We start from the raw sequence: 57671 nt of genomic DNA, 5'->3' as shown, positions 1-57671 counted from the left end.
ATGCCGGTGGGTTCGATCAGTAAACGATCAAAATGCTGCGTCTCCAACAGCGTTTTCAGACTGGCATGCAGTTCACTACCAAGCTGGCAGCAGACACAGCCACCAACCAAAGGGGTCAATTGCAGATCATCACGGGTCTCAATTGCCATGGGGTCTACACCCACCTGACCAAACTCATTGACAATTATGGCCCAGTTCTCATCTTGCGGCTTTTGCGCGATCAGGGCTTTGATCGCTGTGGTTTTACCACTGCCGAGAAACCCGGTAATCAGGTGCGTCGCTATTTTAGATGCCATGACTCTGTTCTATTTCCTCAACTAAAAAATCGATAAACATACGCACCTTGGAGGACAAATGACGGTGCTGGGGATAAACCACCCAGATGGCCGAGTCTTTAAAAGCAAAATCCTGCAGCACCGGCACCAACTCGCCTTTCTCCAGGTACTCTGCAATATAATAGGCAGGCAACTGCACTAACCCCATACCCTTTAACGCCGCATCCAATAAGACGATACCGGAGTTAGCATGTAAACGTCCCTGCACACGCATCTCCCGTCGTGTACCCTGATCCAAAAACAGCCAGCGATCCCGTGATCCAATCAAACACTGGTGCCTTGACAGGTCCATCAGGGTCAAAGGCACTCCTTGCTCTGCAAGATAAGCCGGTGATGCCACGACCATCTCCTCTCGTGTCCAGAGGCGGCGCGCAATCAGCGATGAATCCTCCATAGGACCTATGCGTATTGCCAGATCATAACCCTCTTCGATCAGATCCACGCGGCGATTAGTCAGATGCAGGCGTACCTCCAGTTGAGGGTGCAGTAGCATAAACGCATTGATCAAAGGCGCGATATAACGCTCACCAAAGGTATAACCGGCAGTTATTTTCAACACACCACGAGGACTGCTCTGTAAATCATTGATTGCCGACTCGGCCTCTCTGAAGCCCTCAAACAGGTGTTTGCAGTGCTCGTAGTAGAGCCGCCCGGCATCCGTCAATCTGATCTTTCGCGTGGTACGATAAAGCAGCTGCGTACCTAGCTGCTGTTCCAGCTTTACTACCAGCCGGCTAATATGTGATGCCGATACATTCAGATGCCTGGCAGCAGCAGAAAAGGTGCCTAACCTGACCACTTCGGTAAAAGCTTCTATCCTGTCCCAATGATTCATTATGAATCCTTATCAAGGCGTTAGATCTTACATGATTTATTATTGCTGTATGGCAATAGTTATTTTATGTGTGAAACATAAAAATTACATGCCTATTTGCGACATTTGCATTACATTTAGGCTTGAACGTGCCCGAAAACGACATCGAGGTTCTGTGCATACTGATCGTATGCCCGCCATTATAAAAATAACATGTCCGACACTCGGATGACCTATCCGAAGTGCAATGCTGACAACACAACCTGGAGTTATGTCAATGTCTTTTACCCCCAAGGGTGCAGCTCCGCTGTCCAAATCTGTCAATCTCGCTAAAAAGCCAGTGACTATTGGCTTTTTGTTGATGAATAACTTTACTCTGATTTCGCTCGCGTCAGCGATAGAACCCCTGCGCATGGCCAATCAACTGTCCGGCTCTGAACTCTATCAATGGTTTACCCTGACACCAGGTGGCCATCAAGTCCAGGCCAGTGATGGACTCACTGTTACACCCGATACCCCGATGGAAGAGATGCTGGCACTGGATATCGTCATCGTCTGTGGTGGTTATGCTGCTCAGCACAGTGCTTCACGGGAACATTTTGCCTGGTTACAGCAGCAAGCACGTCTGCACCGCAAGCTGGGAGCCATCTGTACCGGTAGTTGGGTATTGGCGCAAGCGGGCTTACTGGATCACTACGAAGCGAGTATTCACTGGGAGTGTATTGCCTCGTTGAAAGAGGCCTTTCCTAAGGTTGAATTGTCATCACGGCTGTTCAGTATAGACAGAGACCGTATGACGTCATCAGGGGGCACCGCGCCTCTGGATATGATGCTGAACCTGATCGCCCGTGAGCATGGCAAAGACCTGTCAGCAGGCATCTCGGACATGTTCATTTATGACCGTGTGCGTAATGAGCAGGACCAGCAACGCGTGCCACTCAAGCATGTTTTGGGTTCCACCCAACCGAAGCTTCTGGAAATCGTTGCACTGATGGAATCCAACCTGGAAGAGTTGCTGACGCTGGATGAACTGGCCAGCTATGCCAGCCTGTCACGTCGCCAACTGGAACGGCTGTTTCAGAAATACCTGAGCTGTTCGCCCTCACGTTATTACCTGAAGTTACGTCTGGTTCGGGCTAGACAATTGCTGAAGCAAAGTGGCTTATCCATTATTGAGGTGGCTTCCGCTTGCGGATTTGCGTCCACACCGCATTTTTCCAAATGCTACCGTGAATATTTTGGTCTACCTCCACGTGAAGAACGCCTGGGAATGACCAACCATCGTCCACTCAATCCAGTGCTGCACAGTCAGAAACTGCCACCGGAGCTGGCTGCAGGTGCTACAGGTCAACCACCGGCACCTGAAGTCAGAGTTTCAGCCGCGATGAAAGCCCTGGCCCAGGCTCGCGACGAACCGACTTTTGCCAGTATTCTGCTGCACTGAAACAATACCAACAGCGCCCATCGCTAACACAATCGTTAGGATGGGTGCTGTCCACCCTTCTCAACACTCAATCGCATTAACCGCCAAACCGCCGCGAGAGGTTTCTTTGTACTTGTCCTGCATATCACGGCCGGTATCGCGCATGGTACGAATGACTTTATCCAGCGAGATAAAGTGTTCACCATCGCCACGCAGTGCCATCTGAGCCGCATTGATCGCCTTGATTGAAGCGATGGCATTGCGCTCGATACAGGGCACCTGCACCAGGCCGCCAACCGGATCACAGGTTAATCCCAGGTTATGTTCCAAACCGATTTCAGCCGCATTCTCCACCTGCAGAGGTGTACCGCCCAGGACTTCGCATAAACCGGCTGCCGCCATGGCACAGGCCGACCCCACTTCGCCCTGACAACCCACTTCGGCACCGGAAATCGAGGCGTTCTTTTTGCACAGAATACCTACGGCCCCGGCGGCCAACAGAAAATCAACCAGATGCTTTTCAGACGCTGTGGGTTCAAATTGCATGTAATAGCAAAGCACCGCCGGAATAATCCCTGCCGCACCATTAGTTGGCGCTGTGACCATGCGCCCACCGGCGGCATTCTCTTCATTAACAGCCAAAGCATAGACATTGACCCAGTCCATAACCGAGAAATTACTGGCAATGACGTTTTTATTCTGTTCAACCGCTTTCAGGCGTTCATAGAAGGCAGGGGCGCGACGGCGCACATTCAAGCCACCCGGTAATATACCGCCATGCTTCAGGCCATTCTCAACGCAGGCATGCATCGCCTGCCAGATAGTCCAAAGACCATCACGTATCTCTTGCTCGCTGCGCCAGACTTTTTCATTTTCAAGCATCAGCTCACTGATCGACAAAGAGTGCTGTTTACACAGACGCAGCAATTCTTCAGCGGTATTGAAATCATAGGGTAATGCAGAGGTATGCAATACCAGCTTATCCTCGGCTGCCTGGGCGGCTGTCAGCACAAAACCGCCCCCTATAGAGTAATAAGTATTCTCATAGATAACCCCTGAATCCCCCAAGGCGGTTATCGACATCGCATTCGGATGGCCGGGTAACACCTCTTCAAGGAAAATCATGTCCTTGTCCCAGTCGAACGCTATCGCTTGTTGCTGATTCAGCAGCAACTGACCACTCGCCAACAGTTCGTCAATCCGCGGTGCGATAACGTCTGGATCGATCTGGGCAGGACGTTCACCCATTAGTCCCATTATCACGGCACGGTCTGTGGCATGCCCTTTACCCGTTGCCGATAACGAACCATACAGGCGCACCTGCAGTTGTGTTATTTGCAGCATACACTGGCGTTTGATCAACTCTTCAACAAAATCACACGCGGCACTCATCGGCCCGACGGTATGGGAGCTGGACGGCCCCACACCAATTTTAAACAGATCAAACACACTGATGGACATGATGATTCTCGACTACCCTATTTATTGTTATAACGTTTAACTGGCAAACACCACTGTTTTGCCTTTTTGCAGAAATACACGACGCTCAATATGATAACTGACAGCCCGCGCCAGAGTTAAGCACTCGATATCACGGCCTTTTTCGATCAGATCTTCCGGATAGTGAGTGTGAGTTACCGGCTCCACCCCTTGCGCAATAATGGGGCCTTCATCCAGATCATTATTGATATAATGTGCCGTTGCGCCGACCAGCTTAACACCTTTGTCATAGGCCTGATGGTACGGTCTCGCACCTTTGAAGCCTGGCAACAGAGAATGGTGGATATTGATCGCCTTGCCAGACAGTTTTTCGCACATCTCCGTTGACAGTACTTGCATATAGCGCGCCAGCACCACCAGTTCAGCACCCGTTTCTTCAATAACCCGAGAAACCTGAGCTTCCTGTTCGGCACGTGTTTCAGCCGTAATCGGGAAATGGTAATACGGCAGGTTATGCCACTTCGCCAAGGGTTCCAGATCGGGATGGTTTGATATGATCGCACGTATATCAATAGCCAGTTGCCCTGTACGGTAACGGTATAGCAAGTCATTCAAACAGTGATCTGATTTAGACACCATAATCACCACCGGCATGCGTGCATCTGGCGCTGTCAGTTCAAACTGCATAGCAAAACCGGCCGCTCTGGGTGTAAAGCGCTGTAAAAAACCCTCTGCATCAAAACCAGATTGCTCAGGTCTGAACTCAACGCGAATCACAAACCCCAGACTTTCCTTATCATCGAAGGAATTCAACTCGGTGATATAACAGTTTTCCTCGCGCAAAAAACGTGTAACCACATCGACTGTACCGATACGACTGGGACATTGGGCGGTAAAAATCCAGCTACCCTGTGTTCTGCTCATAGACTACCTCGTAATCAGAGTGGTCCGATGGTGTATTTCAGCACGACCGGCCACCCGTGTTTATTATGTTATATTTCGGCATCCAGGCCGAATTCCCGGCTGGCATCCACCAGCCAACGATAGCAGTAATCGGCAAAACTGCGGCGCACCACCAACTCCCAAACATCCTCTGATGGACGACGAATCACCGCCGTCGCTTTAGCAAAGGTGGTGGTGACGCCCTTACCCACCGGAAAGTTACGCGGATGCACATCGTAACCAGTAGATTTATGCAGCACATCACGGGCTGCAGGGCCTGTCAGCGTCAACAGCGTCTGGCCTCCACTGATGTTAACCAGCGCAAAATGCCCGGAAAACGCCGCTCTGAAGGCCAATTCAGTTTCATATTCGCTACCGCCTGGCAGCAAAATTAGCCACTCATCAGGTGCTATCCACTGAATACTGGAGCCCTTGTCAATATTTATATATAAGGCCAAAGGCTCTGTGGGTAACGCCATACCCAACACCTGTTGCACGGCGTCACAAAAGGCCTGGTCAGCCGCATTACCCCGCAAGGTCAGATAGCCGAGAAAGGCTTTTTCACGCAAAATCACACCCGGAGCCGTGCCTCCTTTTTTGCCACTCACATGACTCAGTGGTGATTCAGCAATCACCCCGGCACCCGCACATTGATCAAATACAGCTACGTTAGACATTCTGACGCTCTCCTTTCGGGTCCAGGAAGACAGGACTGACAATCTCGGCTTCATGTACCTTGCCATCCGCCATCGGCATATACACTTTCTCGCCCATACGCTCAGCACCACCGACTACTAATGCCAGCGCAAAGCCATGCCCAAGTGTTGAACTGTAGTAACTGGACGTTACATGACCCATCATTTTCATTGGAATGGACTGATTCGGGTCCAGCACGATCTGTGCACCTTCCTGTAACACCACGGTCGGATCAACGGGCTTCAAACCCACCATCTGCTTACGGTCCTTACGCCGGGTATCAGGACGAGTCAATGCTCGCTTGCCGATCCAGGAAAAGGGCTTGTCGTAACCGACACACCACTGCATCCCCAGATCTTCTGGCGTGACCGAACCGTCGGTATCCTGACCGACAATGATGAAGCCTTTCTCGGCACGCAGCACATGCATGGTTTCCGTGCCATAAGGCGTCAGACCATATTTGGCTTCATGTTCAAACAAGGCGTTCCAGACATGCATGGCATAATTAGCCTGCACGTTGATCTCATAAGTCAGCTCACCTGTGAAGGAGATACGATAAACACGTGCAGGCACATCGGCCACCTGCCCTTCACGGCATTCCATGAATTTGAAATTGTCTTTGGACAGATCAATATCAGTGATTTCTGACAGCAAATCGCGGGCACGTGGACCAGTGATAGTCATGGTGGCCCAATGATCGGTTACGCTGTTGAAATAGACGTCCAGTTCCGGCCATTCAGTCTGGTGCCAAAGTTCCAACCACTCCAGAATACCGGCAGCACCGCCTGTGGTCGTGGTCATAAGGAAGTGGTCATCCCCCAGACAGGTGGTGACACCATCATCCATGACCATGCCGTCATCTTTACACATCAGCCCGTAGCGGCACTTATTCAGACCCAGCTGTGCCCATTTGTTGGTGTACACACGGGCCAGAAATTCGCGCGAATCCTTACCTTGAATATCAATTTTACCCAGTGTTGACGCATCGAGGATGCCAACTTTTTCACGTACTGCCAGGCACTCGCGTGCGACGGCCTCATGCATGGTTTCGTTACCCAACGGGAAATACCAGGGGCGTTTCCACTGACCGACATCCTCAAATCTGGCGCCACGCGCCAGATGCCAGGCATGCATGGCTGTGTAACGTTCCGGATCAAACAGATCACCGCAGTGACGCCCGGCAATGGCCCCAAAGCTGATACCGGTATAATTGGGACGGAACACAGTGGTGCCGGTTTCAGGGATGGTCTGCCCTAACACCCGGGCTGCTATCGCCATGCCGTTAATATTGCCCAACTTGCCTTGATCCGTACCAAAGCCCAGCGCGGTATAGCGTTTGACATGTTCGATAGACTCGAAGCCTTCGCGAGTAGCTATCTCAATACCCGCAGCAGTGACATCGTTCTGCAGGTCCACAAACTGCTTGGGTGCACGGGTTGTCGGCTTCAGGTGTGGTACCTGAAACAGCGCAACTGCTGTACTTTCCAGCCTGCGACCCGCTTTGGGCAGCTTGGTTTCGACGGGCTGATAACCGCAGGCCGTCAAGGCTTGAACGGCTGAATTCAGGCCAGACTTAAGCACATCAGCCAGAGGGTAAATTGCATTAGCACCACCAGCAGGAATCATGCCTTTAACTAAACCAGGAACAAAGCCTATGGCTTCATCATCCCAAACTGGACGCACACCGGTATGTGCCGACAGATGTACTACAGGGCTGAAACCACCGGAACTGGCAATCGTATCGCAAGGCAGATCTTCAGGGGTACCGGTAAGTTTAAACGCCTGCAGATCAACACCGGCTACACGCGCTGCAGTAACCCGTTTGCTGCCTTTGCCTTCAAACACCGCACTGCCAGTAATAATACGTATACCTTTTTGACGTGCTGCCTTGACAAGATCGCCTTCAGGGTTGGTACGGCAGTCCACCACGGCAACCACTTCACGACCAGCGCCATGCCAATCCAGGGCCGCCTGATAGCCACTATCATTAGCTGTAGTCACCACCAGCTTGTTACCAGGCGCCACGCCATAACGGCGAATATAAGTGGATACTGCACTGGCCAGCATGTTACCTGGCACATCATTATTGGCATAAACGACGGGGCGCTCATGCGCACCGGTTGCCAGAATCACCTGTCTGGCTCGGATATGATGCATACGGCTGCGCACCTGATTTTTATCCGGTGCGGTATCCGCCAGATGCTCGGTGCGCCGCTCATGCAGGGTAACAAAGTTATGGTCGTGATAACCGTTAGCGGTGGTGCGTGGCAGTAACAGCACATCGTCCATGCCTGACAACTCAGCCACGACTGACTCAACCCACTGTGTTGCAGGCTGACCATCCAGACTATCAGCTGAATCCAACAAGGAACCACCCAGGGCTTCCTGTTCATCACACAGAATCACTCGTGCGCCACTACGTGCCGCTATCAATGCCGCCGACAAACCCGCTGGACCTGCGCCGATCACCAATAGATCGCAATGACGATTATAGTGATCATAGATATCCGGGTCCTTTTCCTTGGGGGCACGCCCCAGGCCGGCGGCTTTACGGATCAGTTTTTCGTAGGTCATCCACATGGAAGCCGGAGCCATAAAGGTTTTGTAGTAAAACCCTGGACCCATCATAGGACCGCCCAGCTTACCCATCAGCCCCATGGCATCATTATTGACGTTAGGCCAACCATTGGTGCTGCGAGCTGAAAGACCTTCATAGAGCGCCTGCTGTGTAGCACGCACGTTGGGCACTTGTGCCGCCTCAGTAGAGCCCAGCTGAACCACGGCATTGGGCTCAGCTGCACCCGCCGCGACAATGCCGCGTGGACGAGAATATTTGAAGCTGCGGTTAACAATATCGACACCATTCGCCAGCAGCGCCGATGCCAGGGTATCACCTTCGTAGCCGGTATAACGTATACCGTTAAAGCTGAAATTCAGGGGCTTGCTGCGGTCGATAGATCCGCCTGTAGCGAGACGATTCGGCTGACTCATTTTTCGCCTCCGGTTGGCTGGCTCTGTGCGGTTATCTGGGGTTGCTCGCCCATTTTGTAGGTTTCCAGAATTTCGTAACTGACGGTATGACGGGTCACATTGAAAAACTTGCGACAGCCGGTCGCATGCACCCACATTTCATGATGGATACCCCGTGGGTTATCCCGGTAAAACAGGTAATCACCCCACTCCTCGTCAGAGCAATTCTCCGGATCTTTCGGGCGCAGGATATGCGCCTGGCCTTTGGGGTGGAACTCACTCTGTTCACGATGCTCCCCGCAATAGGGACAATAAATATGTAACATGGTATTCCCTCTGCTTAGTGGGCGACGCCGGCAGCGCCGTGCTCGTCGATAAGTTTACCGCTGACAAAGCGATCAATACTGAAAGGTGCCGCTATTGGATGGGCATAACCCTTCGCCAGGGTCCAGGCAAACACATTGCCGGAGCCCGGCGTGGCCTTGAATCCACCGGTTCCCCAGCCACAGTTAAAGAACAAGCCTTTCACAGGGGTGGCTGACAGGATAGGACAGGCATCCGGGCAGGTGTCTACTATGCCGCCCCACTGACGGTTCATGCGGACCCGCGAGAAGATCGGGAACATCTCCACCATCGCCTGCAGGGTATGTTCAATGGTCGGATAACTACCACGCTGACCATAGCCATTGTATCCATCGATACCGGCACCAATGACAAGATCGCCTTTATCCGACTGGCTGCAATAGCCGTGTACATGATTGGACATGACCACGGTATCCAGAATCGGCTTGATCGGCTCAGATACCAAAGCCTGCAAGGGGTGTGATTCCAGCGGCAGTTTGATTCCTGCCATACGTGACAACACACCGGAATTACCGGCCGCCACACAACCTACTGTTTCAGCACCAATAAAGCCCCGATTGGTTTCTACCCCGACAATCTGGCCATCTTCAATACGCATGCCGGTGACTTCGGTTTGCTGCAGCAGATCAACACCCAGGGCATCAGCCGCACGGGCAAAGCCCCAGGCCACTGCATCGTGACGCGCCACACCAGCACGCGGCTGCCAGGACGCACCCAATACCGGATAGCGTGTTGCTGTTGAACAATCCAGAATCGGACAAATTTCCTGCACCTGCTTGGCATCCAGCACTTCACCATCGATACCGTTAAGACGGTTAGCATTGACGCGACGCTGAATATCCCGCATATCCTGCAGGGTATGGCCAAGATTGAGTACACCGCGCTGGGAAAACATCACGTTGTAGTTCAGATCCTGAGACAAACCTTCCCAAAGCTTCATCGAATGCTCATAAAGCGCTGCAGCCTCATCCCAAAGGTAGTTGGAACGCACGATAGTGGTATTACGTGCCGTGTTCCCACCACCCAGCCAACCTTTTTCAACCACAGCCACATTGGTAATACCGTGCTCTTTGGCCAGGTAGTACGCTGTTGCCAGACCGTGACCACCACCACCGATGATGATCACATCATATTTGTTCTTGGGAGTCGGGTTGCGCCACATGCGCTGCCAGTTTTCATTGTGTGACAGGGCATGTTTGGCCAGACCAAAACCTGAATAACGCTGCATTATAAATTCTCCTGTGCCTGACTAGGCGCGGGTTTCGGTGTAAACGGGGAAACGGGCACAAAGCTCAGCTACTTTGTCACGTACGCTGGCTTCAATTGCATCAGTTGCTTGACCGGCACTCATCACATCCAGAATGTCACAGATCCAACCCGACAGGGTACGGCATTCACTTACGCCAAAACCACGCGAGGTCACTGCAGGTGTACCAATACGCAGCCCTGAAGTCACAAATGGACTCTGCGGATCATTCGGTACCGAATTTTTGTTGACAGTAATATGCGCACGCCCCAAAGCAGCATCGGCAGCCTTTCCGGTCAGACCCTGACTGATCAGCGACAAGAGGAACAGATGGTCTTTAGTACCACCGGAAATAACCTCATAGCCACGTTCAATAAACACGCCAGCCATCGCCTGGGCATTACCCAATACATGCTGCTGGTAGGTGATAAAATCCGGTTCCATCGCTTCTTTGAAGGCAACTGCTTTGGCGGCAATCACATGCATCAAGGGCCCGCCCTGCTGACCTGGAAAGACCGCTCCATTGAGCTTCTTATGCAAAGCCTCGTCATCACTTGCCGTCAGAATCAAACCACCGCGTGGACCCCGCAGGGTTTTGTGTGTGGTAGTTGAAACCACATCGGCAAAGGGTAAGGGGCTGGGATACAGTCCTGCCGCCACCAACCCGGCAATGTGCGCCATATCCACAAACAGTACCGCACCCACTTCATCAGCGATTTGACGAAAACGTGCCCAGTCCACAATCAGCGAATAGGCTGAAAATCCGGCAATGATCATCTTTGGCTGATGCTCACGTGCCAGTCGCTCCACCTCATCGTAATCGATTTCTCCGGTTTGTGGATTCAGTCCGTACTGTACCGCTTTGTAATACTTGCCAGAAAAGTTAGGCGCGGCACCATGGGTCAGATGTCCACCATGTGCCAGGCTCATTCCCAGAATAGTATCGCCAGGATTCACCATCGCCATAAATACTGCCGCATTGGCCTGAGCACCCGAGTGTGGCTGCACATTAGCGTAGCGGGCACCGAAGAGTTTGCAGGCACGCTCAATTGCCAGCGCTTCGACCTTATCAACCGCTTCACATCCGCCGTAATAGCGCTTTCCCGGATAACCTTCTGCGTACTTGTTAGTCAGTTGCCCGCCCTGCGCTTCCATCACCCGGATACTGGTATAGTTTTCGGACGCAATCAGCTCAATGTGCGCTTCCTGACGTTGCTGTTCTTCATTCAGCATCTGCGCCAGATCAGCATCATATGCCTGGATCGAGTCGAGTCGGGAATAACCATCACGGTTGATCATTGTGTTCTCCTGTAAATTCATCCACACCTGGCTTGAATGCCATTTGCAGCAGATGTTAGCCCTACACAGCTAAAATCAGATGTGTACCTGCGTCAGTAGGTGATACATTTGCGACATGGATATCAATTTGCGACACGGCCTGTAGTTTAGCCTGACAAACTCGGGCTGTCAGAAATCCACCACGACATTGCCTTTGGGTCGGCTACAGCAAGACAGAATATAGCCATCGGCCACATCTTCATCGGTGATACCGCCATTGTGCTCCATCTCCACTTCGCCTGATTTAAGCTCGACCCGGCAGGTACCACAGATCCCCATACCGCAGGCTTTAGGAATATGCAGCCCCAGTTTTGACGCCGCTGCATGCACGGTTTCAGTGGGCAAGATGCGTACACTTTTGCCGGAACTGGCAAACTCCACCTGCAGCAGATCGGCCTGCTGAACATCCTCGGCCGCTTGCTCGGCCTGCTCGACCAGTTCAAGCACCTCTTCTTCGACTTCAATGGGCGTCGCACCAAAGGACTCTTCATGGTAATGCGCCATATTGAAGCCGTTTTGTTGCAGGATATTCTTCACCGCGTTCATGTAGGGTGTCGGGCCGCAGCAAAAAATTTCCCGCTCCAGATAGTCTGGGGCGATCAATTCCAGCATGCGCTGATTAACATAGCCGCGCAGACCATACCAGGACTCACCCAATTCATCACTGCGCTCACAGACGATATGCAGCTTGAACTCAGGGATACGGGAAAAAATATGCTCCATCTCGCGGTGATAAATAATATCCTTCGGCGAGCGGGCACTGTGGATGAAATTAATATCTATGGCGGCATTGGTATCAAAATACCAACGCACCATCGACATCAGCGGGGTGATGCCCACACCACCGGATAAAAACAACGCTTTTTCGGCTGGATAGTCGATACAGTTGAAATTACCTACCGGCCCGTGAACAGCCAGATCATCGCCCTGCTTAAGATTATCATGCAACCAGTTAGACACTAAGCCACCCGGCATACGCTTGACGGTAATGGAAAAACTGTAGGGCACCGACGGCGAACTGGATATAGTATAAGAACGCATAACCGGCACACCATCGATCTCCAACTCCAGGGTCACGAACTGGCCCGGCTTGAAGAAAAACAGTACCGGCTGCTCTGCCATAAAGCAGAAGGTTCGAACATCCCAGGTTTCCTGGATCACCTTGACGCAACGCACCAGGTGTCGTCCGTTAGACCAGGTCTGGGTAGTAATCGGGTTCATGAAGGTATCAGTCATGCATTTCATCCATCAGCTGTTGATCAGTTCATTGTCATTATTGGCCCTGTCTGCACATTGTCGACCTGCTCAGATACGACCATTGTTCTGTCTGCGACATCAGCTAGTCTAATCCCCCCGATTTGAGCGTTTTTTTCATCTACCAAGTCGCTTTGTAACCTGTGGATGTCGTCAGTGAATAACTGTCTGGTCCAGCTCTATTCCACACTTGCTTCACGGACATATCGGAAGCCCGGTAAAACTTTAAACCTGGACCCTAAAGCAGGACAAGTACAATGAACCTGAATACCTCACAGATGCTGGAAGACCCCTTGGCAAGCGTGCGCGAAACGGCTGCTGCCATGCTGATCAAACGCAAACCCAACCACTCGCTTGAACAGCCGTTTTACAATGATGGACGCATCTACAGGCTCGATATTCAGGAGATCTTCGAAAAAGAGTGGATATTCGCCGGTATGACCTGCGAAATCCCCACCAAGGGCAACTTCATCACCCTGAATATAGGTGAAAATCCGATAGTCATCATCCGCGGTGCAGAAGGTGCCGTGCATGCCTTTTTCAACGTCTGCCGTCACCGAGGCTCTCGTCTGTGTGTCACGGAAAAAGGCAAGGTCGCAAAACTGGTGTGCCCTTACCACAAGTGGACTTACGAGCTGGATGGTCGCCTGCTATTTGTTGGTTCTGACATGAGCGCGCAGTTTGATATGACTGCACACAACCTAAAGCCGGTGAATGTAAAAGTAGCCGGAGGCTATATCTTTGTCTGCCTGGCTGAACAACCGCCTGAATTTGAAGCCTTTACCAAAGAACTGGAACACTATTTAGAGCCTTATGACACAGAAAACCTCAAAGTAGCAGTTCAATCCGATATAGTTGAAGACGCCAACTGGAAGCTGGTGATAGAAAATAATCGCGAGTGTTACCACTGTAATGGTTCACATCCTGAACTACTCAACTCTCTGCAACAGTTTGATGACACCGACGATCCGCTGGCAACGCCGGAATACAAGGCGCTGGTGGCACGCAAGCAAAAAGACTGGGATGACATGCGTGTTCCCTATACGCTGAAATACTTCGGTAAACGCAACCGCATGACACGCACGCCACTGCTCGAAGGTGTGGTATCCATGACTATGGATGGCAAGCCCGCCTGCAAAAAACTCATGGGGCGCATTACCAGTCCGGATATGGGTTCACTGCGGATTCTGCACCTGCCGAACTCCTGGAACCACTGGCAGGGTGATCACACCATCGTATTCCGCGTACTGCCACTGGGACCACAAAAAACCCTGGTCACCACCAAATGGCTGGTACACAAGGATGCCGTGGAAGGTGTTGATTATGATCCAGAGAACATGCGCAAAGTCTGGGATGCCACCAATGATCAGGACCGCGTCCTGGCGGAAGAAAATCAGCGTGGTATCAACTCCATCGCTTACCAACCCGGCCCTTATTCGGAAACCTTCGAATTTGGCGTGATCGATTTCATCAACTGGTACAGCGACCGCATCATCAAAAACACCGGCCACTAAAAAAAGGGGTCAGTACCCTTTATTTTTTAAATAAAGGGTACTGACCCCTTTTTGCTGACGCGAATTTGTTCTGAATACTCCGGGTTTTCAGGACTGATCGTCCCATCAACCCGGGCCTGTTCACGCAGTTCATCCAGTGTCAGTTCATCACTGATCCAACCTTTTTTCTGGGCAAAGCCATCACCAAATCCTGGCAGCAACACTCGGTAATCCAGCAGGCCTGACCAAGTCGAATGTTCAGGATCATGGCGTAGTAAACTGGTGACACAGTTATCTAACAACGTATTGTAGAAGCGCGGTTTTTCAAGAATATCAGTGACATCCGCCATCAATCCACGCAAAAGATAGGCTTGCTGCGCTTCATCCAACTGCAGGCGATAGAGCAAAACGCGCTCGCCACGTATATGGCTGCGCAGGCCTATAATGTCGGCCTCCGTACCCAGTACCAGCATTTTAGGGTACTGATTCAGCAGGCCTTTTACTGGGCTGTATTCTTGCTCAGGCCGTAAACGCGCTTCAAACGAAACCGCCAGGTATTGGCCATCGGTAAAACCAAAACTGACAAAAGCATGCGCTAACCCCATACCGGAAAAATGTGACACGCCTAACCAGACATCCTCCAACAGATCAATATCATAAACAGACTGTCGATAATCTGCTGAGCGTATTTCTCCAGTGGAGTTGTAACGGAAATCACGTAAATTATCGACATAAAAATAGCGACTATCCATGACTGTTACTTCCGGCAATTGCGTTTGACCAAGCAACCAGGGCCCTTGATGCGAAGGCTGACGTAAAACCAGCAGCAGTACTATAGCCATCAAACCCAGCAATACACCCCAGCCCATCCTTCTACTCCAGCGTTTTAGCATGTTCAATTCCTAATAATACCTAAAAGGGGTCAGTACCCTTTAAATAAAGGGGTCTATTAAAAGGGTACTGACCCCTTTAAGGCCACCTATTTTGTAGAAAATATGTCATAGTGATTAAAATTTAATCACTATCAGCCGATATAACCTAACTAACAGCAGGATAATCACAGGGAGATATCATGGCATTGCTGATTTACGACAACGGACTTATCACTAACCCACCAGCACGTATGCTAACCGGGGAGCGCAATGTCGAAGAAGCTCAGGCTGTTAGCAAAGATAAGCAGTTTGACCACGCAAACCAACTAGGTAAAGCGCTATCGCCCCTGACTGGCGAACACTCTGCTCTGCTATCAGGACGTTCACGTATTTACCTGGATACCGAAAGAGAATCTGACTCACTGAAGGAGCGCCGTAAACTTCAGGCACTGCACATAATGAGCAGCCCGGTGATCACGATCACCCCATCCACCTCGATATCCAGCGCCTGGCAAACAATCGACAAAGCGGAGATCGACCACCTAGTCGTCGTCGGCCCAAATCTGCAACCCATCAGCCTGGTCAATAGCACCCAATTGATTCAAGCGGGTACAGATTCTGAAGAAGCTATTGCCTCACTGCTAACACACCAGGTCGCTATTGTAACCACAGATACACTGGTTCGAGACATCGCCCAGTTTTTTATCGACCAAAAAATCACTGCCCTGCAAGTCGTCAGCATCGATGAGCACCGTTTAGTCGGTATCATCAGTCGTAGTGACCTGTTGAAACTGCTGGTGAGTGGCCCGAATGTAAGCTATAGCGTTTGATAGGCTTGCAGCGCCAGTTTCACTTCAGGCTGCAACAAGCCTTGATTTGCTAACAGCTCACCAATCAGCTCATCCAGACCCGGTAAAGGCCTGTCAGCATGCTGTGCTTTAACTAATCGAATACAGGTTTGCGGATCAGCCTCCGCGGGCAGAACCGCGCCAAGTGCTTGCAAGCGCTCACGAAAATCGACTTCATCGACCAAATCAGCAAACATCATCGCTTAATCCTCAAAATGCCCTCAAGATGCTGACATTGCCGCAGCCTTAGCCGCACTCAGGCGGCAAGCCGCATATTTAAACTCCGGTATTTTACCAAAGGGATCCAGTGCCGGGTTAGTTAAAATATTTGCGGCCGCTTCAACATAGCAGAAAGGTACAAACACCATGCCCTCCGGCATCTGCGGATCCATACGTGCCGTCAGCGTGATTTCACCACGTCGGGTGGTGATGGTCAGCACATCACCCGGTTGCAGCCCGTATTTAGCCAATTCAGCCGGTGCCAGGCTTGCCACGGCCTCGGGCTCCAGTGCATCCAACACCCGCGTACGTCGAGTCATGGAGCCAGTATGCCAATGCTCCAACTGACGACCCGTGGTTAATACCACCGGGAAGTCGGCATCTACCGGTTCATCCGGTGGCAGTGGACGTGTCGGCGAGAAGCGCGCTTTACCAGTCTCGGTCGGGAACGCATCCGTATAAACCACATCCAGTCCTGGCTGATCCTCTGCAGGACAAGGATAGGTCACCGACTGCTCTGCATCCAGCCTGTCCCAACTAATATGATCCAGTGATGCCATCCCCTGCTTCATCTCGGCAAATACATCACGGGGATGCTGATAGTGCCAGTTCAATCCCATACGGTTAGCCAGTGCCTGAATGATCCACCAATCCGGTTTAGCCTCACCGGATAAAGGCACAGCGGCACGACCCATTTGCACCTGACGGTTGGTATTGGTCACCGTACCATCCTTCTCGGCCCAGGCGGAGGCTGGCAGAATCACATCGGCAAACTGGGCGGTTTCGGTAACAAACAGATCCTGCACTACCAGGTGTTCCAGTTTAGCCAGCGCCGCACGCGCATGCTCCAGATCCGGATCAGACATTGCCGGGTTTTCACCGAGAATATACATGCCCTTGATGCTACCGGCATCGATGGCGTGGATGATTTCCACTACTGTCAAACCCGGCTTACCACTTAAAGGGGTTGACCAGAGTTCTTCAAAGGCTGATTTTACCTGTGCATCGGTGACTGGTTGATAATCCGGCATCACCATGGGTATCAAGCCGGCATCCGAGGCTCCCTGTACATTATTCTGCCCGCGTAACGGATGGAGACCGGTACCAGGGCGACCGGTTTGGCCACAGGCCAGTGCCAGGGAGATCAGACAGCGCGCGTTGTCTGTACCATGGGTATGCTGTGAAATGCCCATACCCCAGAAAATCATCGCCTTGTCAGCCTGAGCATAAAGGCGGGCCACCTCACGGATATCCTCTGGCTCGATACCACACAAGGGGGACATCGCCTCAGGTGTCATATCAGCGACATGGATTTTCAGTGCTTCAAACCCTTGAGTATGCTCATCAATATAACGCTGATCATAAAGCTCTTCAGTCACGATCACATTGAGCAGGGCATTAAACAACGCTACATCAGTGCCCGGAGAGAAACGTAATACCTTGTGTGCATAGGCACTCAGTGCCTGCCCACGCGGGTCGATAATAATGATTTTGGTGCCCTTTTTAGCCGCCTGCTTAAAGAAGGTGGCCGCCACCGGATGGTTTACCGCCGGGTTACAGCCGGTCAGGATCACCACATCCGCCTGAGTTGCCTGCATAAAAGAGGCGGTCACCGCACCTGTGCCGATACACTCAATCAGTGCCGCCACGGAGCTGGCGTGACACAAACGGGTACAGTGATCGACATTATTGCTGCCAAAACCGGTTCTGACCAGTTTCTGGAACAGCCAGGCTTCTTCATTGGAACACTTGGCGCTGCCAAACCCTGCCAGAGCTTCGGCACCATAAGCGGCACGTAAATGCGACAGGCCACTAGCAGCTACATCCAGGGCTTCATCCCAGTCAGCTTCGCGAAAGTGCGTCAACGGATTAGCCGGATCAAAATTGGGATCTATGCCCTTGGGCACCCCTTTACGCCGAATCAGCGGTCGGGTTAAGCGGCTGGCATGGTTGGGATAATCAAAGCCAAAGCGCCCTTTGACACATAAACGTCCCAGGTTTGAGGGGCCTTGTCGTCCGACTACATTCACAATCTTGTCGTCACGCACCTGATAGGTCAATTGACACCCCACGCCACAATAGGGGCAGACCGAGTCGACCTGTTTATCTATGGCTGAGGAATCACCCACACCCTCGGCATTCACCAGGGACGCTGGCATCAGGGCACCGGTGGGACAGGCCTGTACACACTCACCACAGGCAACACAGGTGCTGTTACCCATCGGATCATCAAAATCAAATACGATTTTAGATTCAGAACCCCGATGCGCCAGACCGATAACATCGTTTACCTGCACTTCCCGACAGGCGCGAACGCACAGGTTACAGTCGATACAGGCATTCAGATTTACTGCCATGGCACTGTGTGAACGGTCAATACGCTCAGGTGCTGTCGCTCTGGCAGGCAGCTTCTGCTTCACCGCTGCAGCATCCACTGCCAACAGGTCAGCCATTTGCCAGAAATGGCTGGCACGATCCGGGCTCTGCTCACGCTCTGGCTGATCGGCTACCAGCAACTCCAGCACACCTTCCCGGGCGGTCATGGCACGTTTGGAATTCAGGCTATGCACCACCATGCCAGGTGTGGCTTCACGAATACAACTGGCGGCCAGCACACGCTCGCCTTCAATTTCCACCATACAGGCACGGCAGTTACCATCGGCCCGATAGCCTGGGGCATCTTTGAAGCACAGGTGTGGAATGGTTTCACCGGCACGCTTGGCAACCTGCCACAGGGTTTCACCTTCATAGGCGGTGACGGATACGCCATCCAGCGTCAGTTCAAATGCAGTCATGACTTACCCCTTGACGATGATATTGGCCGCACTGAGTTCAGCGCGAAAATCCTTGAGCAGACCCAGCACCGGATTGGGTGCAGCCTGACCGAGACCACAAATCGAAGCATCCATCATCACCTGAGACAAACGCTGCAACTGCAACACATCCCATTGCTGTTCAGTGAGCAGATCCAGCATCTTTTCGGTACCGACGCGACATGGCGTACACTGACCACAGGACTCATCACGGAAAAAGGCCATCAGGTTTTTGGCGACCTGCTGCAGATCATCCTGATCAGACAGTACCATTACCGCCGCTGAACCGATAAAACAGCCTTCGGCCTGCAGGGTATCAAAATCCAGCGGAATATCGGCTTTGCTGGCCGGCAAAATACCACCGGATGCGCCACCAGGAAGATAGCCCAGCAACTGCTGCCCTTCGGGTAGCCCACCGCAATACTCATCAATCAATTCATTCAGGGTGATTCCGGCCGGTGCCAAATGAACGCCAGGTTTATTCACACGCCCCGATACAGAGAAAGAGCGCAGCCCTTTGCGCCCATGACGTCCTTGTGAAGCAAACCACTCGGCGCCCTTGGCATGAATCAGGGGGATCCAATACACCGTTTCCACATTGTTTACCAAGGTGGGTCGGTCAAACAGACCTTTCTGAGCTACAAAAGGTGGACGATGCCGCGGCTTACCTGGCTTGCCCTCCAGTGACTCGATCAACGCCGATTCTTCACCACAGATGTAAGCCCCGGCACCACGACGGAGAATGATATAGCCAGGATCAACTATAGCGGCCTCTTCCAGCTCGGCAATGGCAGCCCGCAAGAGCTTGTTCACCCCCGGATATTCATCACGTAAATAGATATATAAGGCACTGGCCTCTATCGCCCAACTACTGATCAGCGCGCCTTCAAGGAAACGGTGTGGATGGCGCTCCAGATAATAGCGATCCTTAAAGGTACCTGGCTCACCTTCATCCGCATTGATTACACAGTAACGCGGCGCCGCTTCAGCCCGCACAAACTGCCATTTTTTATAGGTCGGGAAACCGGCGCCACCGAGGCCACGAAGTCCGGCCTGCTCCATCATCGCCATCAATTCTTCAATGCTGCGAAGACCTGCGCGACAGTCAGCTAATAACTGATAGCCACCCTCTGTCTGATACGCGGCTAAAGGCTGCCAGTCGACCTCAGCAGGCTCAAATGCCTGAACAGCCAAGGCGTGAGCAACTTTCTCCGGCGTGGCGTGCTCTATGTGATTATGGGATAATTCCAGTACGGGTGCGGCATCACAACGGCCCATACAGGGCGCGTGAATGACCCGCACAGCCGCAGGATCCATCTGCTGTTGCAAGGCCTGACTCAACGCCTCTGCCCCGGCCATCTGACAGGCAAGTGAATCACACACACGGATAGTTACAGCGGGCGGGGGTAATTCATCATCATGTACTAAATCAAAGTGCGCATAAAAACTGGCTGTTTCATAAATGCTAGCCATGGGTAGATTCATACGCTCGGCTAAGGCGCGTAAATGCGTCAGGGATAAATAGCCGACATGATCCTGAATACGATGTAAGTGTTCTAGGAGCAAATCACGGCGGTTTGGCGAGTCGCCCAATAGTTGGTTGACTGTATCCAGCGCCGCCGCTTGAGTCATACGACCACGCTGTCCGGCACGAGTTTTCCGCCGCCCGGCAGGACGGGAAATTTCCGGTGTGTTCTGGCTCATTACAGGTCTCTTTTATACTTATCGAGTCGAATGGCCAATGATCGCATCCAGGCTTCAGGATCGCAATTGATCCAGGACTTGCCCACACTGACATGTCTCAGGTGAACAAGGCAGTGTCGCTTGGAGTATAGTCTCTCGTCTAACTCAGATTACCCAACCTGGCTGCCGCTTGCGACACATTCTCCGCCCCCTGATAGATCTCAGTCATAATATCGCTGACCCGGCTGATACTTTCCTGCCCGGCTTCTGCTGACCGACGTGCTTCGGTGGTGTTACCTGTCAAGGTACTGAGCAACTGATGGTTCTGATTGACTACATCTGCAATCATCTTGGTGGACTCACTGGTACGGAAGGCCAGTTGTCGCACTTCATCAGCAACTACAGCAAACCCGCGCCCTTGCTCGCCGGCTCTTGCCGCTTCAATCGCCGCATTCAATGCCAGCAAATTGGTCTGATCAGCGATGGACTTGATGGTGGCAACAATCGACTGAATGCTTTCAGACTGCACATTCAGCTTCGCTATCAACTCATTGACCTCGTCAACTTTGATTGCGACCTGCCGGGAAGTTTGCACGGCCAGGTCCAGTGAAGACAAACCTTGCTGGGCAATTTGTGCCGTTTCCTCAGAGGTACTACTGGCCAGTGCAGCGGCTTCACGTATGGCCAGGTCCAGCTCAACTTTTTCCGTGATATCGGCTGCAAATTTAATCACCTGAACGACCTTCCCCTGATCATTTTTGATCGGGTTGTAGGTAGCTTCCAGCCAGATCACCTGCCCACGGGAATCGAGTCGCTCAAAGCGTCCAGACTTAAATTCACCACGCTGCAGTTCTGCCCAGAAATTTGGATTCTCCTGATAAAAAGAATCTTTACAAAAAATACGGTGGTGTTTTCCCTTTAGTTCGTCAAGGCGATAACCAACAGCCTTCAGAAAATTATCATTCGCGGAAATAATACTGCCGTCAGGAGTAAACTTAATCACCGCCATTGAGCGGTCAAGTGCATGCAATACAGCCGATTGTTGATCTGATTCAATTTTGCGCTGCGTCACATCAGCCGCAATTTTCAGAACTTTATAGACCTTTCCGTTAGCATCCGTGACGGGGAAATAGGTTGCTTCCAACCATAAAGGCTGACCCTGAGCGTTAATTCGCTCAAAGGTACCAGCTACCGAACGACCGGATGCCAGGGTTTGCCAGAGTTTTGCATAATCTGGGCTTTGGGCAACATGCTTTGGACAAAAGAGACGATGATGCTGGCCAGAAATTTGATCCGCCTGATAACCAGTGGCCTTTAAGAAAAGCGAATTAGCTTCCAATATGTTGCCCTGGACATCGAATTCGATGAATGCCATATGTGCTTTCAGTGCATTGAGATCACTTTCAAGGCGTTGCAGTGATAATTTTAGGGTGGGTAGCGACGATGCGTCTTTAGTTCTAAACAGCATATGTGAATCCATAAATGACAGATTATAGAAACCACATTGACGTCCTGTTTCTGCTGATGCAGAGAACAAAACGCTTCCATGTTGTTAAGACGCTATGGGCTCTTCTTATTGTATGTACGTGCCGTATAAACAGCATGGATCAATATACGCACAAAAAACAAGTAAATCCAACAAAAACAGCGCTTTTACCTGATATAACCACCTTTAATGAAAGGATGTTTTACCAGGCAAAAACGCTGAGCACCTTGCGCCTTCTTTTTTAAGGACCGTAAATCAGCTCAGGCAGCCAGAGCGCGATCTGCGGGAACATCACCAGCAAAGCCAGACCAAATATCTGCAGCAGAATAAAAGGAATAGCTGCCAAATACAGATCGTAGATGGTCACCGAAGGCGGTGCTACCGATCGCATATAGAATAAATTATAGCCAAAGGGTGGCGTTAGATAAGCTGATTGCATACTGACAATGAACAGGATAGCGAACCAGACAGGATCAAAACCAAGCAGTTCCACCACCGGCACAAACAGGGGCACGGTGATAAACACGATGGCAAAATCATCCAAGAACATGCCCAACACATAGTAGCAGGCCAGCATAGCCACTATGACAGCCATAGGTGCCAGGCTACTGTCTTCAACCAGATCCTGTAGCAGGTAACCAGCCCCCAGGCCGATATATACCTTGCTGAAGAAAATTGCCGTCAAGGTTATCCAGATCAGCATCCCCATAATTTTGGTTGTATCCAGCAGCACATCCTTCATCATTTTAAAGGTCAGCGTGCGGTAGATAGCTGCGCAAATAATTGCACCAGCCGCACCTATCGCTGAGGCTTCAGACGGAGTGGTGATGCCGAGGATAATACAAGCAAGTACAGTGACAATCAGCGTGCCAGGGAGTATCAACGCCTTCAGCGAGCGCAGTTTTCCCTTCCAGTCTACCCGCTCGACTTCAGCCAGAGGCGGGGCAATAGATGGGTTAATACGGCTCACGATCAGAATATAAACTATGTAGATAGCGGCCAACATTAAGCCGGGAATTAACCCTGCAGCAAAGAGTTTACCAATAGATTCTTTGGCAAGAAAAGCGTACAGAATCATCAGTACACTAGGTGGAATCAGGAACCCTAATGCGCCACCGGCCATGATCGTGCCAGTCGCAAGCTTCTTGCTGTATCCACGTTTCAGCATCGCTGGTAAAGCAATGACACCAAGACTAACTGTCGCAGCACCGGATACACCCGCCATCGCAGCAATCAACGCGCAAAGCACAATGGTTCCCACCCCTAAACCACCGGGTTGCGCCCCCATCAGCTTGTTCATCATTTCAAACAAATCATCAGTAATGCCGGATCGCTCCAGCATTAAGCCCATGAAAATAAACATGGGCAGTGCCACCAGGATAAAGTTATCCATGGATGAAAATGCACTGATGGTCAGCAGTTCAAGCGCACCTGAACCCCAAAGGAAATAAGCAAACCCCATACCTACAGTCAGCAAAGACCAAGACAAGGGGGTTCCCAGCAACAACATGACAAACATCGCGGCAAACATGCCGAGTGTTATCAATAAAGGATCAATATCTGACACCTTATGTACCTTTTATCGTTATGGATTTATAAAGCGGCCGGACTAAACCGCACACTAATACGCTATGCCTCAGTGTTCAGTTTCCACACCGCGGTCGGCACAAGCATCACAGCTAACATTAAACGCCACACAAATATCCCGAAGCAGATGTGCGGCACTTTGTAAGGTTATTAATCCGACAGCTACTGGTAAAACAGTTTTAAAAGGATACAAAGGTGGTGCCCAGGTGCTACGAGATGACATCTCGTTACGTTGCCAGGAGTCCCAGGCAAAATCCACAGACGCCACAAAAAACACGATCAGAACAAATAATACTAATGAACCTGTCAGTGTATCGACGATGGCTTTACCACGACGGGAAAACAGATGGTAGAGGGCTTCGCTACGAACATGGCCCTGATAACGGTGAGTGTAGGTGCCAGCTATGATACAGAAGGTGCCATATAGCATAGTGGTCACTTCGTGTGCCCAGGACGTTGGGCTGTTGAAGAAATAGCGGGCGGCTATTTCATAGAGCATCACTGCAATGATGGCAAGGCACATCCAGGAGATGGCCTTACCAACAGTTTCAGAGAGTCTATCAACCCAGCTAACTAAGTGACAGACCGAAAGCATCAGGCGCGACCTGTGGCTTTCGCTGTTTCTTTCAGAATGTCGATCGCTTTACGGTTACGATCAGACTTGACGGCTTCATCTTCCCAGATCACTTCAGCCGCTTCACGCAAACGCTGTGAATCTTCCGCTGGTAACTTGTTCATTTCGAACAGACCAGAACCACCTGCATCAATAGAACCACTAACCATCCAGGTATTCATGTGTGAAGCATGCTTCTCAAAGGCCAGCTCCATCACTTTACGCTCTTCTTCAGACATCGCATTCCAAACATCCAGATTCACCAGAATCTGATCGCAGTAGCCAGGGTAAACCATGCCCAGAGAGGTGTAGTGCTTAGCCACTTCATACAACTTCATGCCGACGTACTCGTTGGTACCGGCATAGATGACGCCATCGATAGTACCAGTACTCAAACCTACATAAAGCTCTGAACCTGGCAGAAATACGGTTGGGATATCAAAAGCCTGAAGGATACGTGCTACCGCTGGTGTTGCACGAATACGCATGTTTTTCAGATCTTCCAGACTATTCACTGGCTCTTTGGTCAGCAAATCAAACGGACCACCGAAGATTGGGCCCATGTAGTGAACATTATTCTCAGCATAAGCTTCACGAACCAGCTCCAGCAAACCTTTGTGACGGAACACATACTGTGCTTCATCATAACTGGTCCAGGCACCTGGAAGACCCGATTCAATACCGGCAATATCCAGCTGACCCGGCCAGTAACCTGCATACCCCTGACACATATCAATGGTGCCGTTACTTACAGCTTGAAACATTTCCGCATCAGGTACCAGTGAGCTACCGGTAAAGTGACGAACACGCAGTGAACCATTGGAAGCGGTACGCACGTCACTACCGAAAGCCGAAAAAACATCAGCGGCTTCACGACCCCAGTAAGTTTGCATACGCAAGTTGGTGGTTGCAAAAGCAGACGTGGAAGCCATTGCCAAAGGCGCGGCAACAGCACTGGCTGCAGCGGCTTTTAGGATATTACGTCTGTTCAGGTTAGGTTTGCTCATTTATGTGTCACCTTATCTTTGTTGTTGGTGAGTGTGTATATACAACACCCTTATTTGCATTAAGCCAAGCCTGATTATGCCGGATTTAACGCTAAAACTGGATTTACATCAATCCAAAAAAACACCACAGTGGACTCTAAAACAGCCGACCTCATAAGGTCTTGCAAAATTCTCCGGAATTTATTTGCAAATCCTCCGGATCAAGCGATTTTATCCTGATTCAACACACCCTCTTCAAGCAGCATTTTTAATATGGCATCGGCAGCTACATCAGCTGGCTGGTTTTGCAATACCTGCCCGCCACTGGCTTCAGCCTTGGCCGCCGCCGCCTTAAATCTGTCTCTTGCCGAGCTAGCCTTAATGATTTTCAAGCGCTTGGGTCGCTTTCGTGCTGGCTGAAAGTCCCAGTCGCTGCGATCCAGATCGGCTGTAACTTCCGAGCCCTGCTGTATCAATTCACCCCGACGAGCCGGACCAAAAGCCGACTGACGTGCAACCGGAGCTGCCGAATCCAGCGCCAGCACCGCCGGTAGCGTAACTTTCAAACGACGGCGCTGGCCTCGCGGTAGTGCTTGTAATAGAGTTACCGAACCAGCTTTTAGCTGTTCAATCTCAGCCAGCCCACTGATAACTGGCCAGCCCAACCGCTGAGCCAACAGATAGGGCAACATCCCGGATCCCTCGCCCGATTCAGCTCGCCCCCCACACAACACCAATGAAACCTGCTGCTGGCGAACAAACGCTTCCAGCACCGGAACAACATCCGCTTCAGCAGGTTGTTGAAGGAGATGCAGTTCAGGCACCCCCATTCCCAAATAGCCTCGCAACGCCGCTTCCGAGGTGTCATCCACCCATCCGGCATGCACGGGTAATAGCCGTACATCTGACAAGTTGAGTGCCATTTCCAAAGCCCTGGCATCCTGATCGGCACGTCTGGCACGACCGGTAATCGGGTGCTGGCCAATTGACAAGAGTGCTGCCACCTTGCAAGGTGAGGCAAGCCTGGAAGGCGTGTTAAGCAACATGGCGCTTCTCCTGTTTCAGTGCAGTAACCTTCTCAGTGAGTTTTTCCAGTATCGCAGCCGCATCACCGATCACCGCCAGATCCGCACGTTTAACCATATCGCAGCCTGCATCCGTATTAATGGCAATCACCTTGTCGCAAGTCTGAATACCTTGAAGGTGTTGAATGGCACCAGAAATACCCACAGCCAGATAAACACGTGCTGTCACCCAGGTTCCGGTGGCACCAACTTGTCGGTCGCGGGGCATGAAACCATCATCGACAGCTACGCGGGATGCGCCCTCTGTGGCTCCTAGTACTCCAGCCGCCGTATGGAAGCCCTGCCAATCCGTCACCCCGTTTCCACCAGACAGAATAAATTCTGCTTCAGCCAGGGATACACTGGCCGGATCAACTGCCACGGGGCCCAGGTCCTCAATCCGCTGCAAGGGTTCAACCTGTGCAGTACGCAGCATAAATTCAAGAACTTCATGCCGCGTATCACTCACCGGTTCCGCGCACTCAGACAGTGCCAGCACAACCCGCGGCAGTTCACGGGTAATATCCACAGTGCCTGCCGCACCGCGACTGACACACTGAGGTTGTTCGCCATCCAACTTCACCTGCCATACTCCCGTGGCGGCACGCACATCAATCTGCACCGCTAAACGCCGTCCCAAATCACCACTGCCTAAACCAGAATCAGGAAACAACCAGTATTCAGGTTGTATATCAGACTCCAATTGCAGCAATCGAGCCAGGCGCTGTTCAGGGGCGTAATTATCGAAGGCGGAATCCCTTAAATGCAATAACCTGTCCACCCCGGCATCAACAAAACCTTGCTCTTTATGGGAACCAAACACCACCGCCAATACGGCTGTTTGTGGATGCCGTGATGCCAACTGCTGCGCCAAACCCAATACATCCTTATCCTGCGCACTCAAACGCCCACCCTGCATATCGGGCACCACCACTATATAAGCAGCCGGTGACTCGATACGCTGCAAAGGCCGACTGTCTGCAGCGACACTAGGTGACTTGGCGGCTGAAACACTCCCCCCCTGCCCACCACTGCGATCAATACGGCGCAGACCATTCGGACCGATAAACCCGACCAAATGTGGGTTGCGGCGTTTTATGCCCTGAGGACTTAACCATTCGGCAGCACTAGCCGTGCCATTCATCGCCGCTATTACAGCGTCATACTGAGGATGCAAACGGTTACGCCGTATCTGCTCGATACGCGGATCACGACGAAGGATATCGCTCATAAGCGGACCTCCTCTGCTTTCGATGTTTCCGGTGCTTCCAAAGAGACTTCCAGCGCATCGGCAACCATTTCAGCTATATCCAGCACCTGGGGTCGGGGTTCCACCACCCCTTCCAGCATGGCCATACACTGAGGACAGCCAACCGCCACCTGCTCTGCCGATGTTTCACGTATATCTTCCATTCGCATATCGGGAATGCGCTGCTTACCGGGAATATCAGTGATAGGTGCACCACCGCCACCGCCACAACAGCGTGAACGAAAACCAGAGCGCTCCATCTCCACGACTTCAATACCCATCGCCTTGAGCACCGCTCTCGGCGCTTCATATTCACCGTTATAACGCCCCAGATAGCAGGGATCGTGATAGGTGACTTTGCCGCCTTTGTGAGCACGGAGTTTAATCTTGCTTAGCTGGCGCAACTGATTGATATAGGTGGTGTGATGGTAAACCACATACTCACCGCCAAATGCTGCATATTCATTTTTCAACACATGGAAACTGTGGGGATCGCAGCTAACAATCGCACGGAAACTGTATTTAGACAGGGTTTCAATATTACGCTTAGCCAGCGACTGAAAGGTGGCTTCATCACCGAGGCGACGCGCCAGATCACCGCAATCACGCTCTTCATTTCCCAGTACGGCAAAGCTAATCTCGGCCGCACGCAGAATTTTAACGAAAGCTCTCAGGGTACGCTGATTGCGCATATCAAACGCCCCATCTCCTAGCCAGAGCAGCAGGTCGGTACGTTTCACTTCTGACAGCAGGGGCAGATTCAGGTCCGCCGCCCAGTTCATCCGTGAGCCTGGATTAAAGCCACCAGGATTATCCGTGGCGATCAGATTGTCGATCACCTCAGCGCCCTTGTTAGGGGTTTGTCCACGTTCCAGGGTCAAGTGACGGCGCATATCCACTATCGCATCGACATGCTCAATCATCATCGGACACTCTTCGACACAGGCACGGCAGGTAGTGCAGGACCAGAGGGTTTCGGCATCAACCAGCCCCTGTCCTTCACGCGCCACGATTTGAGCAAACGGACTACCCTGATGTTCGCCCACTGGCTTGCCTGGATAAGGAGAGCCGGCATAACCCGCATCAGTGCCACCGGCTAATCCCACTACCATATCCTGGATGAGTTTTTTCGGATTCAGCGGTTGGCCAGCGGCATAGGCCGGGCAAACCGCTTCACAGCGACCGCATTGAACACAGGCATCGAATCCGAGTAATTGGTTCCAGGTAAAATCAGCGGGCTTTTCCACACCCAGTGGCGCATCTGTATCATTCAGATCAAGCGGTTTCAGGCCGGTTGATCGACCACCACCAAAACGTTCAGCACGACGGTGAAAGGCCAGATGTAAGGCACCAGCGAAGGCGTGCTTCATCGGGCCACCCCAGGTCATGCCGAAGAACATCTCACCCATCCCCCAGGTAACCAGCGCCAGCAGCAAGACCACCAGCAGCCAACCACCCGCATCAGCCGGTAGCACCCCGGCAACCGGCAGGGTCAACAGAAAGAAGCCCAGCGAGAAGGCCAACAGGCTTTTCGGCAGACGCATCCAGGGGCCTTTGGATAAACGTGCAGGCGGATTGATGCGGCGTTTAGCGATCAGCAATGCACCACAAAACATAGCCGCTGTCGCCAACAACAACGCCCAGGCCAAAATGGCATGGTGTAACTGTAAACCATGCACCAGAATGGCCAGTACAGCCGCCAGCACGAAGCCACCGGCTGTCGCCACATGGGTGTGCGAAATAAACTTATCTCGCGCCACCACGTGGTGCAGATCAACCAGATAACGCCGTGGCATAGCGGCCAAACCCGCCAGCAAAGCCACTGACGAGGAGCGGCCATTACGCCATAAGCGAATACGGCGTAGTGCACCGACCACTGCCAACAGCAGCGCCAAACCTAGCAACAAAGGTAACAGCACGTTCAACATAACCCAGCCCTGTATCAGAAGTCCTTGCAAAGACGCAGCGCATCATAGATGGCTGCATGGGTATTACGCGGTGCTGTGCAGTCGCCGATACGGAACAACACAAAGCGGTCTCCATCGGTCGATTCACTCAAGCAAGGCTGGGGTTTGATGTCATACAAGGCGGCAACATCGATCTGACCCTTGTTCAGCGACTGGGGTTTCAGCGCGTAATACAGCGCTTCGTCCGGACGTACGCCATTTTCCACCACCACCTGATCAACCACCCGCTCTTCCAACTGACCGGTATACTCATTTTCCAGCACAGCCACCAACTGATCGCCCTCGCGGTAGACTTTGTGCAGCGCCAGATCTGAGGTCATGATCACCTCCTTCGGGTAGAGACTGCGGTAATAGGTTGGGAAGGTGGTACCGCCAATCGCGGCACCGGGTTTGACATCATCGGTAACCAGCTCAACCTTGCTGCCCTTCTCAGACAAGTAATCGGCTGTCGACATACCCGTGAACTCACAAATAGTGTCATACACCAGCACATTGTTACCCGGTGCAACCTTGCCATCGAGAATATCCCAACTGCTGACAACCAGACCCTCTTCAGCACCCCAATCGGGTACCTGCTCAATAAAGGGTTTGCCACCGACAGCAAGAATAACCACATCCGGTTGATCCGCTTTGATCATCGCTTCATCAGCATAGCTATTCAGCCGCACATCCACCTTCAGACGGGCCAGTTCCAACTGATACCAACGGGTAATACCCGCCATTTGATCGCGCTGCGGCGCTTTGGCCGCCAGGGTAATCTGTCCGCCGAGTTGTGCCTGAGCTTCAAACAGCACCACCTGATGACCGCGCTCAGCCGCCACACGTGCGGCTTCCATACCCGCGGGGCCACCACCCACCACGACCACTTTGCGTACAGAGCCTTCTGTTTTTTCGATAATATGCGGCAAGCCCATGTATTCACGTGAGGTGGCGGCGTTTTGAATACACAACACATCCAGCCCCTGGTACTGGCGGTCGATACAATAATTGGCCCCGACACACTGACGTATCTGATCAATCTGACCCATCTTGATCTTGGCAATAATGTGCGGATCGGCAATATGCGCACGGGTCATGCCGACCATATCCACATAGCCCCCTTCCAGAATACGCTGAGCCTGGTTGGGATCTTTAATATTCTGCGCATGAATAACCGGTGCCTTGACCACCTCTTTAATACCCGCAGCCAGATGCAGGAAAGGCTCCGGCGGGTAAGACATGTTTGGAATCACATTCGCCAGGGTGTTATGGGTATCACAACCGGAACCTATGACACCAAAGAAATCCACCAAACCGGTAGCGTCATAGTAGGCAGCAATCTGCTTCATATCGTCATGTGTTAAACCATCCGGATGGAACTCATCGCCACAGATACGCATACCAACGACAAAATCGTCTCCGACCTCGTTACGCACTGCTTTAAGAACCTCCATGCCGAAGCGCATGCGGTTTTCAAAACTGCCACCCCACTCATCAGTACGCTTGTTAACCCGCGGGCTCCAGAACTGATCAATCAAATGCTGGTGCACGGCGGAAAGCTCTACACCATCCAGCCCTCCCTCTTTGGCACGGCGTGCCGCCTGAGCAAAGTCACCGATAATGCGTTGAATTTCTTCCGGTTCAATGGTTTTACAGGTAGAACGATGCACCGGCTCCCGAATACCAGAGGGTGACAAGAGGGTTGTCCAGTTATAGCCATCCCAGCGTGAGCGCCGCCCCATGTGAGTAATCTGAATCATGATCTTGCCGCCATGCTTATGCACAGCCTCGGCAAGATTTTGAAAATGCGGGATAATGCGGTCAGTGGATAGATTGACTGAACTCCACCAAGCCTGCGGGCTGTCGATGGATACCACCGAAGACCCCCCACAGATACACAAGCCACAACCGCCCTTGGCTTTCTCTTCGTAATACTTCACATAGCGTTCGGTGGTCATACCGCCATCAGTAGCATGAACTTCGGCATGCGCGGTACTCACCACCCGGTTGCGGATGGTCAATTTACCGAGCTGAATCGGTTGAAAAATGGCATCAAACTGGGACATAGGTTACTCCTGGACAGCAACATTAAACCTTGGGGCGGGTAACGAAATAGCCCACATCATGACCGGTTTCAGCACCACTTTGGGTCTGTTCAGCCAGCGTTCGCACACTACTGCCTTGAGCTTCCAGAATCTGATCCATCGCCCCGGCAAACCAACCGGTAAACATGTATTCAATCTTGCGGTTAACCTTGCCGTAGTGATACACAAAGGCGGAATGCTCCAGGCGCACCTTGCAAACCCCAGCCTCCAGATCGATGGCTTCGGTAAAGAACTTGCCCCAGCCGCGCTGTGATAACCGCTTCATATAGTGTTCAAACACCTCAACACCGCTCAGGCCGTGAAGCTCGGCTTCTTTTTCACACCAGTGCCAGGCACTTTTATAGCCGGCTTTATAGAGAATTTCGGCATAACGCTCAGGACCCAATTCTTCTTCAATCGCCTGATGGTTATTAATAAAGAAATGTCTTGGTACATACAGCATCGGCAGTGCATCCGATGTCCAAACACCGGTTTCACTATCCACTTCAATCGGCAGTTCAGGGGCCATTTTTGTCACAACATTCACCTTAGATCTTTTTGTTTATTGACAGAGTTTACGGCTTGCCAGCGGCTTACTCGCCCCAGACATCTTTAAGTACACGCACCCAGTTTTCACCCATGATTTTACGCACCTGCGCTTCACTCATGCCGCGCTGAATCAGGGTTTCAGTCAGATTGGGAAACTCACCAACGGTGCGGATGCCCAGCGGGTTAACAATTTTGCCAAAACGGGTCAGGCGACGTGCATAGCCCTTGTCATGCGTCAGCCACTCAAAAAACTGCTGGTCATGGCCCTGGGTAAAGTCGGTACCTATGCCTATGGCATCTTCACCGACAATATTCATCACGTACTCTATGGCTTCGGCGTAGTCATCTATGGTCGAGTCGATGCCATTTTTAAGAAAGGGAGCAAACATGGTGACACCGACAAAGCCACCGTGATCAGCTATAAATTTCAGTTCTTCATCAGATTTATTACGCGGGTGCTCTTTCAGGCCGGACGGCAGGCAGTGGGAGTAGCACACAGGTTTTGTCGATTCCAGAATCACCTCTTCCGAGGTTTTCGAGCCGACGTGGGAAAGATCACACATCACTCCAACGCGATTCATTTCGGCAACGATTTCACGTCCAAAACCGGATAAGCCGCCATCACGTTCATAGCAGCCGGTACCCACCAGATTTTGGGTGTTGTAACACATTTGTACGATACCCACGCCAAGCTTCTTAAATACCTCGACATACCCTAGCTGATCTTCAAAAGCATGCGCATTCTGGAAATTCATGATGATGCCGGTTTTATTCGATTCTTTGGCCTTGTGGATATCCGCTGTGGTTAACACCGGCATGACCAGGTCAGCGTTATCGCGCATCAGCTTATTGGTGTCGGCAATATTATTAATGGTTGCCTGAAAACCCTCCCAGACAGATACAGTGCAACTGGCGGCTGTCAGTCCACCCTTACGCATATCTTCAAACAGTTCACGATTCCATTTCGCAATGATCAAACCATCGATAATAATGGCGTCCTGGTGCAGTTCAGCGGGTGTCATAGCAGTTACTCCGATTAAGCAGGCAAGTCACGATTAACTAATGAGATGCAGAATAGCCCTCCCCCCACTCAGTTGACCCTATGGAAACGACGGCAATAATTCTAAAAACGTCAGCACTTACTCAGTAGCGACTTTTTTATCTGATTCAGGGTCTCTAAAGTTCATCACTGGTGCAGAGCAACACCTGCTAAGTACTTAATGACAAACTGATTACAGATTTTTCCATAAGATAATGTGCATATGCAGCATGAAACCCTTGTTTAAACTCCTGGAAAGTCTTGAATTTTTATCTACTTACCAGCCTTTAACTCTTTAGCAGCTGAACTAGACTTAAGTCAGATTACTGGGCGGTTCATACCAACCGCAAAGCCAACCGGACTCACTTGAGGATATAACCATGTTGACTTATACAGAATGTCTGGAAATGTGCGGCCTCAGCGATGACGAAATCGACGCGATTGCGGAGCACGAGCATCTGGAACCCATCGTTGCGATGGCGCTGGGTAAATATATGGTTGAGCACAATGCCAGCGCTCAAATCAGACAGTACATCCTGGATGATATCGAATTGGCAAGAGCTCAGGGTAACAGTGCAAAAATGGCTTTATTGAGTCAGACGCTATGTCACTTTATGACCACTCACCCAGACTGCTGCCAAGGCGAGTCAAGGGTCGCCTGACAGAACAACTTGTAGTGCCCCATTCCCCTTAGGGGAACGCAAAACGGAACGTTGATTTTGGTATACACCAGAACAATACGTTCCGTTTTTTTTGTGTTAGGGTATCCACTTAGGTATACAGCGTGGAGTACTCGATGCAATCACTACCCGATAAACCCTGGCACCATCTTGATAATCAAGAGGTTATTGCTTCGCTGGAAAGTGATGCTGAGACAGGTTTATCCTCCAATTCGGCAACAGAAAGACGGCAAACCTTCGGCCCCAATAGCATTAGCGGACAAAAATCAGTTTCTGCGCTCAAACGCTTGCTATTGCAGTTTCACAACCCCTTGATCTATATCTTATTGTTTGCGACTTTGGTCACCCTGTTTTTAAAAGAGTATGTCGATTCTGGGGTGATTTTTTCGGTAGTCATCATCAATGCCATCATCGGCTTTGTACAAGAATCCAAGGCTGAAGAAGCAATAAATTCACTGAAAAAAATGCTCTCCTCCTCGGCCACTGTATTGCGCAATGGTGAGAAAAAAACCCTTCCAGCAACGGAATTGGTCCCTGGTGATCTGGTTTTCCTGGTCTCTGGTGATAAGGTTCCGGCCGATATGCGCCTGTTAGAATGCAAGGATATGCAGGTTGACGAATCAGCCCTTACCGGTGAATCCGTGTCCGCAGAAAAGTACCTCGATGTTCTCCCCGCTGATACGGTACTAGCTGATCGCAATAATATGGCCTTTGCCGGTACGCTGGTCACCTATGGCTCAAGCAAAGGCATAGTAACCGCCACCGGAGATCAAACCGAGACGGGTAAAATCGCTCACATGATCTCTGAAGCCACAACACTTGAAACCCCGTTAACACGCAAAATTCATGCGTTCAGTAAACTGCTACTTTGGGTCATTCTCGGTTTGGCATTGATTACCTTTGTTGTAGGTCTGTTTTATGGCATGCGTGCCAGTGAGACCTTTATGGCGGCGGTGGCCTTGGCTGTAGCCGCTATTCCAGAAGGCCTGCCCGCCGTGGTGACCATCACGCTGGCGATTGGTGTACGTCGGATGGCATCACGTCATGCCATTATTCGTAAACTGTCTGCCGTCGAAACGCTCGGCTCCACCACCGTCATCTGTTCCGACAAAACCGGCACGCTGACCGAAAACCAGATGACCGTACAGAAAATTCTGGCAGGCTCCAAAACCTATGATGTCAGTGGCACGGGTTATCTCCCGGAAGGAAAGATCAGTTGTGAGGACCAGGATGTAGACCTAGCTGACAATGATGCCTTACACCATATTCTGGTGGCTGGCCTGATCAGTAATGACTCACGCCTGAGTGAAAAAGAAGGCCGCTGGGGTGTCGAAGGCGATCCGACCGAAGGTGCCCTAATAGCCTCAGCGATGAAAGCCGGTTATCAACTCAAGCAATGTGAAGCTGAATTCAAACGGATCGACACCATCGCATTTGAATCAGATCGTCAGTACATGGCCACCCTGCATCGACTGGATAGCCACCACAATCTGATTTACCTAAAGGGTTCAGTGGAACAGATCCTTGCACGTTGCACCTCGCAGTTAAACACTGACGGCGAATCAGAGCCGCTAATGCATGACACCATTGACCAGCAGGTCAATGCATTTGCCAGCGAAGGGATGCGTGTGCTGGCTTTTGCCATGCAGCGGGTAGCTAACAGTGAAGACACACTGAATGCATTCAATGACCGTGAGCCGGAACAGTCGTTAACCTTCGTGGGCCTGCAGGCGATGATTGATCCACCACGGGACGAAGCGATTAAAGCCATCGCCACCTGTCAGAAAGCCGGTGTGCGGGTCAAAATGATTACTGGCGATCATGCCCTGACCGCTAAATCCATTGCCACCATGATTGGTCTGCAAAACAATCCCGGTCATAACGGCGAAGAACTGGAAGCCTTAACTGGGCGTGAATTGAGTGATATGGATGAAGTGGCACTGAGTAAAGCCGCTGAAACCGTCTCGGTGTTTGCCCGCGTAGCTCCAGAGCAAAAGCTCAAACTGGTGACCGCCTTGCAGGGCCGCAATCATGTGGTGGCGATGACCGGTGATGGTGTTAATGATGCCCCCGCACTGAAGCAGGCCGATATAGGGATCGCCATGGGTATTAGTGGCACCGAAGTATCCAAAGAAGCCTCCGACATGGTACTGACAGATGATAACTTTTCATCTATCGAAGCCGCCGTTGAAGAAGGCCGTAATGTGTTCGACAACCTGATCAAATTCATCACCTGGATACTCCCCACCAATATGGGACAAGGGTTGGTGATCATGGTAGCTATACTGTTTGGCATCACCCTACCGGTACTGCCAGTACAGGCGCTTTGGCTAAATATGACAACGGCTGTATTTCTCGGGCTGATGCTGGCATTCGAACCGAAGGAACTGGGCATAATGACACGCTCTCCTCGTGAACCTGATGCACCTATTTTGTCAGTCGAAATGATCGGCAGAATTGTATCTGTCAGTACACTGTTACTAATCGGGGCCTTCGGATTATTTCAGTGGTCACAACTGCAGGGTGCCAGTATTGAAGAGTCACGCACGTTGGCGGTGACACTCTTTGTCGTAGTGCAAAGTTTCTTTCTACTCAATTGCCGCTCTCTCACCAGCAGTATCTTTAAAACCCCGATCAACTCCAATCCCTGGATCTGGGGAGGCATAGCCGCGATGCTCACTGTCCAGTTGCTATTCATTTACACTCCCCTAATGAACACCCTGTTTCACAGTACGCCACTGAGTCTGAACCAATGGTTATTGATGCTGGGCTATGGTGTGGTGGTGTTGCTGCTGGTGGAAGCTGAAAAAGCTGTATGGCGACGTCGATCAAACCAGCAGGAAGAGTAGGATCTAAACATGCGCCGCTCCTGCGCATCCATGCGCCCGCGGCAGGGCCTGCTGCCCCGCGAGCGGAGCGAGTGTTTTGGGTATACCGTACATCCTGAACACAAAAAGGCCGCTACAGTCAAGCTGTAGCGGCCTTTGCTGTTAAGAAGCCAGTGTTATTTACGAACACCTTCAATGACAAGATCCAGATAGACTGTTTCTGCCGCAGGTCCTAAGTTGAACTCAGCACCAAAAGTCGGCAAATGCAGTGCAGCTGTACCGGTAAAGCCTGCCCGGTAACCACCCCAGGGATCTTCGCCCTCACCCACTTTCACCACATCAATATCAATGCTATGCGTCTGGCCAAGCCAAGTCAGATCACCAGTCAGCGTGCCTTTATCATCACCCAGGTCTTCATAACCGGTACTAACAAAACGCGCTTCAGCATACTGGCTGGCATCTACGAAATCGGCGCTACGTATATGACGATCACGCTCAGCGTGATTAGTGTCTATCGATTCCATATTAATCAGTACATCTACCTTTGTTTCGGCAGGATTATCAGCATCATAGCTGAAGCTGCCGGTAAAATCGTTGAAACGGCCGACAACATAACCCACTCCCAAATGATCAATTTTGAAATGTACAGAAGCATGAGCCCCCTGAGTATCAATGGTATAATCTGCAGCAAACAGGGGTGCTGCCAGGAATGCACCAGCCAGCGCCAGCGGTTTCAGTTTTGTTGCTATCGTCTTAGTTGCTATCATTAATTTTCTCCGATTGCAGGCCCAGCATGCGTGTGAGCGTTGCGTCTTTGTCAATAAAGTGGTGTTTCAGTGCCGCCAGTGCATGGATGGCAACCAGTACCATCAATAGCGTAGCCGCATAAAAATGTATTTCCGCGGCTAGCTCTTCCTGTCGAAGTGCCAAACCGGGTATTGCTGGGAGAGTAAACCAGCTGAACACTTGGATACCGCGTCCATCTGCTGTCGAAAACAGATAGCCCGACGCCAGTATCGTAACCAATAACAGATAGAGCCCGAGGTGCCCCAGTGAGGCCGCCACCCGCTCCCATCGATGCTGGCCCAGTTGACGCGGGCTGGGATTAATCCAGCGCCAGAGTAACCGCAAGCACAGCAGCAACATCAGCAGCACACCGATACTGCGATGCCAGTTAGGATAAATACGGTAGCCAGGATCATAGTAGCCTAAGGAGACAATATATAACCCCAGCGGATACATACCCAGTACAACCAAGGCAACCAACCAATGCAGCAATATGCTTACCCAGCCAAAGGTGCTGACTGTATTTTTAACTTGTCGAATGTAGCGCATTGTATTTTCTCCCTGGTTACCTTGTTAACCTTACCGCCGTCTTATATATTCGTCCAATGTATTATTTGGATAATCACTATGCGTGAAGTGAATATAGAAAATATTGATCTCAATCTTCTGCTATTATTGGACCGGCTGCTTACCGAGCGTCATATCACCCGTGCCGCTATGAGTCTGAATATGAGTCAGCCTGCTCTTAGCCGGGCACTGGCCAGATTACGTAAGATTTTTAATGATCCGTTACTGGTTCGGACGGCACAGGGTTATGACCTAAGTGCTCGCGCTGAGCAGATTCAACCTGAACTTGCCGAAATACTCATTGCGCTTGAATCTCTGGTACAACAACCTGTGTTTAATCCTGCCGCAGATAACGGACTGATTAAAATCACGGGTCTGGATCTGGAACTGGCGCTTTACCTACCCCAACTGATGCAACGTATGCGCATACATGCACCAGGAATGCATCTTGAAATTGTTAAACAGGAAGATGACAGTTTTGCCATGCTGGATCGAAATGATGTGCACTTTAGCCTTAGCGGGCTGGAGCCCAGCGCATCAACAGGCACACTACATCGCCTGCTGTTGGATCAAATGTCAGCCGTGTGCCTGATGTCACGCCATCACGCTCTCGCCGACCAGCCACTGACACCGGAAAACTATGCCGCTGCCGCACATGGTTTGGTTTCCATCACTGGCCGTGGGCCGGGTTATATGGACAGGGTGCTGGAAAAAGTCGGCATGCAACGGGAAGTCATACTCAGGCTTAGTAGTTTTATGGCGGTAGCCGATTTTTGTGAAACGACTGATCTGGTGTTTACTTTACCGCAACGCTTGGCAGAACGTATTGCAGCAGGCCGCCAGCTTTGCTTACGCCGCCTGCCTGCAGAGTTGGAGCAACCAGCGGTAAAATTTTATTTTTACTGGCACACCCGACACCACCACGATCCCAGAATGATCTGGATTCGTGAACAGATTGTCGAAATTGCCCAGGCACTACCCGGTTTCAAGCCAGTCTAAACCGGTTACTTGTGAGCGCCCATACAGTTGGGTGATACGGGTACATTGCCCTGTTGAGTCTGCCACTCTTGGGGTGTATAGAGATGCATCGCCAAGGCATGGATAGGATTTTGCATCAGCTCAGCAACCAGGCCATAGACTTTCTGATGCCGCCGTACCTTAACCAAGCCATCAAAATCAGGGCTGACCAAGGCCAATTTAAAGTGACTTTCAGTGGCGGGACCCGCGTGCATATGGCTTTCATTTTCAAGCAGCACTTCGTCTACCTGCATACCCTCACGCAACAGCATTTCAATACGTTCTGCTACACTCATAGTTTTTCCTGCTTCTTTTCAGCTAATTTTATAAAATGATGATGAATATGGCGCACACTAAACCAGACCAAAAATATCACCAGCGGTATCATCCCGCCTGTAACCAACGACTTGTCAAACGCCAGGCCCGCATCATAAACAGCATCCAGTAGGTATTTGAGCAATCCAACCACATAATAGCTAATTGCCACAACCGACAAACCTTCCACGGTATGCTGCATCATCAATTGAACTTGAGAGCGTTTATCCATTGACGTCAGCAGTGACTGATTCTGATGCTGGATTGATAGTTCCACCCGGGTCCGCATCATATCCGATACCCGATCCACTCGACGCGACAGATCTTCCAGGCGGTAGGCTACAGATTCACAGGTTTTTACTGCCGGAGTGAGTCGACGTGTCATAAATTCACGAATAGTCAGATGGCCTGACATTTCATCTTCACGTAACTCTTCCAGGCGCGTCAGTACCAACCGGTGATAAGCACGCGTGGCTGAAAAGCGGAAGGTTGATCTCGCCCGAAAAGCTTCGATGCTAGCCGCCATATCGGTCAACTCACCCAATATCGCTTTTTCATCCACGTGATGACGATCGGCCAGACTTTGAGTGATGCGCGCCAGTTGCTGGTCCATGTCACTCAGATCAGGTGAAATTTCGCGCGCCAGCGATACCGCCAGAAGTGACATTAACCGATAGGTTTCTATCTCCATCAGCCGCTGGGTCAAGCGCCCTAACTGACTGTTAGACATGCTATTGTTAAGCACCATAAAGCGCCCAAAGCCATCACTATGCAGACGAAAGCTACCCCAGACTCGCGCACTGCCATTCTGTGGACAACTGCCCACCAGGCGACTGCCTTCAAAAGCCGGACGGATAATTGAAATATCCGCTTCGGGTGGATGAGTGACATGCTGTAACTGCAGATGAAACGCAGCCACTACCTGTCCAGCCAAATCATCCAACCACTCTGACGGCAGCGGTGTCAGCCCAGTCTCAGTAAAAGGGTCTTTTTGCTCGCCTACAGCCCCGAGATTGATGAAGGTATAAGAAGCAAACTCCATATGCTGCTCACGGCGTATACGAAAATTGCCAAAACTTTTTTCATAACAACGAACATCATCCCGTGGTTCAGGTACACCCATGAGTCGATGCAATTCACACAAATGCTCGAACTGGGCTATTTTCTGTTCTGGAGTTGTCAGCAAGGCAAGGTGGGTCACTTTTGCTGGACAGGGAATAACCTGAAAAGGTCGGGAGTGGAGCTCATCATATAATGCAGTGCGCAGCGGATGCTGCTCCAGATGAAACATCGCAAACGTCATTTCAACAGCTCCGGGGCATCAACGAAATACATAGCCAATATTAAACATCACACCCGCCGTTCCGAAAGGAATCATTTCAACATTAATCCGGCGATGCTCGACACCAAAAGCAGGCAAAATAGCGGGTGCTACACCCAGATGGTTTAATGGAATTTTATCCCGGTACTCACCACGGTAGCCATGCAGCAAACCGGCTGTCAGTTTGGCATAAGCCCGAGTGTCTCCAGTATCGAAATAATCATAACGGCCACCGGCATACAGATAGGTGCTACGCTGATCAAACGAGTTTTTAAAGCTAGCCCCTCCAACCAACCAGCGTATCTCATCACGCCAGTCTCCACCGGCTGGACGATGAACAGAGGGGTCTGTTTCAGCGAAGGTCCACTCAATATTCAGCAGGCGCTGATTTTCGTTATGCTCAGGGTCTTTACTGTAATGCTTAGTCCATAACGAGGTTTGCACTAACAACTCACCACCCTGCATGAACAAGTTACCTGTGCCAGCCTGAGCCTGAACGGTAAAACCCAGCGACAATAGCAGAACAAGTGCCAGAAATTTTGCAGTCATAGGTCGCTCCTGATAATTAGGTAATCTAAGTATACCGCTTGATGCAGCCTTTCGACAAAACACCCCCCTATTTTGGGTCACACAGATGCACTATATTGAAAAGGTTGCGTTACAATACCGAGCATGTTGATCCGTATCCTACCCTCACTTGAATCACGCGAAGCCTGGCTGAATTTTTTTAGACGGGAGGTACCTTACTGCTTGGTCGATGACCAAGCCACACTGGTGGACTTTCAAAGCACCTTTCTGCAATTAACGCAGCTCAATACCAGTCCTTCCGATCCGATCCGTTATACGCTGGGAGCACGTTCCAGTCTTGAGCCGGCCTGGCAGTTAATCAAGCGCTGTAATTGGAGTCTGAAGGCCGTTCTGGAAGGCCTGAATAGCCTGGAATTTAACAGTAATGTCCGCGACAATGCCCAGTTTAATCTCCCCGCCGAGTTAAGTGTACGCAAAAGCTTTGCCCGAGAACCCCGCTTACAATCGGCAAGCCGCGTTATGCTTCCACAAGAACCACTATCTCCAGGGCACTTTTCAGCCAGGCAAATAGCTCAGCTATTATATGATGAGCAATACGATGCTTGGTTGTCACTTAAATCAGCCGCACCACTCAGTCCGCACTCAGTCATACTATCCCTGTGTACTGAACCCTATCGTTGGCAATTTGACCTAAGAGATCAGATGGTTACACTTTATTTGGATGGTCAGGCACGCATCGATTGTCGCCTGAAACACACTGCACCACCACGCCACCTGCGTAGCCTGGATGTAAAACTTTGAGTCTTACTTGAACACATGCCATACTCTTGCTATAACCCTGAACCCCCCAGGGTTATAGATGAACGGGACAGGAAGTCATCAGCCAATTTCTATTTTTTGGTTACGCCCTAAGGTCAGGTCCAATGTCACTATTTCAAATCGACAGTTTGCCTAAGGGCTGGATACTGAAACTGTTATTTTTAGGAATATTGATCCCCTCCCCAGCAATAGCCGATGTAAGCATTGGCGTACTGAGTCTTCGAGGCGATGCCAAAGTCACTGAAGCCTGGCAACCTATGCTGGAGCATTTGAATCAGACATTACCGGAACACCAATTTGAACTAGTCCCACTGGGATTTGATGAAGTCCACTTGGCTACCCGACAGCGTAAAGTCGACTTCATCATTGCTAACTCATCATTTTTTGTTAAGCTGGAAAAACTCTATGGTGCCAGTGCGGTTGCCACTTTCTATACCCGAAATGCCGATGCCGTCGCGATTAACAAATTTGGTGGTGTGATTTTTTCAAATGTAGACAGCGATGATATTCGCCTACTCAGTGACCTGAAAGGCAAGCGTATTGCTGCTGTGGATCCTTCATCATTTGGTGGCTGGCAGACTGGCTTGCGGGAACTCCACCATCACGGACTCACTGCTAGCAGTTTTAGGGAACTGACCTTTCTGCAGACTCATGACGCCGTGGTTAATGCCGTTCAGCAAGGCGATGCGGATGTGGGTTTTATCCGCACAGGCACGCTGGAGCAGATGGCGTTAGAAAACACCATTCAGCTTTCTGATTTTTTTGTACTGGCCGAACGAAATGTGGTGGGCTTTCCCTATCGTTTGAGTACAGCACTCTACCCCGAGTGGCCCCTGGCCAAGCTTCCGCACGTTGCTGACACCCTGGCCATGGAGGTTGCCATTGCACTGTTCAACATGCCCGAGAGCACTTTAGTGTTTCACTCCGCATACGGCGCAGGCTGGACGCTGTCGCAAAACTATCAACCAGTGCATGAGCTGTTACGCGAATTGAAACTGGAACCCTATACCTACCTGAACAATCTGACTCTGATCGATACCCTGCAGCGCTACTGGCAGTATCTGTTGATAACGCTGCTGGTGCTGATTGCCAGTGCCGTTGTTCTTCTCTACGTCGTTCATATGAACCGACGCCTTCAGTCACAGCAAGGAACCCTGAGCCAGCTTAATAACCAGTTAGAACAACGGGTCGAGGAACGTACCAATCGCATCGAAAGCCTACTGGAGCATGAACAATACCTGCGTCGCATAGTACAAACCGTCGCCGATGTGAACCAAATTATTATTACCTCTTCACATAGAATAGAGATGCTGAAATCCGCCTGTGACCGGCTAGTATCACATCCAGAATATCGTTTCGCCTGGGTGGCTGGCTTTAAAACCGGCGTAATCGAAGCGGAACGTCTGGTCAGTTCTTACGGTTCCACCGAGCAACTAGTGGCACTGACACAGCATCAACTTTCCCTTAAACATGTCAAAAACGTCATTCAAGACAACACATTGAGGATACTCACAGCCTCTGATCTGGGCAATTTGAATGCCGATACTTTGGAGCTAACCTCCGCCGCACTGCTGCCACTGCGTTCTGATGCCTTCTCTACAGCGATGGGTGTGCTCTGTGTTTACACCCATCGCCCCTCTGGTTTCGACGATGATGAAATCAGCATGCTCGAACAACTCGCAGGTGACTTAGGCTTTGCTATGCATGCCTTTATCCGGCGAGATGAAAGTGAGCGTGCCGAAGCCTCCCGTATCAGCAATTATGAAGAAACTATTCTGGCAATGGTGGATTTGATTGAGAAACGTGACACCTATACTGCCGGCCATACACGTCGAGTAGCTTGCTATGCAGAGTTAATTGCCCGCAAGATGGGGCTCGATGAACAAGAAGTGCAACAGCTGGTAAAGGCCTCGACCCTGCATGATATTGGCAAGATCATCATTCCTGATGCGGTATTACTAAAACCTGGTAGTCTGACCCCACTGGAGTACGAACTGATCAAGCAGCACGTCAGCGTAGGCTACGAAACTCTCTCCGCCATTGAAATGTACAAAGACCTGGCAGAGTTGATGCGTCACCACCATGAACGCCTCGATGGCAGTGGTTATCCTCAGGGTCTGAAGGACGGTGATATCCCCCTGCCCGCTCGGATTATGGCTGTGGCCGACTCCTTTGATGCCATGACCTCCAACCGAATTTACAAACCCCGCAAAACGGTCGAAGAAGCGCTTGCAGAACTGCAGAGACTGGCCAATATACATTACGATTTGGCAGTTGTTGAAGCCGCCGTGGAAACACTGCAATCCATTGATGTTGACAGTCAGCCGCACGCAGAACAACTCCCTGATTCGGATCTGGAGCGTCAACGTTTCGCCTACTTTTTCAATGACCAGTTGACCGGTCTCTACAATGCTGAATACCTGCGCTTTATGCTGCAACGAGAGATGCACAAGCACTTTCACTCGTTACAGATGTTATTGCTACACGAGTTTGCCGCTTTTAATGTAAAGCATGGCTGGCATGCCGGAAATCAGTTACTCCAGGCCTTTGCAAGCTGGCTTCAGACGCACTGCCCTGGAGCAATGATTTTCCGGGTGATGGGCGATGATTTTGTCATTATCAATGCACCCGATGGCTGGCTACAAACCAACGATCCAGTCACTGACTCACCGCTGGCAGCTACCGGAGTACAAGTTGAACAACAACGTTTTAACTGTGATGCCGCCGGATTGGAAGCTATCCAGGATTATCTTAGATAAACGCCTTTGGTTAATAGCATACCTGCCGAAATGCTGTTCGGCAGGCATGTTGCGACTTATAAATCCAACGTAGCCGTTTCTTCAAAGGTGTCGGATTCAACATCGATCATCTTGTAGGGATGATCAGCGGCCAGTAGTTGCTTGCCTTTTTCAGTTGGAAATTCCACGTCCAGATCAACAATCCGGCCATCACGACAGACGTTGATGATGGTATCCATGCAGGAGCTTAGCAGCGAATACTTTTCATCCGGCGCGGCGATGATGGTCTGGAGACCCAGATCGGTCATAAAGCCCAGCGAGGTGACGGTGTTCTCGGAATCGAGCTTATTGAACGCTTCATCGAATACCGACAGGCTCATACCACCGACCGGCTTGCCATCACTACCCTCTTTAAGGCGGTAGGTTGCACCCAGTGCGGCCGCCATCGCTACATAAAAGGGTACCTGATGCTCACCACCAGAACCGGTTTTAATACGCTGGGTCAGGGTAGTCTTGCGGTTACCCTGCAGATCCTTGACCACCAGTTCAAAGTTGTAGAAGTTACGGTAATCCTGCAACAGGGTACTTTCACCCTCGTTCTTCAGCACTTCATGGATTTTAGCCAGCGCATCCCGGTGCCCGGAATCCTGTTCATGGTTGATATCAAACAGCGAACCGACATTGGCCTGATCCATCCGAGTATAGGCTTCTACCAACTCCAGAATATCTTTTAGTTCCGGGTTCGGCATCATCTCAAAACTGTACATTTCCTGGTGGAAAGGACGATTTTTAAGATGACTATTCAGCTCACGAATCAGATCTTTGATCTTATCGATCTGATCATTCAGATGGGCAACAAAGTCAGAGCGGAAGGCGGTTTCGGCTTCCAGTCGGGCACGTTCGGCTTTCTGGGTATAGAGCGCCAGCTCGGATTCCTGCAGTGCAGTGACTGTTTCGTTAACGTATTTTTCCAGGTCTTCGTGGGTAGAGTCGGCACTGATATTATCCAGTCCCTGATGAGTCATACCACCGCCATGATAACGCGCTTTATATTGCGCCACAGCGTCGCGCACCGCATTTTTCTTTTTCTCATGCAGTTGCAGTTCACTCTGAGCTTTTTTGGCCGCTTCAAAAATGATGCGCTCCAGTTCACCGTCACAGCTTTCATCCAGGTAATCACGTTTTTCCTGCGCGGACTGAGCATCAAAATGGGCGTTTTCTTCACAACGGCTGCGAGCCTGTGCATGCTCACTCAATTCACGGTCCAGCACTTCCAGGGAGGCGTTATCCTTGATCATCCCGGTGCGGACTTTCTGCAATTTATCCATCAGCGATTTTTGCCGCGCTTCGATGGTTTTTTGTTGCTCAGCCAGCTCAGCAATACGCAACTGAATGCCCGTGTCATCATGATTACGCAGATCGACGATGGCCTGGTGGTAACCATCAATCTCACTATTCAGTTGATCGCGCTGATTGGTCAGATCAAACACCCGCTCATTCACCTGCAACAAGCCGGAACCCAGCTGAATCAGAGAGTCACGCAGTTTTTCCAGGGTTTCATGCTGTTTGCCCAGGGTGGTGAACTCGGCGATCATTTCATCGACCTGCTTGCCCTGCTGCGCCAACTGATCGCCACGACGGCGGATACCCATAATCGGGCTCAGCTCGTTGATCGATGTGGTTGAACCTTCGGTCTGCAGCATGCAGTCATACGTCAGGGCACGTTCATGGCGCAGCAGTTCATTTTCTGTTTCTACCGCCATCACCCCACCGAGGGCCCGATTCATATAGGCCAGGGCATGGTCATTGGCGGTTTCGATAAACTCAACCAGCGTGCCGCGCTTGCCGCGATTGATCCACTCACCGGTTTTGGTGGTGTTGATAATCCGGCAGCCTTTCAGATGACGTCCCTTGCGACGATAGAGGGTAATAGCTTCCTTAACCCGATCCGGCGACACTACCAAGGCTTCACGGCGCGCACCCAGGAAGGATTCGATGGCAATACGCCATTTATCTTCGGTGATATCAACCAGCTCACAGATAGGCGTGCATTCAATACCGTATTCTTCCAGCAGGCTGATCAGCTCACGTGTGGCATGACGCACAGGTGCCCGCCCCTGTTGTAACTGCTCCACGGCGCTTTTCTGGCTCTGAATCTGGGTACGTAATTCATTGATACGTATTACGGATTCTTCATAACGCCGCGCTATGGCTTTACGTACCGGGTCGACCAGTTCACGCAATTGACCCAGGGTGGTATCCACTTCCACCGGTGCTTCCGGCCACATGCCACTGAGGGTGTTCTCACCGGAGCGCCATAGCTGTACGGATTGCTCCACGACCGGGCGAAAGTTATCTGGCAACAGGTGCATCTGCTCAGAAAAGCCCACCGTGGTACGCATTAAATTGTAGACCTGCTGAATTTTTTCGCGCACCACCGACACTTCATGCTGACGCGCTGAAATCCGTGATTCCAGTGCATTCACCTTGTGTGCGGAATCAGTATTGTTCAATTCAGCACGAGTATTGGCCAGATCCTGCAGCGTAGTGTTGAGCGCTTCGCTGTTGTTTTCCAGATCCGTCTGCAGGGCCGCTTCCTGCTCAGTATAGGTTTCCAGACGCTCGGCCGCTGTTTCCTTTTTCAGGTCGGCATGCTCAAACCGGCCCTCGTGTACCACCCATTCATATTCGACTGAGTTTTTCACGTTACGAGAGATGCCTTGGCACAGCTCCTGAGCCTTCTCCAGCTCGGCAATACGATTAGCCACCTCGCGGGTTTTCTGTTCCATCGCCCGGTATTCATCCAGCGATTTACGGAAAGCGCCGACGTGGACAATATTCTCATCCAGCACGAACTCACGGATAAAACGTGTCGGACTGTCAATTGGCAGAAATTTCAGTGCATTCTTGAAGTTCTTAATGAATTTTTCATCATCATTGGGCATCTGCGCATCATGGCTCAGATGCGTCACCATCTCTTTAACAAAACGGCTGGCACGTTTTTCCAGCACCATGTCCGGGCACTGTTTCAACAGATTATCACGCACTTCAGGCCAGGGTTTCGGCAAGCGTCCACTGCCCTGCTTCACCGAAAAATCATCCAGCGTGACAGAGAAATCCGGCAGGATAAAACGCCCGAGAATATCTTCATCGGCACTGGCGGTAGAGGCGCTGATAGCGATGCCAACACAGCTTTCTTTGGCCGTTTCGGTATCAAAAAAGCTCAGCGCCATATAGGTGAGCGAGTCTTCACGCGCATTGACCTTTTTGCCCAGATCATCGAGGAAACCCAGGCAGTAGGTACGCAGCGAACGCTCGGACTTTTCACCGGCCGAAGCGTTGAAACTCAGGTTACGTTTGTGCCCGCCCATCAGCACGGTTTGTATCGCATCCAGCAAGGAGGATTTACCCGAACCGTTGGGACCGACAATGGCCACATTACCCTTGATAGGAATTTCAATTGCACCCAGTACATACCAGTTGACCAGAACGATGCGATTAAGCTGTTTCATCAGTGCTCTCCTCTGAGCTGGCCTGCGCGTTGGGGGCATCCGGGTCAATATCACACAAGGCTTCCAACTGACCGATATAGTCTTCGACAACCACCTGACGTATCACCGGGCTGACTTTCAGCGGGATATTCTTAGGGTCAGTTTCATCGGCCTTGCCACGCTCGATCACCCCATGGCGAGTGAACAGCGACAGTATCTCTTTCATCCGGGTTTCATTCGGAATCTCTTTACCGGTCAGATTTTCATACAGGCGCAACAGCGAATCGGTGGTAATAAATGCTTTACCATCCTGGATTTCGAACTCTTCCAGCTTTTGTTCATACATCTGACGCAGGCAGAGCAACAGCAACGACTCATCCAGACGCAGCTTCAATACCCGCTCATCAGCCTGAGGAACCACGCCCAGGTAGGCTTCATCCGGCTGGTAGATCAAACTCCAGCCAATGGCCTCAAACAGATTGCGAAAATAGTCCACGTGGGATGAGATCAGAAAGTAGCTATCCCGATGTAGCGGACGGTCGGCGTACAGAAACTGGCTGACCAGCAGCAAGTTGGCTGCGCGGGTGAAATCTTCGGCCTCATACTGTTCGGCCCGAGACAAAACTTTTTGTAGATCACCTAACATTATGAATTCCTGTGTATTTCAAAGCCACGACACTCAACCACATCAGCGACGCAGACATAGGTATCATCAAATTCAATCCGGTACTGGCTGGCCACTTTACGGGCTTTTTTACCCAGTGACTGCAGATGGCGGACATAACTGAAGCAGATATAGTCCTCAACCGAATCTATGGCAAAATCGGTGGCCTTCACCCGATCACTGCCATTGAAGTGACGGCTCAGATAAGCTTCTATGCGATCAACCTTAACTTCACGTCGCTCTTTGTACTCTTTAAACAGGCGACGCAGCTCCAGCACCTTGGGATCAATTTCGTTGCGGGTAATCACCCGAGGTTGGGCTTCAACCCGGCGACGCATCGGTGAGCGCACACTTGCCGGTGAAATAAAGCCCACCTCTTCCAGCGTGGTGGGCAGCGGCAGTTTGCCGCGTTTTTTCTGCCCCAGCTCGGCAATCAGACGGGATAAACGTGCTGCCATACCCGGGGTGGTTTTATCCATGTAGCGCACGGTATCTGCCACACGTTTTTCCAGCTGGTAGCGGAAGTCATCGATGGCGGACAAGCGTTGATCGACTGACTCGAAGATACGGATAATACGGTTGATGTGCTGATGCACCATCGCTTCGGCACTGTCGTAATCCAGTTCGTACTGCAACTGATAATGCTGCGACAGCTGTTCTATGCGCAGTAGATCAAACTGCAGATCACGCAGCATGGAGATGATCTGCCGACGGTAACGAAACGGGTTGTTACGGGTTTTCAAGGTTTTATAGTCAGACACCAGAATGTTTGCCACAAACCGGTCAAAGAAGCCGCGCACGATTTCCTGAGGATTCTTACTTTCCGACAGGGAGATTTTCATCTCACGCAGACCCAGCAGCATATCAGTCAGGTGGGCACTGAAATCCGCTGCCGTTTGCGCTGCTTCGGACAGGGTAATACCCCGCCCGACCGGATCATTGATGGCCGCTTCCAACGAGCTGAGCACGTTCAGTACCGCGCCGCCATAACTGCGTTTTTCCAGGCGTGCAATCGCCACCAGAGAGCGAAGCAGGTAACTGATTGACGGCGTTAACAGCACATACTGACGGTAGATGCGCTGCTCCTCCTCCAACCAGCCACACTCCACCAAGCGTCGATAAATACGATTGGTGTAATCGGCACTGGATCGCGGTGGTTCTGCATCATCGTCGGACTCAGATTCCCAGCGACGTACCCCCAAGCGCACCACAGCATTCTCAATCGTTGAGCGCACCAGATCACGGGGTATAAACGGATCGATAAGATCCTCATCAAAAAACAGATCAGCCAGCTCCAGCAGCACCGCTTGATAGATCTGGCGGTTCTGTCCGGACAACGGCAGAAATATAGCATCGGGTAATTTATTGAAGAGCATGCAGATCCCTGATTTATCACCTGACGGCACCTGTTCGGTACCGACAACCCAAGGGCAGATTCTAGCGGAAATTTCGCTCTGTTCCTAACCTTTCATCGAATAGTCTGATCTTCAGTCAGCCATTATTAGCTGTTGTTTGGCTGCTTGCAGGCGTGCGTAGGCATCCAGCATCTTATGGTGATAGATAAAGCCTTTCAGCGACTCATCATGGGTACCGATATCATCAAACAGACCATCACCCATCAGGAAACCCTGTGCCCTGCTGATCATATCAGCCCCATAGATACGTTCAAATACGGGTAAGAAATCGACCAGATCACGCGATTCATCCAGCTCGATAGACAGCAACTGATGCAAACAACGGTAGCTAGTCAGTGCCTTGGACGGAATATGGGCAAATCCGAGTACCCACTCACACAACTCCAGACCCAACTGACGCTCACCCGACGCCAAAGCCAGACGCATTTTCAGCTCACCCATACGTAACCAGGACCAGACAGTGCCTGGATCAGGCACCACGCCAAGCAACTCTGCCACCAACTGCTCTTCATTAAAGGCCGCATCTTCCAGGGCATCCAGTAGATCAGCATAACCATCGCCATCCAGATCACTCAGTGCCAGTAACGCCTGACGCAGCGGAGCCGCGGCATTGTTATTACGCCAGATCAACTCATCCACCGGATAGATCTCCGACATACCGGGGACAACAATCCGGCAGGTATAGACACCCAGATGCTCGTAATCGGCAATATAAATATCCATATCGACACGGTGAATACGGAAGCACAACTCGTCAAACTCAGCCTGGGTATCCCCTTCTATATTCCAGGGAGTATAGGGATAGTCGGTTGTAGCCGACAGCATATCCCAGGCAAACACACCACTGGAGTCAATAAAGTGCGTTTCAAGATTGTGCGGATCAGCGGCTTCTTCTATATCCAGCGTCGGAATGGGAAAATCGGTTAACTGATCCAGCTCGCGCCCTTGCAATAACTCGATCACCGCGCGCTCCAGCGCCACCGCAAACTTAGGATGAGCACCGAAGGCGGCATAACAACCGCCATCAGCAGGATTGATCAGGGTGATATTGACCAACGGGAACTTTCCACCCAGGGAAGCGTCACGCACTTCGACAACAAAGCCTTTACTGCGCAGTGTCCGCAGAGCACCTTTCACCTTGGGATGTTTGGCAATTTCAGATTCGGGAATCAAAGGCAGGCTGATACCTGAGGAGATAATGGTGTTTTTAATGTGGCGCACAAAAATTTCCGACAGCGCCTGCACCCGAGCTTCCCAGATGCTGTTACCTGCTGCCATACCGTTACTGACATACAGGTTGCCTAGAATATTAACAGGAAACCACACTGTCTCCCGGGTGCGCTGTTTAACAAAGGGCAACGCACAAATCCCACGTGCAGCATTGCCGGAATTGATATCAATCAGAGCTTCCGGATGAATTTCATTATTCAAGTCGTAATGATTGCGGGCACCTTCATCGAGCAAACCTTCAGGCCACTCGGCGCTTTTAACTGGAAACCAACGCTCATAGGGAAAATGCACAAAATCACCCGAAGCAATTTTTGAACCCAGAAAGTAGTCAGCAAAAAAATAGTTGCAGCTCAAACGTTCAAAAAACTCACCCAAAGCACTCGCCAGCGCGGCCTCACGTGAAGTGCCCTTACCATTGGCAAACAACAGTGGGCAGTGTTTTTCATGGATGTAGACAGACCAGACATGGGGTACCGGATTCAGCCACCGTGTTTCCTCTATCTCGAACCCCAGCGCCTGTAAACCAGCGCTCATCCGCTCTATAGATTCTTCCAGCGGCGCATCTTTTCCCAGAATCTGCGTCATTCATACTCTCCCAAGGGTAAAACCGGACTGTATCGCCTGATAAACCAACGACCAGTGCATCTTATTGATTGATCAAAGATTATACTGCAACGTCCTCGAACTAAAAAATTTATATTTTTTCGCTTACAGTGTTGACGAGACCCTCTCTGATCATTAATATACGCGGCCTGTGTTGAGCGATTCCCTGATAGCTCAGTTGGTAGAGCAGTAGACTGTTAATCTATTGGTCGCTGGTTCGAGTCCAGCTCGGGGAGCCAAAACATAATTGTCGGAGTGTAGCGCAGTTTGGTAGCGCATCTGGTTTGGGACCAGAGGGTCGGGGGTTCGAATCCCTCCACTCCGACCACTTTCCTTTCTCAAGACTTCCAAAAATATCCTGTATCGCTTGTAAATACTGGCTTTAGAGCCTAGCCTTGTTGCTGTAAGTCTATTCCTATCAGTTCTCGATGACATCCACCGTCATGCCTTTATCAGATATATACAAAACAGCTGAACAAGCTATGTATCAGGTTAAGTTGCTGTACTGGAAGAATCGACATTGCATGACGGAATAATGAATACAACATACCAGGAGCGACACATGGCAATTCGTATCAATGAAACCGTCCCCAACCTTCATCTGGTGACAGATCAAGGCAATTTTGATCTGCATGACTGGATCGGAGATAGCTGGACGATTTTGTTTAGTCATCCAAAAGATTTCACTCCCGTTTGCACCACGGAATTCGGTGCCGTTGCTCAGTTAGCCGATGAGTGGGCAAAACGTAGCACCAAGGTCATTGGCTTATCTGTTGATGGTGTTGAAGAACACAAACAGTGGAAGTGCGATATTGAAACCTTTTCGGGTGCCAAGGCAAGCTTTCCCATTATTGCTGATAATGATCTGGCCGTTTCAAAAGCACTGGATATGCTTCCTGCTGACGCCTACCTGCCAGACGGTCGCACAGCAGCAGATTCTGCCAGTGTGCGCGTGGTGTTTATCATCAGTCCAGACAAAAAACTGCAATTGTCGATGACTTATCCTATGTCTGTCGGCCGAAATTTTGCGGAAATTTTGCGGGCGCTGGATGCGCTACAAACAACCTATGGGGCCCCCCTAGCAACACCAGCTAACTGGATTCAGGGTCAGGACGTAATCGTTGCGCTGTCTTTAAATGACGAACAGGCCAAAGAAAAATTTGGTGAAATGGATGTAAAACTGCCCTACTTACGTACGGTCAAAAATCCTACGTAGGAGCTCACTCTGTGTAGGAGCTCACTCTGTGAGCGATGCCTTTCGCCCGGGGACCGGGCTCCTACAATCGAACCCTTTCGCCCGGAGGACCGAGCGAATGCTGCCTGCTGAATTGTAGGAGCTCGGTCTCCGAGCGAATACTGGCTCAGCTATTAATATAAGCTTGTTGGCAAAGGAACCCAGCAGCAACTGTGATCTGCTGAATCAAGAAGGCGTAGGTTTTTATTATTAGCCCCCCTGAAGCCCACAGGCCATCGCTGAGCCAGTTCCAACGGTATTACTCGGTCCAGTCCACCGACATAATGGGTTTGCGGAAGGTCCACGAGCGACGCGGCAACATCAGCAGGATTCAGCGATGCTCTTAAGGGAGCTACTCGATGATGTGCTGTCCAGGCACGATGATCAAGGTTGCCTGCCACTGTGACTAAGCGCACAACATCCGTGCGTCGAGCCGCCACCAGAGCAGCAATCGCACCACCGCCTGAATAGCCGACTAGAACCAGTTCACTGGTATTATAGTGCTGTTTAAGTGTATCGATGGCGATGTTAGTAGCATCAATCACTTCTGCAGCAAAGCGCGCTTCGGTCCAGTAACGCGGATTACAGCCTTCATTAGCCGCATTGATATACTGGCACGGGCGCGCCAGATAAACTGCATTCCCAGACGCCTGTGCCAGAGCTAAACGCAAGGCCAGCGGATCTCTAGGCGTCGGATCAGAAGAAGGCTGACTCCTACTTACCCAAGCAAAGCCATCACCTTCCAGGTAGAGGGTCAACAAGGTTTCGTCAGCATTAACCTTAGGCAGGTATGCCATAAGATTGAAATCACCCGCCGGAAGGCGTAAAGCCTGCCAGCCATGCGCTGATGCCAATTCATCGGCGTGAGTTTGGCGCTCCTGAACACTTGGGATACCGGAGCAGGCCGCAAGAACAAGAGACAACAATATGGTAACAACTAACCGACATATCATGTGAACTTATCTCAGCTGTCTGAGAATGAAGAATACCAGCTTTTCGCCCGGAGACCGGGCTCTCCTACAGACCGAGTTCCTACAATCCACCCCTGCAGGAGTTCGCTCCGCGAACGAAAGAAGGATTATTCGCTCGCAGAGCGAGCTCCTACAAGAAATCAGAATGCCCAACGCAATTTTATGCTGGCGGTCTGATTCAGAAAGTCCTGACGATATTCAGCATCATAACGTGCGGAGACCTCCATGCCTCCCGCTGTATGGGTTGCCAGGCCCAGCCCACCTCGTGCCAGCCAGGGGCTGGGGTCCATGCCTTTTGTGGTGAAGGCAGCGCCCGGTGCACCAGCGAAGCTTGAGGTTATGCTGGTTTGCTCATTCAATAGATCATACCCCAGCCCCAGGTTAGCCGAGAGCAAAACATCTTGCTTAAGCTCTTGAGTGAGCTTGCCATCCATAGCAAGGATCAATTCATCTGTAGTGCGACTAGTAACCTTCAGGTTAAGTGGCCCCGCTCCGGTCTCCGTATAGCCTTCATCACGGATCCAGCTGTAATCAGCACGCACAGATGGCGTAAAAGTCGTGGTGTCACTCAACGTAATGTTACGTCCCACGCCTGCACCGGCGGTTGCCACCAGACTGTCGTAGCGGGAGGTTGCTCGTGTACCAAAAGAGCTAAGATCACGCGTGCCTTTGTTGCGGTTCTGACCGACACCCAGTTGGAAATTGATTTCAGTAGCCTCATCCAGGGCATGACTGCCGTAGCCGATTAGCTGATAGACATCTACCTTGGCGCTGTTAGGAGCAAGGGTGGAGTTACCATCGACGCTGGATCTGGCATAGGCGAAGGACAGGCCCAAACGCGTGGCATCAGAAACAGTGGTATCACCACCAAAAGCCAAACCGGCTGTATTGGACTTGTAACCCGAGACGCCCCTGCGGTCATCCTGATCGGCCCAGCTACCAAAGGGTTTCAGCCAGAACTTTTCATCCCCATAGAAATGATCACCCGAGCTTAAGCCACGGTTGGATTCGATGCGTGCCTGCACCACACGGTTCATGCCCGTCAGAGCCGAGGTCGCGGCCACCTGCGAGCCACCAGCCAACAACGGCAAGGTCTGGGAGATAGCAGTATTGACCTGGTCGTCAGTCGTAAAAGGAACGAACAGCGTAGCAATAGGCCCGCTCGGGTCACTCACAAAAATACTATCGAGGGCACGGGCGGCCCCAAGCGCCACTGCATTACCTTTGGCAACAACAATTTGCTCAGTCAATCCGTTACTGCTTTCCCCTTCACCTGCCGCAGCAGCAGACAGGGTGAGGTTGACCTGATTGTCCACTTTCTGGGCACCGAAGTTGAACAATGTGGAATTATCGGTAACAGTGAAAGTACCATCCGAGTCCAGGATCGTGGCACTGATAATACCCGCCATACCATTGTCCACTGCCGTGATGAAACCGAAGCCTGGATTGGAGACATCGACATCGATCCGGGCATTACTTGGCAGCGCAGCGGTGCCATCGACCACCAACTTGCCATAGGTGGTGTCATCGGTGACACCGACTTTGAATACCCCGTCAGCCGTTTGCGTGTAATTGCCTCCCAGGATCAGGGTGTCGCCAGCAGCGACCGACAGCATACCGCCATCGACGATCATGGTGCCGGTGTAGTCATTCAAGTTACCGGTAAAGCGTGTAGTGCCAGCGAGCAAGCGAATGGCGCCTAAGCCGGTAATATTCGGTGCAAAGTTATATGCAGACTCGGTATGGTTAAATACCAAATTACCGGTACCAACACCGTAAACACTGCCGAAGGCCAGTGTCTCCGCATTTAAGGTACCAGCCGCTACCGCGGTATCACCTGCAGCAACGCCAATATTGAGAGTACCGGTGGTTCCTCCAAAATAAGCGATGAAGGCACTGCTTGCTGAAACCACACCGCCATTGCTAATGCTCAGGTTACCTATGCTATATATGCCCACATACAACTCACCGCTATTAGTCCAGCGGGAGCCCTCACCGTCCACCGTCACGCTGCCGGTACCGGTGCTGCCACTAAAACCAATGTAGCCGTTAGTATTAACCACCTCACCACCATCGCTGATAGCAAGACTGTCTGTCCCTGCATGGCCCACGAACAAATCCACGCTATTAGTCCAGAGGGAGCCCATACCGCTCACCGTCACTGAGCCGCTGCTGCCAGAAAATTCGCGGCCAATGTAGCCGCGAGTACTAGCCACCACACCACCATCGCTGATAGCCAGGCTACCGGTGCTACCAGTACCTACTGACACAATACCGCTATTAGTCCAGCGGGAACCCGCCCCCTCCACCGTCACTGAGCTGTTGCCAATGGAGCCAAGGTAGCCGATGATGCCAGCACCATTAGTTACCGCACTGCCATCATTAATGGTCAGCGTACCAGTAGCATTAACACCAACTATTAGATTATTCCCGCCAAGATCCCAATCCCCTATAAGAGGATTGGGGGTCGGCGTATGATTAACATCCCCAGTTGTTTCCACATCTGCCCATACTGATCCCGTGCTGATGGCAAGCACCAGTGCAGCTATAGCACCCGTTACACAGAGGCCGTGCGAGCGTATGCTATCGGGTAGCGATACGGAGCTTTTGCCGCGTGCAGAGGTGAGTTCACCCACAGCCATCCAGACCTGGTGGCTGACATTCCAGATAACGTTATAAACTTGATTCACTGCAGCAACCTTATTTGGAAATTTTTAGAGGAGGGCGTAGAGTTATTCCTGATCCTGTTAGCTTCAGTGACCGAAATAACAACTTAGAGTGGAGCCTTACCCAGAAGCAACTCAATCATGAGTTAACAATAGGGGCAGACTCGTCAAGGTTTGCTGAATCGTAACAACACAACTTCGAGATGGAATCTCATAGTAACTCAGATGACCGCCTAGCGCAGCATAGTTAAGATCAGTTACAGACTTTGTCTTTCAGGTTGGCAGCTGATTTGATGTTAATACTGCAAAGGGTCAACATAATCAATGGAATAGAATAGCCTGTCAGATCTCGCTTAGTTAAAAACAATATTCCGCAAGCTCTTCACCAATATTTCAGGCTCCTGAGCACCGGATATCAAGTACTGATTATTGATAATAAACGCCGG

General features: G+C 51.1%; 43 protein-coding genes, 2 tRNA genes and 2 pseudogenes (1 of these 47 running past the window's edge). 11 read left to right on the top strand and 36 right to left on the bottom strand.

The window, feature by feature from the left end; genetic code table 11:
• Nucleotides 1–296, bottom strand: the 5' end (the start) of a protein-coding gene (locus ACN0R1_RS14030) for a CobW family GTP-binding protein (protein WP_417583902.1). The gene continues 751 nt to the left of window position 1, outside the view; only the first 296 of its 1047 coding nucleotides appear in the window; its start codon is at nucleotides 294–296; its stop codon lies beyond the left edge, outside the window.
• Nucleotides 286–1170, bottom strand: coding sequence for a LysR family transcriptional regulator (locus tag ACN0R1_RS14025; RefSeq protein ID WP_417583900.1), 885 nt, complete (start codon nucleotides 1168–1170; stop codon nucleotides 286–288). The genes ACN0R1_RS14030 and ACN0R1_RS14025 overlap by 11 nt, the downstream gene beginning before the upstream one ends.
• A gap of 256 nt (nucleotides 1171–1426) precedes the next feature.
• Between ACN0R1_RS14025 and ACN0R1_RS14020 the strand changes: the two genes are divergently transcribed.
• Complete coding sequence (locus ACN0R1_RS14020; protein WP_417583898.1) at nucleotides 1427–2593, top strand: GlxA family transcriptional regulator; 1167 nt, start codon at nucleotides 1427–1429, stop codon at nucleotides 2591–2593.
• A gap of 60 nt (nucleotides 2594–2653) precedes the next feature.
• Here the strand turns inward: ACN0R1_RS14020 and ACN0R1_RS14015 are convergent, their stop codons facing one another.
• The 8 genes from ACN0R1_RS14015 to ACN0R1_RS13980 form a co-directional block, all read right to left on the bottom strand.
• A complete protein-coding gene (locus ACN0R1_RS14015; RefSeq protein WP_417583896.1) occupies nucleotides 2654–4033 on the bottom strand; it encodes an L-serine ammonia-lyase in 1380 nt (459 codons plus the stop codon).
• Between the two features lie 36 nt (nucleotides 4034–4069).
• Nucleotides 4070–4936: a formyltetrahydrofolate deformylase gene (purU, locus tag ACN0R1_RS14010; protein ID WP_417583894.1), complete on the bottom strand. Its 867-nt coding sequence runs from the start codon at nucleotides 4934–4936 to the stop codon at nucleotides 4070–4072.
• 68 nt (nucleotides 4937–5004) lie between these two features.
• Entirely contained in the window at nucleotides 5005–5631 is a 627-nt protein-coding gene (locus ACN0R1_RS14005; RefSeq protein ID WP_417583892.1) for a sarcosine oxidase subunit gamma, read from the bottom strand.
• A complete protein-coding gene (locus ACN0R1_RS14000; protein ID WP_417583890.1) occupies nucleotides 5624–8641 on the bottom strand; it encodes a sarcosine oxidase subunit alpha in 3018 nt (1005 codons plus the stop codon). Before ACN0R1_RS14000 ends, ACN0R1_RS14005 begins: the two co-directional genes overlap by 8 nt.
• A complete protein-coding gene (locus ACN0R1_RS13995) occupies nucleotides 8638–8946 on the bottom strand; it encodes a sarcosine oxidase subunit delta (RefSeq protein ID WP_417583888.1) in 309 nt (102 codons plus the stop codon). The genes ACN0R1_RS14000 and ACN0R1_RS13995 overlap by 4 nt, the downstream gene beginning before the upstream one ends.
• A gap of 14 nt (nucleotides 8947–8960) precedes the next feature.
• Nucleotides 8961–10211: a sarcosine oxidase subunit beta family protein gene (locus ACN0R1_RS13990; RefSeq protein ID WP_417583886.1), complete on the bottom strand. Its 1251-nt coding sequence runs from the start codon at nucleotides 10209–10211 to the stop codon at nucleotides 8961–8963.
• Nucleotides 10212–10232: 21 nt separating this feature from the next.
• A complete protein-coding gene (glyA, locus tag ACN0R1_RS13985; RefSeq protein ID WP_417583884.1) occupies nucleotides 10233–11528 on the bottom strand; it encodes a serine hydroxymethyltransferase in 1296 nt (431 codons plus the stop codon).
• Between the two features lie 168 nt (nucleotides 11529–11696).
• The gene (locus tag ACN0R1_RS13980; RefSeq protein ID WP_417583882.1) at nucleotides 11697–12803 is read right to left on the bottom strand and encodes an FAD-binding oxidoreductase; all 1107 of its coding nucleotides are present in this window, start codon (nucleotides 12801–12803) and stop codon (nucleotides 11697–11699) included.
• A gap of 275 nt (nucleotides 12804–13078) precedes the next feature.
• Between ACN0R1_RS13980 and ACN0R1_RS13975 the strand changes: the two genes are divergently transcribed.
• Nucleotides 13079–14335 (top strand): aromatic ring-hydroxylating oxygenase subunit alpha, encoded by a 1257-nt coding sequence (locus ACN0R1_RS13975; protein ID WP_417583880.1) that lies wholly within the window; start codon nucleotides 13079–13081, stop codon nucleotides 14333–14335.
• 26 nt (nucleotides 14336–14361) lie between these two features.
• Here the strand turns inward: ACN0R1_RS13975 and ACN0R1_RS13970 are convergent, their stop codons facing one another.
• On the bottom strand, nucleotides 14362–15207 hold the full coding sequence (locus ACN0R1_RS13970; RefSeq protein WP_417583878.1) for a DUF4105 domain-containing protein: 846 nt from the start codon (nucleotides 15205–15207) through the stop codon (nucleotides 14362–14364).
• Between the two features lie 179 nt (nucleotides 15208–15386).
• On the opposite strand from ACN0R1_RS13970, the gene ACN0R1_RS13965 reads away from it, so the two are divergent.
• On the top strand, nucleotides 15387–16016 hold the full coding sequence (locus ACN0R1_RS13965; RefSeq protein WP_417583876.1) for an HPP family protein: 630 nt from the start codon (nucleotides 15387–15389) through the stop codon (nucleotides 16014–16016).
• Here the strand turns inward: ACN0R1_RS13965 and ACN0R1_RS13960 are convergent.
• From ACN0R1_RS13960 to ACN0R1_RS13895, 14 genes and pseudogenes are all read right to left on the bottom strand, one after another.
• Nucleotides 16004–16234 carry a hypothetical protein gene (locus ACN0R1_RS13960; protein WP_417583874.1) on the bottom strand — a complete coding sequence of 77 codons (231 nt, stop codon included), beginning with the start codon at nucleotides 16232–16234 and terminating at the stop codon, nucleotides 16004–16006. The genes ACN0R1_RS13965 and ACN0R1_RS13960 overlap by 13 nt on opposite strands.
• A gap of 21 nt (nucleotides 16235–16255) precedes the next feature.
• Nucleotides 16256–19048, bottom strand: a complete 2793-nt coding sequence (gene fdhF / locus ACN0R1_RS13955) for a formate dehydrogenase subunit alpha (protein ID WP_417583872.1) — start codon at nucleotides 19046–19048, stop codon at nucleotides 16256–16258.
• A 3-nt stretch (nucleotides 19049–19051) separates the two neighbouring features.
• Complete coding sequence (locus tag ACN0R1_RS13950; RefSeq protein ID WP_417583870.1) at nucleotides 19052–20770, bottom strand: NAD(P)H-dependent oxidoreductase subunit E; 1719 nt, start codon at nucleotides 20768–20770, stop codon at nucleotides 19052–19054.
• A 139-nt stretch (nucleotides 20771–20909) separates the two neighbouring features.
• A pseudogene (locus ACN0R1_RS13945) lies at nucleotides 20910–21293 on the bottom strand (methyl-accepting chemotaxis protein); the annotation flags it as partial.
• A gap of 159 nt (nucleotides 21294–21452) precedes the next feature.
• Nucleotides 21453–22124 (bottom strand): annotated as a pseudogene (locus tag ACN0R1_RS13940) (PAS domain-containing protein); the annotation flags it as partial.
• Nucleotides 22125–22476: 352 nt separating this feature from the next.
• The gene (locus ACN0R1_RS13935) at nucleotides 22477–23802 is read right to left on the bottom strand and encodes a TRAP transporter large permease (protein WP_417583868.1); all 1326 of its coding nucleotides are present in this window, start codon (nucleotides 23800–23802) and stop codon (nucleotides 22477–22479) included.
• A 69-nt stretch (nucleotides 23803–23871) separates the two neighbouring features.
• A complete protein-coding gene (locus ACN0R1_RS13930) occupies nucleotides 23872–24417 on the bottom strand; it encodes a TRAP transporter small permease subunit (RefSeq protein ID WP_417583866.1) in 546 nt (181 codons plus the stop codon).
• Nucleotides 24417–25442, bottom strand: coding sequence for a TRAP transporter substrate-binding protein DctP (dctP, locus tag ACN0R1_RS13925; RefSeq protein ID WP_417583864.1), 1026 nt, complete (start codon nucleotides 25440–25442; stop codon nucleotides 24417–24419). Before dctP ends, ACN0R1_RS13930 begins: the two co-directional genes overlap by 1 nt.
• A gap of 200 nt (nucleotides 25443–25642) precedes the next feature.
• A complete protein-coding gene (locus ACN0R1_RS13920) occupies nucleotides 25643–26467 on the bottom strand; it encodes an electron transfer flavoprotein subunit beta (protein ID WP_417583862.1) in 825 nt (274 codons plus the stop codon).
• Entirely contained in the window at nucleotides 26457–27716 is a 1260-nt protein-coding gene (locus ACN0R1_RS13915; RefSeq protein ID WP_417583860.1) for an electron transfer flavoprotein subunit alpha/FixB family protein, read from the bottom strand. Before ACN0R1_RS13915 ends, ACN0R1_RS13920 begins: the two co-directional genes overlap by 11 nt.
• A complete protein-coding gene (locus tag ACN0R1_RS13910) occupies nucleotides 27713–29662 on the bottom strand; it encodes a (Fe-S)-binding protein (protein WP_417583858.1) in 1950 nt (649 codons plus the stop codon). The genes ACN0R1_RS13915 and ACN0R1_RS13910 overlap by 4 nt, the downstream gene beginning before the upstream one ends.
• A gap of 14 nt (nucleotides 29663–29676) precedes the next feature.
• Nucleotides 29677–31746, bottom strand: a complete 2070-nt coding sequence (dgcA, locus tag ACN0R1_RS13905; protein WP_417583856.1) for a dimethylglycine demethylation protein DgcA — start codon at nucleotides 31744–31746, stop codon at nucleotides 29677–29679.
• Nucleotides 31747–31768: 22 nt separating this feature from the next.
• Nucleotides 31769–32302, bottom strand: a complete 534-nt coding sequence (locus ACN0R1_RS13900) for a DUF5943 domain-containing protein (RefSeq protein WP_417583854.1) — start codon at nucleotides 32300–32302, stop codon at nucleotides 31769–31771.
• A gap of 55 nt (nucleotides 32303–32357) precedes the next feature.
• Complete coding sequence (locus ACN0R1_RS13895; RefSeq protein WP_417583852.1) at nucleotides 32358–33335, bottom strand: dipeptidase; 978 nt, start codon at nucleotides 33333–33335, stop codon at nucleotides 32358–32360.
• A gap of 397 nt (nucleotides 33336–33732) precedes the next feature.
• Here ACN0R1_RS13895 and ACN0R1_RS13890 point away from each other — a divergent pair, with 397 nt between their 5' ends.
• Together ACN0R1_RS13890 and ACN0R1_RS13885 are read left to right on the top strand one after the other, a co-directional pair.
• The gene (locus ACN0R1_RS13890; protein ID WP_417583850.1) at nucleotides 33733–34014 is read left to right on the top strand and encodes a hypothetical protein; all 282 of its coding nucleotides are present in this window, start codon (nucleotides 33733–33735) and stop codon (nucleotides 34012–34014) included.
• Between the two features lie 134 nt (nucleotides 34015–34148).
• Nucleotides 34149–36881: a cation-translocating P-type ATPase gene (locus ACN0R1_RS13885; protein ID WP_417583848.1), complete on the top strand. Its 2733-nt coding sequence runs from the start codon at nucleotides 34149–34151 to the stop codon at nucleotides 36879–36881.
• 155 nt (nucleotides 36882–37036) lie between these two features.
• Here ACN0R1_RS13885 and ACN0R1_RS13880 read toward each other — a convergent pair whose 3' ends face one another.
• A complete protein-coding gene (locus ACN0R1_RS13880) occupies nucleotides 37037–37627 on the bottom strand; it encodes a YceI family protein (protein WP_417583846.1) in 591 nt (196 codons plus the stop codon).
• Nucleotides 37614–38195 carry a cytochrome b gene (locus ACN0R1_RS13875; RefSeq protein ID WP_417583844.1) on the bottom strand — a complete coding sequence of 194 codons (582 nt, stop codon included), beginning with the start codon at nucleotides 38193–38195 and terminating at the stop codon, nucleotides 37614–37616. Before ACN0R1_RS13875 ends, ACN0R1_RS13880 begins: the two co-directional genes overlap by 14 nt.
• 78 nt (nucleotides 38196–38273) lie before the next feature.
• Between ACN0R1_RS13875 and ACN0R1_RS13870 the strand changes: the two genes are divergently transcribed.
• Nucleotides 38274–39212, top strand: a complete 939-nt coding sequence (locus ACN0R1_RS13870; RefSeq protein ID WP_417583842.1) for a LysR family transcriptional regulator — start codon at nucleotides 38274–38276, stop codon at nucleotides 39210–39212.
• Nucleotides 39213–39217: 5 nt separating this feature from the next.
• On the opposite strand, the gene ACN0R1_RS13865 is transcribed toward ACN0R1_RS13870, so the two are convergent.
• Genes ACN0R1_RS13865 through ACN0R1_RS13855 form a run of 3 tightly spaced genes read right to left on the bottom strand, consistent with a single transcriptional unit; the run spans nucleotide 39218 to nucleotide 41415 of the window.
• Nucleotides 39218–39526, bottom strand: a complete 309-nt coding sequence (locus tag ACN0R1_RS13865) for a BolA family protein (RefSeq protein ID WP_417583840.1) — start codon at nucleotides 39524–39526, stop codon at nucleotides 39218–39220.
• Complete coding sequence (locus tag ACN0R1_RS13860) at nucleotides 39523–40848, bottom strand: DUF3422 family protein (RefSeq protein ID WP_417583839.1); 1326 nt, start codon at nucleotides 40846–40848, stop codon at nucleotides 39523–39525. Before ACN0R1_RS13860 ends, ACN0R1_RS13865 begins: the two co-directional genes overlap by 4 nt.
• An 18-nt stretch (nucleotides 40849–40866) precedes the next feature.
• On the bottom strand, nucleotides 40867–41415 hold the full coding sequence (locus tag ACN0R1_RS13855; RefSeq protein ID WP_417583838.1) for a hypothetical protein: 549 nt from the start codon (nucleotides 41413–41415) through the stop codon (nucleotides 40867–40869).
• Between the two features lie 123 nt (nucleotides 41416–41538).
• Between ACN0R1_RS13855 and ACN0R1_RS13850 the strand changes: the two genes are divergently transcribed.
• Together ACN0R1_RS13850 and ACN0R1_RS13845 are read left to right on the top strand one after the other, a co-directional pair.
• Entirely contained in the window at nucleotides 41539–42195 is a 657-nt protein-coding gene (locus tag ACN0R1_RS13850) for a hypothetical protein (RefSeq protein ID WP_417583836.1), read from the top strand.
• A gap of 122 nt (nucleotides 42196–42317) precedes the next feature.
• Nucleotides 42318–44972: an HD domain-containing phosphohydrolase gene (locus tag ACN0R1_RS13845; RefSeq protein WP_417583834.1), complete on the top strand. Its 2655-nt coding sequence runs from the start codon at nucleotides 42318–42320 to the stop codon at nucleotides 44970–44972.
• 56 nt (nucleotides 44973–45028) lie between these two features.
• On the opposite strand, the gene ACN0R1_RS13840 is transcribed toward ACN0R1_RS13845, so the two are convergent.
• The 4 genes from ACN0R1_RS13840 to ycaO form a co-directional block, all read right to left on the bottom strand.
• Nucleotides 45029–48463 carry an SbcC/MukB-like Walker B domain-containing protein gene (locus ACN0R1_RS13840; RefSeq protein ID WP_417583832.1) on the bottom strand — a complete coding sequence of 1145 codons (3435 nt, stop codon included), beginning with the start codon at nucleotides 48461–48463 and terminating at the stop codon, nucleotides 45029–45031.
• Nucleotides 48450–49088, bottom strand: a complete 639-nt coding sequence (locus ACN0R1_RS13835; RefSeq protein WP_417583830.1) for a DUF4194 domain-containing protein — start codon at nucleotides 49086–49088, stop codon at nucleotides 48450–48452. Before ACN0R1_RS13835 ends, ACN0R1_RS13840 begins: the two co-directional genes overlap by 14 nt.
• Entirely contained in the window at nucleotides 49088–50482 is a 1395-nt protein-coding gene (locus ACN0R1_RS13830; RefSeq protein WP_417583828.1) for a Wadjet anti-phage system protein JetA family protein, read from the bottom strand. The genes ACN0R1_RS13835 and ACN0R1_RS13830 overlap by 1 nt, the downstream gene beginning before the upstream one ends.
• A gap of 111 nt (nucleotides 50483–50593) precedes the next feature.
• Complete coding sequence (ycaO, locus tag ACN0R1_RS13825; RefSeq protein ID WP_417583826.1) at nucleotides 50594–52336, bottom strand: 30S ribosomal protein S12 methylthiotransferase accessory factor YcaO; 1743 nt, start codon at nucleotides 52334–52336, stop codon at nucleotides 50594–50596.
• A gap of 181 nt (nucleotides 52337–52517) precedes the next feature.
• On the opposite strand from ycaO, the gene ACN0R1_RS13820 reads away from it, so the two are divergent.
• From ACN0R1_RS13820 to ACN0R1_RS13810, 3 genes are all read left to right on the top strand, one after another.
• Nucleotides 52518–52593 (top strand) — tRNA-Asn (locus tag ACN0R1_RS13820).
• A 12-nt stretch (nucleotides 52594–52605) separates the two neighbouring features.
• A tRNA-Pro gene (locus ACN0R1_RS13815) sits at nucleotides 52606–52682 on the top strand.
• A 234-nt stretch (nucleotides 52683–52916) separates the two neighbouring features.
• Nucleotides 52917–53570, top strand: coding sequence for a peroxiredoxin (locus ACN0R1_RS13810; RefSeq protein WP_417583824.1), 654 nt, complete (start codon nucleotides 52917–52919; stop codon nucleotides 53568–53570).
• Between the two features lie 152 nt (nucleotides 53571–53722).
• Here ACN0R1_RS13810 and ACN0R1_RS13805 read toward each other — a convergent pair whose 3' ends face one another.
• Together ACN0R1_RS13805 and ACN0R1_RS13800 are read right to left on the bottom strand one after the other, a co-directional pair.
• Nucleotides 53723–54541, bottom strand: coding sequence for an alpha/beta hydrolase family protein (locus tag ACN0R1_RS13805; protein WP_417583822.1), 819 nt, complete (start codon nucleotides 54539–54541; stop codon nucleotides 53723–53725).
• Nucleotides 54542–54699: 158 nt separating this feature from the next.
• Nucleotides 54700–57249 carry an autotransporter domain-containing protein gene (locus ACN0R1_RS13800; RefSeq protein WP_417583820.1) on the bottom strand — a complete coding sequence of 850 codons (2550 nt, stop codon included), beginning with the start codon at nucleotides 57247–57249 and terminating at the stop codon, nucleotides 54700–54702.
• Between the last annotated feature and the right edge of the window lie 422 nt (nucleotides 57250–57671).

The organism is Nitrincola sp. (assembly GCF_048264025.1).
Taxonomy (GTDB): Bacteria; Pseudomonadota; Gammaproteobacteria; order Pseudomonadales; family Balneatricaceae; genus Nitrincola.
Note: the sequence above shows the minus strand (reverse complement) of the source record. Positions and strands in the feature narration are given on the sequence as shown.

What these genes read in the sequence shown, in the direction of transcription:
- ACN0R1_RS13850 (WP_417583836.1), top strand. Translation starts at nt 41,539, where the DNA reads ATGTTGATCCGTATCCTACCCTCACTTGAATCACGCGAAGCCTGGCTG.
- ACN0R1_RS13865 (WP_417583840.1), bottom strand. Translation starts at nt 39,526, where the DNA reads ATGAGTGTAGCAGAACGTATTGAAATGCTGTTGCGTGAGGGTATGCAG.
- ACN0R1_RS14005 (WP_417583892.1), bottom strand. Translation starts at nt 5,631, where the DNA reads ATGTCTAACGTAGCTGTATTTGATCAATGTGCGGGTGCCGGGGTGATT.
- ACN0R1_RS13885 (WP_417583848.1), top strand. Translation starts at nt 34,149, where the DNA reads ATGCAATCACTACCCGATAAACCCTGGCACCATCTTGATAATCAAGAG.
- ACN0R1_RS13810 (WP_417583824.1), top strand. Translation starts at nt 52,917, where the DNA reads ATGGCAATTCGTATCAATGAAACCGTCCCCAACCTTCATCTGGTGACA.
- purU (WP_417583894.1), bottom strand. Translation starts at nt 4,936, where the DNA reads ATGAGCAGAACACAGGGTAGCTGGATTTTTACCGCCCAATGTCCCAGT.
- dctP (WP_417583864.1), bottom strand. Translation starts at nt 25,442, where the DNA reads ATGAGCAAACCTAACCTGAACAGACGTAATATCCTAAAAGCCGCTGCA.
- ACN0R1_RS14020 (WP_417583898.1), top strand. Translation starts at nt 1,427, where the DNA reads ATGTCTTTTACCCCCAAGGGTGCAGCTCCGCTGTCCAAATCTGTCAAT.
- ACN0R1_RS13910 (WP_417583858.1), bottom strand. Translation starts at nt 29,662, where the DNA reads ATGTTGAACGTGCTGTTACCTTTGTTGCTAGGTTTGGCGCTGCTGTTG.
- ycaO (WP_417583826.1), bottom strand. Translation starts at nt 52,336, where the DNA reads ATGACGCAGATTCTGGGAAAAGATGCGCCGCTGGAAGAATCTATAGAG.
- ACN0R1_RS13805 (WP_417583822.1), bottom strand. Translation starts at nt 54,541, where the DNA reads ATGATATGTCGGTTAGTTGTTACCATATTGTTGTCTCTTGTTCTTGCG.
- ACN0R1_RS13970 (WP_417583878.1), bottom strand. Translation starts at nt 15,207, where the DNA reads ATGCTAAAACGCTGGAGTAGAAGGATGGGCTGGGGTGTATTGCTGGGT.
- ACN0R1_RS14000 (WP_417583890.1), bottom strand. Translation starts at nt 8,641, where the DNA reads ATGAGTCAGCCGAATCGTCTCGCTACAGGCGGATCTATCGACCGCAGC.
- ACN0R1_RS13880 (WP_417583846.1), bottom strand. Translation starts at nt 37,627, where the DNA reads ATGATAGCAACTAAGACGATAGCAACAAAACTGAAACCGCTGGCGCTG.
- ACN0R1_RS13915 (WP_417583860.1), bottom strand. Translation starts at nt 27,716, where the DNA reads ATGAGCGATATCCTTCGTCGTGATCCGCGTATCGAGCAGATACGGCGT.
- ACN0R1_RS13895 (WP_417583852.1), bottom strand. Translation starts at nt 33,335, where the DNA reads ATGACACCCGCTGAACTGCACCAGGACGCCATTATTATCGATGGTTTG.
- ACN0R1_RS13835 (WP_417583830.1), bottom strand. Translation starts at nt 49,088, where the DNA reads ATGTTAGGTGATCTACAAAAAGTTTTGTCTCGGGCCGAACAGTATGAG.
- ACN0R1_RS13830 (WP_417583828.1), bottom strand. Translation starts at nt 50,482, where the DNA reads ATGCTCTTCAATAAATTACCCGATGCTATATTTCTGCCGTTGTCCGGA.
- glyA (WP_417583884.1), bottom strand. Translation starts at nt 11,528, where the DNA reads ATGATCAACCGTGATGGTTATTCCCGACTCGACTCGATCCAGGCATAT.
- ACN0R1_RS13920 (WP_417583862.1), bottom strand. Translation starts at nt 26,467, where the DNA reads ATGTTGCTTAACACGCCTTCCAGGCTTGCCTCACCTTGCAAGGTGGCA.
- ACN0R1_RS13960 (WP_417583874.1), bottom strand. Translation starts at nt 16,234, where the DNA reads ATGATGTTTGCTGATTTGGTCGATGAAGTCGATTTTCGTGAGCGCTTG.
- ACN0R1_RS13990 (WP_417583886.1), bottom strand. Translation starts at nt 10,211, where the DNA reads ATGCAGCGTTATTCAGGTTTTGGTCTGGCCAAACATGCCCTGTCACAC.
- ACN0R1_RS13950 (WP_417583870.1), bottom strand. Translation starts at nt 20,770, where the DNA reads ATGAGCCAGAACACACCGGAAATTTCCCGTCCTGCCGGGCGGCGGAAA.
- ACN0R1_RS13845 (WP_417583834.1), top strand. Translation starts at nt 42,318, where the DNA reads ATGTCACTATTTCAAATCGACAGTTTGCCTAAGGGCTGGATACTGAAA.
- dgcA (WP_417583856.1), bottom strand. Translation starts at nt 31,746, where the DNA reads ATGTCCCAGTTTGATGCCATTTTTCAACCGATTCAGCTCGGTAAATTG.
- ACN0R1_RS13875 (WP_417583844.1), bottom strand. Translation starts at nt 38,195, where the DNA reads ATGCGCTACATTCGACAAGTTAAAAATACAGTCAGCACCTTTGGCTGG.
- ACN0R1_RS14015 (WP_417583896.1), bottom strand. Translation starts at nt 4,033, where the DNA reads ATGTCCATCAGTGTGTTTGATCTGTTTAAAATTGGTGTGGGGCCGTCC.
- ACN0R1_RS13965 (WP_417583876.1), top strand. Translation starts at nt 15,387, where the DNA reads ATGGCATTGCTGATTTACGACAACGGACTTATCACTAACCCACCAGCA.
- ACN0R1_RS13980 (WP_417583882.1), bottom strand. Translation starts at nt 12,803, where the DNA reads ATGACTGATACCTTCATGAACCCGATTACTACCCAGACCTGGTCTAAC.
- ACN0R1_RS13855 (WP_417583838.1), bottom strand. Translation starts at nt 41,415, where the DNA reads ATGACTGCAAAATTTCTGGCACTTGTTCTGCTATTGTCGCTGGGTTTT.
- ACN0R1_RS13930 (WP_417583866.1), bottom strand. Translation starts at nt 24,417, where the DNA reads ATGCTTTCGGTCTGTCACTTAGTTAGCTGGGTTGATAGACTCTCTGAA.
- ACN0R1_RS13870 (WP_417583842.1), top strand. Translation starts at nt 38,274, where the DNA reads ATGCGTGAAGTGAATATAGAAAATATTGATCTCAATCTTCTGCTATTA.
- ACN0R1_RS13975 (WP_417583880.1), top strand. Translation starts at nt 13,079, where the DNA reads ATGAACCTGAATACCTCACAGATGCTGGAAGACCCCTTGGCAAGCGTG.
- ACN0R1_RS13840 (WP_417583832.1), bottom strand. Translation starts at nt 48,463, where the DNA reads ATGAAACAGCTTAATCGCATCGTTCTGGTCAACTGGTATGTACTGGGT.
- ACN0R1_RS13995 (WP_417583888.1), bottom strand. Translation starts at nt 8,946, where the DNA reads ATGTTACATATTTATTGTCCCTATTGCGGGGAGCATCGTGAACAGAGT.
- ACN0R1_RS13890 (WP_417583850.1), top strand. Translation starts at nt 33,733, where the DNA reads ATGTTGACTTATACAGAATGTCTGGAAATGTGCGGCCTCAGCGATGAC.
- ACN0R1_RS13860 (WP_417583839.1), bottom strand. Translation starts at nt 40,848, where the DNA reads ATGACGTTTGCGATGTTTCATCTGGAGCAGCATCCGCTGCGCACTGCA.
- ACN0R1_RS14025 (WP_417583900.1), bottom strand. Translation starts at nt 1,170, where the DNA reads ATGAATCATTGGGACAGGATAGAAGCTTTTACCGAAGTGGTCAGGTTA.
- fdhF (WP_417583872.1), bottom strand. Translation starts at nt 19,048, where the DNA reads ATGACTGCATTTGAACTGACGCTGGATGGCGTATCCGTCACCGCCTAT.